Here is a 57,671-nt window from a genome sequence, read left to right as displayed (position 1 = left end):
CAAATATTACCTACATGGTATGCAAAAGATGGCAGCCACTGGCAAATAAGTCCATTTTACAGCCACAGTGAATCGTTGAGTGAAACGCAAACCCCAATCACCCGAACTCATGTTGACTTAAAAGCTGTACCTGCAGAGATTTCTATTTCAGGAAAACAGCTTGCCTACTACGAATTGGACAGTAATTTAGCGCTTGTTGATAGTTACTCACAGTTATCACAATTAAGCCGCCGCCAGATTGAAGTAAACGATGAAGTAACAGAATGGGGGGTAGATGGCACTTGGCAAATATCATCTATTTGGGGGTTGTCGAGTTTACAGTTTGGCGCAGTAAAGTCTATGCACTCTCATCAGTATCTTCGTCAAGATGTAAGTTTGTCTCAAACACAGTTAACTGATTTACCAGCGCTTGATGGCCGTTGGTTAGAGCCATTAAATACGGCATTTGAAGCCGATTTTCTGTCACACCCTACACAAGCTTGGCTGATCCCAAAACGTGACCTTTTACAGTTGTATGATATTGACTTACCATTTACCGATGGGCAAGCCAATGATTACTTAAATAGTTATGAAACCGAATTTACTGCTTATGAAAGCTATATGCACAGCGTATGGCAAATACCAGAACTTAAAAGATTAACGACTGCTTTTGGGCTCAGACACAGCTATGTAAAAAGTAAAACATTAGGGCATGAGCTTAATGAGAATGGCCAATTAGCAAAGCTTTCTGAGCAGGTAAACATTTCTACTTGGTTACCTTCTTTGAATTTCAAATGGCAGTTGTCTGAGCAATGGCTTGCTCGCTTAGGTTATAGCCGTGCAGTGAATCGGCCTAACTATTCTGATTTAAACCCTAAACTACATGTTAATTCTGGTGGTTTACCCTATGCCGAATTAGGAAATCCTGCTTTAGAGCCTGTAGTAGCCAACACCACAAGCCTATCTTTCAATTGGTCAGGGGAAGAGAGTAGTTTGCAATTGATGGCCTTTAATCATCAGCTCGATAACTTTATTGTTGAACAAATCAAAAACGTAACCTATCAACAGCAGCAATACCCAGCTTTACAGGCCAATAATGATGGGCAAGCAGCAATTAGTGGGCTGCAGTTTAGTACTGACTTGAAACTACCTGTATTATCAAATTCTCTACTGCAAAGTCGAATGATATCGAGTGTTAGTCAGTTATTGGACGCCAAATTAACGGCGGAGCAAATCGACAACACAGATATTGAAGGGGTGTCTGAATTAACTGCAAATCTGCGTTTACTGTTTAATGCAAAGAAATGGCAAAGTGCAGTTAACCTTAATTACCGGAGTGATTTTTTAGAGCAACGAGACTTATCGAATAATGCAGATGTTTATGTCGATGATTTTACAAGTGTAGACCTAAGTTACAGTTGGCTTTTCTCTGATTTAGTTGCATTGCGGTTTGATATTTTTAATGCCACAGATAAAAGCCTAGTTAGAGAGGTGCAAACAAACGACGCCTCATCACTTATGAAAGTCGAGCAATTTGGTCGCCGTTTTGTGCTGAGTCTTTCATTAACCCTATAAGTGATCATCAAAGCATCATCATATGGATGCATAACTTGTGTATTAATAAAAAAGCCCGCAGGGCAAAGGGCGGGCTTTTTAGTGTTCCAAGGAGAGAAAGTGTTAAGACACAATCCCTAGTGGCTTACCTGTTTGCCAAGCGCCACGGGTAAAATCTGGAATCGTTTTGCTGTTACTTCTATCAGCAACCGATGCCATACTTTGCGGGAAGATTGATGACCATGCTGCGGCATCGTATACATCTTGATCGAGTGGCTCATTATTGCGTAAGCAGTAGATCATGCGCCAAAGCATAATGAAGTCCATACCGCCGTGGCCACCGTTCTTGACCGCTTCTTCACCCATGCGTTTCCATAGTGGGTGATCAAACTCAGCACGCCACTTTTCCATATCTTGATCCCAGCTATGAAAGTTTTGCATATGTGGCTTACGACCCTGTGAACCTGCTTTCTCCCAGGCAGCGAGCTCTGCTTCATATTGCTGTTGGTAAATTTTCGCGATAGCTGGTGGCACATCTTCAAGAGCAATGCGATTAGGGAAACCAGCAAATGTACCATTAGTACCTTGAATTAGGTTATGGCGGCTGTACGGGCGAGGGCTTGTGGTGTCGTGCTGAACCATAATGCTACGACCTTTCACTGTTTTAATAATGCTGGTGTTCATGTCGCCAGCAGTAAATTTCAGTGAGCGGCGTTCGTGGCCCGCAGGAAATTCACGCTCTGCGTAAGCTGCGCGGCCAAGTGCAGGTGAGCTAACTGATGTAACAAAATCAAAGCGGTCACCACGGTTGATGTTCATATACTGAGAAACAGGGCCTAAACCATGGGTTGGGTATAAGTTACCGTCTACTTTTGTATGCCAGTAAGTGCGCCAAGAACCTGTGCTGCGGTCAATTTCTTTCATTTGCCAACGCAGGTCATGAATATAAGCGGCTTCACCATGTAGTAACTCGCCAAATATCCCCTTACGAACCATGTTTAATACCATTAACTCGTCACGGCCGTAGTTAACGTTTTCCATCATCATGCAGTTCTTTTGCGTGCGCTCAGCAGTGTTTACTAGTTGCCAACACTCTTCCATCGTGGTTGCTGCAGGTACTTCAACAAAGGCATGCTTACCACTTTCCATGGTCTGAACACTCATCGGTGTGTGCCATTTCCAAGGCGTTGAAATGATCACAATGTCGATGTCATCGCGAGCAAGCATGTCTAAATAGGCTTTATCAGAACCCGTATAAGCAGTTGGTTTAGGTAAGCCTTTTTCAACAACATAATTAACAGACTTATCTAGCATCAGCTGATCTGTGTCGCAAATAGCTTTAATTTCAACACCTTCAATATGGCAAAGGTGTTTTACATGGCCGCTACCACGTTGACCAACTCCAATAAAACCAACACGTACCACATCCATTGCTGGCACAGCTAAGCCCATTACGCTTTTACCTTGTGCTGCAAGAGGTGTGCTTTGATTATCACCTTGTTGGCTTTTCGCACAACCAGTCACGACTGTCGCGGCGGTAATGGCTGCGGCAGATTTTAAAAAACTACGTCTATCTATTGTCATAACGATACCTAAATCACTGAGATTATTTTAATAGTGGGTTTCAGTTGTTTCTGTTATATCGCAACTCAAAGTCAATTACAATTAAATGCTTTCAAATTCTTTCGTAACTTTGGTTTTTATTATTTTAACCCTTATAGAATACCGTGTTTAGTGTGTTTTTAACTTGTTTTGCGCCTTTCGTTACCTTTCGTTTTGTTGCGCAGCGTTTCGCGCTGTGCTACTGTAATTTCAAATCACGTATCTAACCATTAGCGTAAGCTGCTTGGAGAAAACCATGAATGCATTAAAAACGATTATAAATAACAATCGAGTAGGGCAAGCGCAGGGTATTTATTCTGTGTGTTGTGCACACCCGCTCGTTATCGAAGCAGCAATGTTGCAAGCTCTAAATGATGACACCGAAATTTTAATAGAAGCTACAGCGAATCAAGTTAATCAGTTTGGTGGTTACACAGGAATGAAGCCCCATGACTTCGTTGAGTTTGTTCATGCAATAGCGGAAAAAGTAGGGTTAGATACCCAGCGCATTATTTTGGGGGGTGATCATTTAGGTCCAGTGTGTTGGGTAAATGAGCCTGCAGAGGTTGCAATGGTAAAAGCTGTTGACCTAGTAAAAGCCTATGCAAGCGCGGGTTTTAAGAAAATTCATTTAGATGCCAGTATGCCATGCGCTGACGATGGAGAACGTTTAGCTGATGCCGAAATTGCCAAGCGTGCAGCGTTGATGTGCCAAGCCGCTGAGTCGGTAGCAAAAGGTAACGATATTCTTTATGTGGTGGGTACTGAGGTTCCTCCTCCGGGTGGCGCTACAGAAGAACATGAAATTATTGAGGTATCTCATGTTGAGGGGGTACAGCAAACAATCGAATTACACCAGGCTGCATTTGCTAACTTAAACATAAGCGATGTGTGGTCGCGTGTTATTGCTGTTGTTGTGCAGCCGGGAGTTGAATTTGATAACCATCAAGTTTTTGATTACCAACGTAATGAAGCGCAAAAACTGAAAGAGTTTATCACCACTGTCGATAATCTTGTTTATGAAGCTCACTCTACCGACTATCAGCCAGATCATTGCTATCACGAGTTGGTGCAAGATCACTTTGCCATATTGAAAGTGGGTCCACAGCTTACCTATGCGCTACGCGAAGGGTTGTTTGCGTTATCTTATATTGAAGATCAATTAGTCGAAGCTGGTCAGCGTTCTAATTTACGTGATGTGTGTGAACGTATCATGCTAGAAAAGCCACATTACTGGAATAAGTTTTACCCAACACAAGGTGCTGAAGCTAAGCTGTTTAGAGCTTATAGTTATAGCGACCGTATTCGTTATTACTGGCCTGAAGACGAAATAAAACAAACAGTAGAAAAACTGTTTGAAAACTTAGAAGGGCAAATTATTCCTCAGACCTTGCTTAGTCAGTTTATGCCAGCGCAATATAAGGCATTGATCAATGGCCAAATTAACTCATCACCACGTGAGTTAGTACTCAATAAAATAATGGAAGTAACGAATACCTATTCGCGTGCTTGTAATCAATAAGTGGTGTTGAGAGAGAATTAATTATGACGCAGTTTTTATCATTAAACGAAACAGAGCTTAAGCAGCAAAACGCATATTGGACAGCAAGAGAAATCTCTCAGCAGCCAGAGTCATGGTGCAATACAGCGGCTATTATTGAAACGCATCGAGCAGAAATAAGTGCATTTTTAGCGCCAATTTTGGCATTAAAAGGACTGCAAATCGTATTAACGGGGGCTGGCACATCGGCCTATGTTGGCGAAGCATTAGCACCTCACTTAACAGCCAAAACAGATTTAAATGTGCGTGCAGTTAGCACCACCGACATTGTGTCTAACCCACATGGTTTTTTACAAAAGAGCACGCCCACTTTACTTGTTTCTTATGCGCGTTCAGGTAATAGCCCTGAAAGTGTCGCGGCGGTTGATATCTCAGAGCAAGTTGTTGAAAAGTGCTTCCACTTAGTTATTACCTGTAATGAAAATGGAGAGTTAGCGAAAAGGGCGGCAGCTAAAAGAAACAGCTTTAGTGTACTTATGCCAAAAGAAACTCTTGATGAAAGCTTTGCTATGACCAGCAGTTTCACCTCAATGCTGCTTTCAACCTTATGTATTTTTACCCCTGATGTTAACCAGCTCGCACAAGTGGCCACGCAGACAGAGCAGCTGCTCGACACGCAACTTGAAGAGATCAAGGGTTTTGCGCAAACTGACATTGAACGTTTGGTGTTTTTAGGAGCAGGTTCATTGCTCGGCTATGCTAAAGAAGCGGCCTTAAAGTGCTTAGAGCTGACCAATGGTGATTTAATAAGTTACTTTGAAACCCCACTTGGTTTTCGTCATGGTCCTAAAACCATTATTAATGATAAAACCGCAGTGATGTTAATGGCCTCAAGTGATTTTTATAGTAGTTTGTATGATACTGATTTATTTAATGAACTACTAAATGACCAACAGTGTTTAGCGGTTAAAAAGCTGGCGTTAAATACTGAACTGGTCGAGCTAGATGATGTTTGGCAAGGTCTGTATTATATTGTCTATTGTCAGATTTTTGCATTTTATAAATCAATGTCACTCGGTTTAACACCTGATAACCCTTGTCCTACGGGCGAAGTTAACCGTGTTGTAAAAGGGGTAACTATTTACCCATTAACTTCTCGCTAAGTAGTGTTGGGTAAAGTATGGCTGTTTACGGACTCGATATTGGTGGTACAAAAATAGAGACCGCCATTTTTAATGATAATTTAGAGCAACAGCAAAGTTGGCGTATTACTACGCCAACGGATGACTATCAGCAATTTTTGCACGCAATTTATCAGCAGGTAATTAAAGCCGATGAGCTATCGGGTTGCCAAGGTGCGGTGGGCATCGGTATGCCAGGTATCGTTAATGATGAAGGTAAAGTACTGTCGGCTAATGTGCCGTGTGCCACAGACAAAGTGATTGCCAACGATCTTCAAGCATTATTAAAACGCCCTGTTGCGATATTAAATGACACCCGGTGTTTTGCCTTATCAGAAGCTAATGGCGGAGCTGGTGAAGGTTATAGCCGAGTATTCGGTGCCATTGTTGGCACTGGTGCGGCGGGTGGTATGTGCATTGATGGAACCTTGTTTAACCAAGGTTTGGGCATGTCAGGGGAGTACGGCCATTTACCGCTGTCTGCGTATTTACAACAAAAATACCAGCTGCCAGTTTTAAAGTGCGGCTGTGGTTTAAATGGCTGTGTCGAAAGTTATATTGCAGGGCCCGGTGTACAAACCTTGTACCAGCATATTACGCAATCTCCTAAATCTGCGATTGAATGGGCAAACGATATCAAACGTGGTGATGAGCAAGCCTTAAAGGTGCTAGCTTGTTACTTAGATATTCTTGGCGAAACCTTTGCTGCTATCAGTAAAAGTTTGCACCCAGAAGTTATCGTGCTTGGGGGCGGGTTGTCGCTCATTGATGCAATAGTAGAAAAACTCCCTGACGCGATTCAAACTCATTTATTTTCAGGTTTTGCCGTGCCAGAAGTGAAGCGCGCAAAATTTGGTGATTCTAGCGGCGTAAGAGGCGCTGCAATAATAGGAAGTGTTCATGCTAATTCCAACGCATCTTAATCGCTATTACTTAAAAGCCGCAAAAGTGGTGACTGCTGATGCGGTTTTACTCGATCATGTGGTCTTGGTCGAGCAAGGTAAAATTACTGCCATTACTACGCAAATGGCGCCCGAGATCGAAGTAATAGATTTAGGTGAGCACAGTTTATTTCCAGGCTTTATTGATTTACATATTCATGGCCGTGAAGGCTGCGATATTATGGACGGCACCCCAGAATCACTAGAGATTATTTCTCGTTCTTTAGCAAAGCATGGCGTAACGGGGTTTGTTGGCACAACGGTGACTGCAGACTGGGACGTCTCAATTCAAGCTTATAAAAATATGGCGAGTGCCTATCAAAAAGGCTTGGCTGGAGCGCAGTTGCTAGGGGCTTATAACGAAGGTTTATTCTTTGCCGAAGCGCATAAAGGCGCGCATAACGAGTCATTTTTTTTAGAGCTTACTAAACAGCGATTTGATGAAATTTATGCCGCATGTGAAGGTTGCTTAAGCTCATTTGCGTTAGCGCCAGAACTACTTAAATCCCCCGACATGATCCGCTATATCACCGATAAGGGTGTGCGTGTGATGCTGGGTCATACAGATGCTAATTTTGAGCAAACAACACAAGCTCTTGCTCATGGAGCCTGCGGTGGTGTGCATATTTTTAATGGTATGCGCGGTATTCATCATCGTGATCCCGGCTGTACTGGCGCATTACTGATGGACAACGATGCCATGGTTGAGCTTATTCCTGATGGTATTCATTTGCATCCGAGCATCATGAACATGGTTTACCGTTTAAAAGGGGCAGATAAAATTGCTCTGATCACAGACTGTGTGAGCGCCGGAGGCTTACAAGATGGTCGCTACCGTTTAGGTGAGCTTCCTATTGTGGTTGAGCAAGGTGTTGCAAGAACTGAGAGCGGCTCTTTAGCAGGCAGTACATTAACCATGGAAGTTGGCGTTGAGCGCTTTTATAACCTAACCGACGCAAGCCTAGTCGAAGCAACTAACATGGCCAGTTTAGTACCCGCTGAGTTTTTAAATAAAGCGGAGCAAATAGGCAGTATTGCGGTAGGTAAACAGGCTAATTTTGCCCTGCTCGATAAAGACTTTTCTGTTCAAGCAACAATCTGTGCGGGTAAGCAAATCTTTTAAAAGTTAAGTGAGAATGCAGGCAAAAGTATTCGATGCCATTGTTATTGGCAGTGGCATTACTGGCGGCTGGGCTGCTAAAGAACTGACCGAAAATGGGCTCAATGTACTGCTGCTGGAACGTGGCAGGCAGGTTGTGCATGGTACTGACTATATCACTGCCTTTAAAGAAGATTGGCAACTGCCATTTCGCGACAGGCCCAGCTTGCTAGAAAAGCGCAACCAAGCTAAACAAGCACGCACTGGCTATGCCACCAAGCAATCAATAAAACACTGGTTTGTGAATGATTTGCAGCACCCTTATCAAGAATCACAGCGTTTTGATTGGATCAGAGGGTATCATCTTGGTGGGCGCTCATTAACTTGGGGGCGGCAATGCTTGCGCCTCAGTGATATAGATTTTGCAGCCAACAAACAAGATGGTCACGGCGTTGATTGGCCTGTGCGCTATCAAGATATTGCGCCTTGGTACGATAAAGTTGAAGCCTACATCGGGGTTATTGGCGAAGCGCTGAACTTACCTCAGCTACCAGATGGACCTTACTTACCTCCTTTTGCGCTTAATGCCGTAGAGCAGCAGCTTAAACAAAGTTTATTAACTCACTACACTAATCGGCACCTCACCATCGGGCGAGTTGCGCATTTAACTGAGGCAAAGCCTGAGCAAGGTCGTGCTCCATGCAGCAAGCGCAACCGCTGTATGCGAGGTTGTCCAACCGGTAGTTATTTTAGTAGTTTAGCCTCGACCTTACCTGCAGCGATGCGTACTGGACGACTCACTATTCAGACTCACTCCATTGCTAAAGAGATTATTTACAATCCAGATAGCGGGCAAGCCACAGGTGTGAAAGTAATTGATGCTGAATCTAAAAAAGAGCGTATCGAGCGAGCGAACATCATTTTTTGCTGTGCATCAACGGTAGCCACAACAGCCTTGTTATTAAATTCAACCTCTGCACGTTTTCCTAATGGCTTAGGGAACGATAGTGGAGAGCTTGGTCATAACCTCATGGATCACCATTTTAGGGTTGGCGCAACGGGTGAACCAAAAGGTTTTGCTGATGACTTTAATGATGGCGACAGACCCGTTGGCTTTCATATTCCGCGCTTTCGAAACCTTGATGATAACGAGCAGCATAGCTTTATTCGCGGCTATGGCTATCAAGGATACGCAACACGAAAAGATTGGCGACGGGGCTTTAAAGAACTTAGCTTTGGTAAGGCTTTTCGAGAAGAGCTTGCCAAACCTGGGCCTTGGCAAGTTGCATTAATAGGCTTTGGTGAATGCCTGCCTTATCATCGTAATAAAATGAGCTTAGATCCGGTATTAAAAGATCAATGGGGATTACCTTTAGTTAATTTTGATTGCCAATTTGCTGAAAACGAGCAGCGCATGCGCGAGGATATGAAAGCGCAAGCCGTCGAGATGCTCAGCAAAGCTGGTTATCAAAATGTGCAAGCGTACGATAAAGGCTCAGCGCCGGGGCAAGCCATCCACGAAATGGGAACTGCGCGCATGGGACATGATGCTACAACCTCAGTGCTTAATCGTTACAACCAAATTCATAGTGTGCGTAACGTCTATGTCACTGACGGCTCGTTTATGTGCTCGTCGGGTTATCAGAACCCTTCGTTAACCTATATGGCATTTACTGCAAGAGCCGCCGATCATGCTGTACGGCATTATCAAAACGGGGTGTTCAATGGCTGATTTACAAAGGCGAAATGCGATTAAATGTTTAGCTGCATTATTCGGTGCGGCTATTAAGCCAGTGGCTGCGACTCAGCTATTTGATAAAGTGAATGACAATCATTTTGAGGTGCTTAAAACGGTGGCGCATCGAGATGTGGTTTCGCATATGCAGGCGGTTATTTTAGAGCTAGAGCCAAATGAGCAACTGTATTTTAATTTAGTCGCTTTCACAGATTTAATGCTAGCAAATACACTAACTACGACTGAGCGTACGGCATGCTTAAAAGGCGCAGAGCTGATTGCAGAAGGTGCTCTTTCATCGTCGCAATTAGCTGATAAACTCACAGGTTTATTTACTATCTCTTTGCAGCAGCAACAGCGCATAATAGCGCAGCAAGCCTTACCTCTTTCAGAAGTGAGCCCTGATAAGCGTGACGAGTACTTAATATATAAGTGTATTTTTACCGTGCGTGAATTTTTGCTACTGGGCTATTTCACATCAGAAAAATTGCAGGCTAGTTAAATAGTAAAACAACTAAGCCTGCCCATGTCTTTACTTACGCCAACTTGTTAGTTTGTGACCAATCAGTGCGTAATAAAGAATAAACACATAGCAAGGGATCAACAGATAGTAAGCTTGTTGTGCATTGCCCGTATATTCTGCAAATACACCGTATACCAAAGGCAATAGCGCGCCACCTGAAATCCCCATAATCAGTAATGCCGCGCCGGTTTGGGTTTTATCGCCAAGATTTGCAAGGGCCATAGGCCAAATGGTCGGCCATACCAGCGCATTCGATAAGCCAAGTAATGCAACAAATAACACGGTATCTGGAAAACCGTTATCAGCAAGCCAAAAGAGCACTACGTTTGCAATCGCAGTTTGTTGCGGATTAATTAAAATGATACCAAGTGAAAACACACAACCACTTAACGCGGAAAATATCAGCGCCTGTTGCTGACTAAAAAAGCGAGGAATTAACACGATACCTAAAACATAACCCAGCACCATAAAGCCCATGGTGTAAGAGGTGAGTTCTGCGAACTGCAATACCCCTTGTTCTTTGCCGTAAAGGCCAATAGTGTCGCCGGCAATGACTTCTGCACCTATGTAAAAGAATAGGGCTATCACGCCTAAAACTAAGTGTGGAAATTGCAGGACTGATTTACTCTCGCTGTTGTTGCTGGTTTTTGGTTGTTCAATATCAGGTAGCGGGGCCAGCATGATTAACGCCGCTAATATTGCTAATGCGATTGCCATTACAAGGTAAGGAGTAATTAAACGATTAGCCAGTTCTTGTAACTGTAATTGCTTTTGAATGCTGTTTAATTGAGCCAGAGCTTCTGGGCTAAAGTTGGCAATGTCGCTAAATACAATCGCTGAGAAGAGCAATGGAGCCACCACACCAGCACTCTTATTGAGAATACCCATAATGCTAATGCGCACGGCTGCTGTGTCTTTAGAGCCAATAAGCACGATGTAAGGATTCGCAGCGGTTTGTAATAAGGTAAGGCCGCTACCTAAAGTAAATAAGGCAACCAAAAACAACCAGTAAGCCTGAATTTGTGCCGCAGGAATAAATAACAGTGCACCAAATGCCATGGTACCTAAACCAAACGACATACCATGCTTATAGCTGAATATTTGCAAAATCTTAGCGCTTGGCAGTGCCATTACGGTATAGGCGATATAAAACACCAGTGTCACCATGTAAGCTTCAATATGGTTGAGATCGCAGACCATTTGTAAAAATGGGATCAAGGAGCCGTTAAGCCAAGTTATAAAACCAAATAAGAAAAACAACCCACCTATGATCATCATAGGCAGTAATTGCGTGCGATTGGTGTGTTCTGTTTGCTCTAACAGTGAGCTTTGTGTTGTCATTTTTGTCACCAAAGAAGATTGTTGTGAAATAATCATAAAACAAAATTCGTAAGTTTTGAAAGTTTTATTTTATTTCGAAACTAAATTTGGCTTTGAAACTGTAAATTGTGTAATATTGAACTACAAATTTGAAAGCAGCTATTAAAACAACAGGCCAGCTATGCTAACCACAATAGAAAGAAGACAAAAAATCGTCCTGATGACTGAGGAAAATGGCAAAGTAAATGTTAAAGATCTCGCAAAGACCTTTGATATTTCGGAGGTTAGCATTCGCCATGATCTTAACGAGCTCGGTAAACGTGGCTTAGTTGTCCGTTCACGTGGTGGGGCAATTGCCTGCGATAAATTGGCTAAAGAGCTTTCGGTAAAAGATAAGCATAACGAAAACTACGCAGTGAAAGTGTTATTAGCGAAAGCTGTGGCAAGTTTGGTTGATGATGGCGATTCATTGATTATTGATTCTGGTACCACCACAGAAGAAGTTGCCAAAGCATTAACCAATAAGCAGGGCCTTACTGTGATGACAAACGGCCTTAATATTGCCCATGTACTGGCTGATATTGAAGATGCAAATGTGTTTATGCTGGGTGGGCAATTACGAAAGAAATCAATGTCTTTTTACTCAAATGAAGTCGAGCAAGCACTTAGTAAATATAACTTTAAAAAGGTTATTTTAGGGGTTGATGGTATCGACTCAGAAGCAGGGATCACCACTCATTATGAGCCCGAGGCAATGCTGAATCGCACCATGTGCACCCGCGCAGATAAAGTCATTGCAGTCACAGATTCAAGTAAATTTGGTAAGCGTGCTTTGTATAATGTATTGCCGCTTAAATCAATCGATGTGCTGGTCACCGACAAAAATATGCCAGCAGAGTTCGTTGAATCATTAACGAGCTTAGGTATCGAAGTGATTACCGTTTAACTCTCTAGTTAAATAGAACTATTGAAAGGTGGCTTTTGCCGCCTTTTTTATTGTTCGTAAAAACCGAATCTCCCCACCGAAAAGAAAATCTTCAGAAAAAATCATTATCGTAACTTTCGAAATTAACTCCCCATCTTTAAAGGCATGCGAAGCCATTTTTGCTGTTTTTGAAACTTGATTCGTAACTATCGAAAGTTTCACTAGGTAATTAATTGTTGCTAGTTTGTTTCATTTTGTTATAGATTAAATATAAGGCCTTACTCATTACCATTTTTATGGTGAAAAAATCTGAACATTTAAAAACAGGAAATCATCATGGCAACAACAACTAGAAAAAAATATTTGAGCGTGCTGATAAGCTCGATTTTGGCCTCATCAGTCAGTTTCGCTGCGACGGCCCAGCAACAAGAAAACGATAGTAAGGCCGAAGAGGATGTTGAGGTTATTGAAGTTACAGGGATCCGTAGCAGTATTAAAGAATCAAACTTTCGAAAGAAAGAAGCAACGACGGTTGTTGATGTCGTTGTCGCTGATGACATCGGTAAGTTCCCCGATGAAAACTTAGCGGAAGCATTGCAGCGTATTCCGGGCATCACCATTACTCGTAATGGCGGTGAGGGGCAAAATATTTTAGTCCGTGGTTTAGGTGGCGGCTACAACATTACCACGTTGAATGGTCGTAAACTGGCTTCTGAAAACTCAGGCCGCGACTTTAACTTTGATACGATTGCTTCAGAGTTAGTGGGGGCACTACAAGTGTATAAGTCACCAGAAGCACGCTTAATTGAAGGGGGCATTGGTGCGGTCGTTGATATCGAAACTCGTAAACCACTAGACCAAGATGGCTTTACCTTGAGCGCTTCAGCAAAAGGGATTTATGAATCTCGAACAGGCGATGTACACCCGCATGCTTCATTCATCATCGGTGACAACTTTAATGATGATACTTTTGGTGTGCTTTTCTCGGGTGCGTATTCTAAGAAAACCTTACGTGCAGACACATACTCGGCAAGCGGTTTTTTTGACGAAGAAGAAGGTTGGGGGGCAGACAGCGCAGGTGTGCCAGTCGACATGAACGGCAACGGAGAAATTGATGGGCAAAGTGAAATATTTGCCTCAAAAATCCCGAGTTACATGTATTTTGCCAACGCGCAGGATGTGCGTGAACGCGTCGGTGCGACGTTAGCAATGCAATGGCGCCCAACAGATACCCTAGACATTAACTTTGATGCTCTTTATTCACGTTACAACACCGATGGTCATCGTTATCAAATCGGTTTTGTTAACTATGATGAAAGCTGGACGCCAGGCACGCCAGTGTTTACTGATGCAGAATTTGATGACACAGGCCGTGTAGTATCAATGACGCAAACCGGTAACACCATGGTGGAGCTACTCAACTTAACCAACCCACGTAAAACCGATACTTATCAGTTTGCCCTTAATGCTAAATGGTATCCAATGGATGGCCTAACACTGGCTGTAGATGTTGCCCATTCAAGAGCGAAAAACGAAAACGGCGGTGATAACCGCTTTATTGTTGCGCGTGGTTTTATTGACTCAATTGGGATTGATTACACCACGGGTAATATGCTGCCAGATGTGACCTTATCGCCGGGCTTAACTGCGGATCAATCATACGGTGCTCACTATAGCCGTAATACAGGTACTGGGGTTGAAGACACGGTTAATGACTTTAAGTTTACCGGTACATTTGTGCCAGAAAGCGATTTAGTGACCCGTGTTGATTTTGGTTTAACTTACCTTGAACAAACTAAAAGTCAGCTTGAATATGCATCAAAAAATGCCAGCCAATTCAGTAATGGTGGTCAATATTTAGAACGCGATGGCTATGAATTCGATGACAGCACCGTGGTCAATGTTGGTGACTTTAACCTCTTTGAAATCCCAAGTGATGTGTTTGTTGAGGCGAATTTCGATAACTTCTTAGAGGGTGAAAGTAGCATTACACCTGAGCCATGGCCAAGTTTCGACTACGATAAGTTACTTGCTTATTATCGCTCAATTAATGCTGAAGCAACCGATAAGAGTATTGTTGCATCGCTCAATTCATCGGGCACTTATGAGGTAACCGAAGAAGTTCTAACTGCGTATGCGCAAGTGACGCTCGAGAGCACTCTTGCAAATATGCCGTATATGTTAAACGTTGGTATTCGCGGCTCGCAAACTGAAGTGAGCTCTAAAGGGTCGGTTTATGATCTATCGTTAATTGACTTACAAGAAGATGGTAAACCACTTGAAAATGGTTGGCGCGAAACTGTTGAGCAATCATTTAAAGGGGATTACAGCAACATTTTACCAAGCATGAACTTTAAGCTTAGTATTACCGATGATTTAATTTACCGCTTCTCTGCGGCACAAGTGATTAGCCGCCCATCTTTAAGCTACTTACGTCCGTGGCTTGCGCCAAATTTTGATACGTATCGTGAAGGTTTACCACAACTTTCTATGGGTGATTCGTCGTTAACACCTGAAGAAGCTAATCAAGCCGATATGACCTTAGAGTGGTACTTTGAAGACAGCAGCTCGTTAAGTGGTGGGGTGTTTGTCAAAGACCTGAAATCATTTATCGATTACGTCGAAAGCCCAGTTGAAATTGAAGGTGTGCGTTACTTTGCATCTTACCCTGGTAAGAGTAAGTACGGTGCAACGATCAAAGGGGCTGAGTTTGCTTATCAGCAGTCGCTCGAAAACTTACTACCCGAACCTTTCAATGGCTTAGGCTTTCAGCTTAATTACACCTATGTTGACAGTAGTTACGATGAACCAGAGCTAAAAGAATCAGGTTTGCCATTTAGAGGCATGTCGAAAAACTCATATAACGCCGTGGTTTACTATGAGCAATATGGTTTCCAAGCACGTTTAGCGTATAACTGGCGCAGCAAGTTCTTGTCGGATCCTGATGCATGGGGTGGTCCATATTGGATCTCTGATTATGGTCAGTTAGATGCCAGCATGAGCTATAACATCAGTGACCAATTCACAGTGTTTGCCGAAGCAACGAACTTAACGAATGAACGTTATTGGGGTTACACCAAGCGTACTGACCAAGTGAGTTATCTAGAGCGTTTTGGTACTCAAGTAGCCTTGGGTGTTCGAGCTAGTTTCTAATTTTAGTGTTTACAAGCGCCTGTAAGGGCGCTTTTATTTTTAAATGAGGTTGTTATGGCAGGAATTAGTGTTTGGCAATTAGTCATTATTGCTGCAATTGTGGTGCTGTTATTTGGCACAAAAAAATTATCTCGAATAGGTGGAGATTTAGGGACGTCAGTCAAAGGGTTTAAGCGTGCTATGCAAGATAAACCCAATGATGAAGCCTAGTTCGCAAGTACTTTAAATTATATTGCTACCCTGCTCAGGGTCGCGAGATTGATCGGCTTGTTCGCGAATATCATCGGCATCACTACTAACGTCATCAAGGCTATGGTCGTCGAGTGATTTTGCTGTTTTTGGCTCTGCGCTTACACTATTGTTTGGCTGCTCGGTCTCGTTTTCGCTATTTAAAATAATTCGCTCGCGAGCATCATCAGGCATGCTTATTTGCTCTGCTAAATAGGTATTGACCAGCTCTCGCATTAATTGTGATGCCACTTTGATAGTACTGTGTTCGTTACTATTGACCCAAAAATAAATGGTTAGATTAAGAGTCGCTGAGCCTAATGAATCAATTAACACTTGGCTTGGCGGATCACTAATAACAGCAGGGTTTTGATTAACCACTTTCATTGCTAATTGTTGGGCATAGCGAATGTCATTATCGTAGCCAATGCCAACGTTAAAGTGACCTCGCATTTTAGGATTTGCGGTGAGGTTTTTAATGACGTTTTTATAGACGGTCGCATTGGGAATTTGAATGTGATTACCATCAAAATCAACCAAGGTGGTGGCGCGAGCCGTAACCTTTTTAACTACCCCTAAACGACCATCAACTTCGATAACATCATCAATACGAAAAGGGCGCTGCACACTAAGCAGCATACTTGAAATAAAGTTTTCGGCGATATCGCGAAAAGCAAAACCTAAAATAAGCCCGACTAAGCCAGTACCACTCATAATCGCCACGGCAAAACTGGTGAGTCCAGCAAGACGCAAAAATAAGTACACCCCAAACAAGATGATAATGATGCTAAAAAAGCGCCTAGTCACCACATGCAAAAGTTTACTTTCACTGACAAAGCCAAGTGGTTTGATTAATAAATACGATAAAGGGCGGGCTAAAAAGTAGCAAACAATGATGGCTACAATACCGAGTGTCAGTGCAGGTAACATTTGCCATGTAGTATGTAAAAACTGCGTGATTTGAGAGTTTAAGTCTTGCCAAGATAAGCTCTCAGGGATTGCTTGCGATGTTACTGAAACTGTCGGTGTAAACAAAGTAGCTAATTGATTTTTAATAAGTAAATAATAATTCATCGCACCGCTCCATGGACCTTTGTACTGTTTTTATAAGCTTAGCTTAATGCAATTCAGACGCCATTATTACTGGCAAGTTGTTTGCAGCTTGAGAGTGATTAAAGCAATTTTTTAGGTCGCTTATGAGTAAGGACAACCGAGGTTACCAAGCTCGCTCACCAATGGAGATCCCAATGCGAGGCTGGTGGGATATCTGCAAGCGGGTTTATCACAACCTATCACAAGACAATTTATCTTTTGTGGCGGCAGGCGTGGCATTTTATGCTCTGTTGGCTATTTTCCCTGCGCTGGCGGCTATTGTCTCTGTGTATGCATATTTTGCCTCGCCAACAGATATTTATGATCAGCTTGATAAAGTGATTGCCATTTTACCTGAAAGTAGCCGTGACATCATTTTGCTACAGGTTAGTGGTATCACTCAGCAATCGCAAAAGGTATTGAGTGCCAGTGCCATAGGTACTTTATTATTGACTGTTTGGAGTAGCAGCAAAGGCTGCCAAGCACTGATCACTGCCTGCAACATTACTTATCATCAGCGCAATAAGCGCCAGTTTTTTATGGCATTAGTGGTGCGTTTTTTATTTTCGTTAGGTGCTATTGTGGTTGCGCTGGTGGCGTTATTGATCATTGGTATTTTGCCAATAGTGCTTAACTTAGTTGGCTTAACTGAGCTTATCGATTTAATGATTCAGCTTATTACTTGGCCACTATTAGCCATTATTTTTAATTGCGCTTTAGCATTTTTATATCGTTATGCACCGCATAGAACGCCTGCCAAATGGCGCTGGATCACCCCAGGCTCAATGCTTGCCACGTTTCTTTGGATCATCGCATCAATCGGTTTTTCATATTATGTATCGCAATTTGCAAGTTATAACGAAACTTACGGATCGTTAGGTGGTGTGGTGATCATGTTGATGTGGCTTTATATCAGCGCATACATCATTATTTTTGGTGCCGCCATTAATGCCAGTGCCGAGCAACAAACCTTAGTCGATAGCACCATAGGGCCAGAGAAAGAAGTTGGAGAGCGGGGTGCTACAGTGGCTGATAGATTAACCAGACAACAAAATGAGCATTCTTAAAAATAGAATGATTAGCGCTAATTTTACTCATGGTTGTTAGTTAAATTAGCGCCTACAATCATTTCATACAATTTACGGGAGTAAAGTTATGAAAGTGATTCAACAATTAAATAGTCATGCCACACAAGATGGTGACGGCGTAAACATCAGTCGTATTCCTGGCTTTGATGGCAAGTATTTAGACCCTTTTTTAATGATCGATGAGCTTAAGTCAGATGATCACAGTGATTTTATGGGGGGCTTTCCTGCGCATCCTCACCGCGGTATCGAAACCTTTACTTATATTATTAAAGGTGGCTTTGAGCACCAAGATCAAATGGGTAACAAAAAAGCGATCCGTGCTGGTGATGTGCAGTGGATGAGTACCGGTTTTGGTGTGATCCACAGTGAAATGCCATTAGCAGATGCTAAAGAAGGCATGCACGGTTTTCAGATTTGGCTCAATATGCCAAGTGCCGAGAAACTAAGAGCACCACGTTATCAAGATACCACTGAAGCGCCAGCACCAACGACTCAAAATGAGCAAGGTGTTGAGCTTAAAGCGTTGGCAGGAAGCTGGCAGTTTGCCGGTGAAAAGCAGGACTCTAGCCTACAAGACCTCGCCGCTGATGGCATGCTTGCTGATGTGACTTTACCGGCTGGTACGCAGTTTTACCATGCACCATTAGCGCAAACTAAGGTGATGATTTATATCCATACTGGAGAAATTCATACTGAACAGGGCGGTCCAGTTAAAGCTGGCAGCTTATTGATTTTAGAGCCTGGCAGTAACATTGAGTTTAACTCGCAAACTGGTGCTGGGGCGTTGATCCTAGCCGGTGAGCCGCTTAAGCAACCAATCGCTCATATGGGCCCGTTTGTAATGACAACCCAAGCTGAGTTACAGCAAGCAGTGCGTGACTATCAGCTAGGTAAATTTGGCACACTATAGGAGGTTATTGTGGGATTACTAGTAAATGGCCAATGGCAAGATAAATGGTACGACACCGATAACAATCAAGGTGAGTTCAAACGTGAGGCAGCTCAGTTACGTAACTGGGTTACCGAAGATGGCAGTGCAGGGCAAAGTGGTGATGCGGGCTTTAAAGCTGAGAAAGATCGTTACCATCTTTATGTCTCTTTAGCTTGCCCTTGGGCTCATCGCACTTTGATTTTTCGCCATTTAAAAGGCCTTGAAGATTATATCAGTGTGTCGGTTGTAAGTCCTGACATGCTAGAGCATGGCTGGACCTTTGATAAAGACAATCACAGCACCGGTGATGCACTTTTCGATAGCGAATTTATGCATCAAATTTATACGCGTAACAAAGCCGATTATTCAGGTCGTGTTACGGTTCCCGTGCTTTGGGATAAAAAAACGCAGCGTATTGTTAGCAACGAATCTGCTGAGATTATCAGAATGTTTAATAGCGCGTTTAATGCCCTAACAGGTAATGAACGCGACTTTTATCCGCAATCGTTACGTTCTGAAATTGATGAAGTTAATGAGTTTGTTTATCACAACATTAATAATGGGGTGTATCGTGCAGGCTTTGCGACAACGCAAGAAGCTTACACGGAAGCCTTTGATGATCTCTTTGCCGCTCTAGATAAGATTGAGCAACGTTTAACAGCTAATCGTTATTTAGTGGGTGAGACCCTGACTGAGGCCGACTGGCGTTTATTTACCACCTTAATTCGCTTCGACAGTGTTTATGTGGGCCACTTTAAATGTAATTTGCGTACTATTGAGAGCTATCCGGCGATCAGCAACTATTTACGTGAGTTATATCAAATTGAAGGTGTAAGTAAGACCGTTGATTTTTATCATATAAAACGTCATTACTATTTTAGCCACACCATGATCAACCCAACTCAAGTTGTGCCAAAAGGGCCTGATATAGACTACGCTCGACCACATAATCGTGGTTAATAGATTCTGATAACTAACAGTTTTATGACTGATTAAGCTGTTAGTTATAACTATCCATGACCTTGCGGATAGTGTCGATGCCAAACATCACCTTTTGAATAAATGACTCTGAACTTTTCACTAAATTAAAGTTAGGGTGCTGTGACCAAACAGCTTGCAGTTTGTCATCAAGCAAAATAGCTTGCTGATCAGATTCGTTTCTAACAGGGTTATTAGAATGAATACTTTGCCCAGACTTAGCAGCTGTTTCAAAAAAGATCACTGCATCATACTGGTTAAGTTCGATTTCTAGGCTGGTGTTTAAACACTGAAAAAACTCATCTTGCTCACCGGGCCAATAGGCAAGCCCATCTAAACTACCACGATCGCAAAGCATTAAACGATCTGGGTGCATGGTTCGCTGAATATGTTCAAGGTGTTTTTGTAAGCTGAAGATAGCTTGTTGGTGAGCTTTAATGAGGTGAGTTGCATCACCACGTTCTACACCACCGCTGAATAGCATGGTCGCAGACTCTGGTACAACAACAATTTGATTAGAAAATTCACGTCTTAATAGATCGATGGCTGTTGTTTTACCACCGCCTGGGCCGCCTGTTAATACAATCCTTTTTTTCACCTTACATTCTCACAAATTGCTCGTTTGTGTTTAAGGTAATGAAAATAGGTGGCAAAGAGAAGTAAAAAGCAAACATTACATGATAAAGATCACAACAAACGCAGTAACCAGCTGAAGCGGCTGACTTGTTTCAATTTACCGTCTTTGTGGTCTGAGTTATTAAGTGCTTCGTAGCCCATTCCCGCAGTGAAGGCACTGGCAATACCTACTTTACTTACTGCAAAGCGTTTTAAACGGTATTTGAATGCTTGATGGTGTTGACGTTTAAGCTCATCTTGTAGATCCATTTGTTGGCTTAGTTCAGTCACTCTGTGCTGTGGTTTATTAATAAAATAATCAATTAACATCATTCATCCTTATTAATATTAAATAATTGACGAACGCTTTTTAGCGTGTGATCAAAGCCTATCTTACTACTTACATAACCAATATTTTTCCAAAGCCATGCAAGGCATATCAGTTGTAATGCAATCAATGAAATAGCGGCTAACCACAATGATTGGCTAAAGCTAAATATTGCGATACCGACAGTAGCAAGTAGACCAGCCCAAAGTAGCACCAAGCCGCCTGCAAAACAGACGAGTAGGATGATCGTTAAGGCGAGTGAGCGTGTTGATAAGCGCCACTCAGCAGCTGCAAGCTTTTTACAAGTTCCAGTTTGTTCACGGTAGTCAATGTATAGCTGTTTGCCGTAATCAGATAATTTAGCAAGATGATCTTGCCACTGATCAGCGTTTAACGGCTGTTCAGTGGCATCTTGCGTTTTCTCATCTGTGGATTGAGAAGACTGCATAACAATTACTTACGACGAATAAGAGCAGTTACTAACATGCCTGCAGCAAAGGCAATACCTGCTGTTGCAAGTGGGTTTTCTGATGCAAGCTTACGAGTTTTACCACTGTACTCATTAATTTTAGCGCGTGCTACAGCTTGCTTTTCAGAAAGCGTTTGAGCAGAGCTCGATGCGCCTTGGCGAACACTATGTTCAGCACTTGCTGCACGAGTTGAAAGTGCATCAACAGCGTGATGTGCTGCTTCAGTTGCTTTTTCTGTGAATGGCGCCTCTACTTGAGCCGCGTTCGAGTTTGCACTGCTATTAGTTTCTGTGCTTGAATTCGATTTAGAAGTTGCGGTAGTCATAATCATTCCTTAAAAATTGCCATTTAATTGGTATCTAATCTATTGCAACCTTCATACCAAATAATAAAAATTAACTTTTTCAATGCGTTATAATTTTTAATCAGCCATTGGAGGGAGAACATTCGTAACTCTTGCAGGGTGATTAAGTAAAAATTACAACATTCGATAATTTTGTAATTATTCATTGGTTATTCATTAACCATTTTTCCCTAATACATCGCCAAGAAAATTGAAAAAATATTTTTTTTCGATGTTTTCCACTTTTTCCCACGTAATTCATAGGCTTTGCTTGAGGCCTTATTTTTTCTGGCTTCACAAGGCGCTTATGATGATCTGCTTACTTGACAAAATGGCTTGTCAAGCCCTAAACTGGAGCACTGTGGTAAAAAGTGGTTTTTAGTGGATCAAACTGGATCGGAAATAATCATTAACGATTAACAACCTATTTTTAAGGCAAGTTATGTTTCGGGGTGCGAGCTCTCTGAGTTTGGATGATAAAGGACGCTTTGCGGTACCGACTAAGTACCGAGATGCGATCTTGTCTGAAGATCAGGGAACGGTTATCTGCACTGTGGCCTTAAATGAACCTTGTTTGTGGTTATACCCGCTAGCAGAATGGCTCGAAATTGAAGAACGATTATTAAAGATTTCGAACATGAATCCACGCGCTCGCCGTATGCAACGTATGCTGCTCGGTAACGCTACAGAGTATCAACTAGATAAAAATGGCCGAATTTTGCTGGCGCCGTCGTTACGCGCACATGCAGAACTTGGAAAAAAAATCATGTTGGTTGGCTTGATGAACAAGTTTGAAATTTGGGATGAAGATCGTTGGCATGAACAAATGCGCCAAGATACTGAAATTGAACGCCTAGGCGATTTTGAGGCGAATCCTGAGTTCGATAATTTCTCACTCTAACCACAATAATAAAAAGGCAAAAAATAGCTAATGACAGCGCAATTTGAACATGTCTCTGTACTGATGGACGAAACCATAGATGCTTTGGATATTAAACCCGAAGGCATTTACATGGATGGCACATTTGGTCGCGGTGGGCACTCTGGACAAATTCTTGCGCGTTTAAGTGAGCAAGGTCGTTTACAAGCAATTGACCAAGATCCACAAGCTATTAAAGCCGCAGAAAAGTTTGCTGATGATGCACGTTTTTCGATTGCCCACACTCGTTTTTCAAACCTTAAAACAGTTGCCGAAGATAACGATTTAATCGGTAAAGTTGACGGTATTTTGTTAGATATCGGTGTTTCTTCGCCACAGCTTGATGATGCTGAACGCGGTTTTAGCTTTATGAAAGATGGCCCGCTTGATATGCGCATGGACCCAACCAGTGGTCGCAGTGCTGCACAATGGCTCGCTGAAGCTGAACTTGAAGATATCACTCATGTGATTAAAACCTACGGCGAAGAAAAGTTTGGTCGCCGTATCGCTCATAAAATAATTGAAACACGTGAACACACTGCTATCACAAGCACAAAGCAGCTTGCTGAGTTAGTCGATGAAGCGGTGCCAGTGAAAGATAAACACAAACACCCGGCTACACGTACATTCCAAGCGATCCGTATTTATATCAACAGTGAACTTGAAGAAATTCAAACTGCACTGCAAGCCGCTGTTGACGTTTTAAAACCAGGTGGACGTTTAGTCGTTATTTCGTTCCACTCGTTAGAAGATCGCATTGTTAAGCAATTTATAAAAAAACAGAGTAAGGGAGAGGCGATACCCAGAGGTCTGCCTTTGACGGACGCACAAATAAACAAAAACCTGACGTTAAAGGCAGTGGGTAAAGCCATTAAGCCGAGTAAGGCGGAAATAGAAGCTAACCCGCGTTCACGTAGTTCTGTGTTAAGGGTTGCTCAGAGGTTGTAATGAAAGCTAAAGCGACACATCGCCAACCCAATTTATTTGTAGAGATTTTTAAAGGCCTAGGAGCTAATAAGCTGACCTTGGCCTTGTTGGTTGTGATCCTTGCTTCGAGCTTAAGTGTGGTTCAAGTGACGCACCTAGCGCGTCAACAATTGATTGAACAAGATAAATTATTGCAAGAGCGCGATGAACTTGATCTTGAGTGGCGTTACTTGCTTGTAGAAGAAGAATTTTATTCGCAGCATGCGCGTATTGAAGAAGTCGCAACCATGCAATTAGAAATGAAACGGCCAACTAGCCAAGACGAACAGGTGGTGGTACTGCAATGAGAAGCAGAGGGAAAAAGCCAACGAATACCTTGATAACATGGCGCTTTTTGCTCGTGTGCTCAGTGGTGTTGCTAGTCTTTATGACGCTGGTTGCGCGTGCCGCTTTTTTACAGGTCATTGAGCCAGATAAAGCGCGTTCAGAAAGTGATAAACGTACTGTGCGAGTTGAAAAACAACATGTGCAGCGAGGTATGATCTTCGATCGCAATGGTAAAGAGTTGGCAGTCAGCGTGCCTGTGGTGAGTGTGTATGCCGATCCTAAGGCACTACATAAATCACTGATCAGCAAGGTACTGCGTCAAGCACGTAAAAATGGTGAAGATCAACAAGCGCTTGCTGAAAACACTGTTGAGTTAGATAAACGTATTGCCGCTTATTACAATAATGATATTCGCTGGCGTGAACTTGCGGATGTATTACGTATTGAACCAAGCAAAATTAACTCTCGTCTTCGTGATAATCCAAAGCGTCGTTTTGTCTACTTAAAACGTCAGGTTACCCCTGCTGTTGCTAACTATATTGGTGATCTTCGTTTACCAGGTATCCACTTACTTGATGAGTCAAAACGTTATTACCCTGCCGGTGAAGTGACAGCTCATGTTATTGGTTTTACTAACATAGATGGTCATGGTATTGAGGGGATCGAAAAGCTTTATGAAAAAGCTTTAACCGGTGTTGAAGGTCAGCGTACTATTCGTAAAGATGCGCAAGGCCGTGAAGTAGAAGTTCTTGATGAGCGCGAGCGTGTAGAGCCAGAGAGTATTCATTTAAGTATAGACCAACGTATTCAAGCAATTGCTTATAAGGCAGTGAAATCAGCGGTGTTATCGTACAAAGCGACCTCAGGTTCAGCCATGGTTGTGGATGTTAAAACCGGTGAAGTGTTGGCTATGGTAAATAGCCCATCGTTTAACCCAAATAACTTATCAGATGCTGCGCCGCATAAGCGTCGTAACCGTGCTATCACCGATTTGTTTGAGCCAGGCTCAACTGTTAAGCCGCTAGCCATTTTAGCTGGTTTAGACTACGGCGTAATTCAACCGGATTCAATTGTTGATACTTACCCTGGCTGGATGCGAGTAGGTGGTAGCCTTGTGCAAGATACTCGTAATCATGGTGAGATGACTTTAAGAGAGATCTTAAAATATTCAAGCAATATGGGTGTGACTAAGGTCAGCCAAGAGCTACCAAAAGATTACTTTGTTGGTCTTTATCAAAAAGTTGGTTTTGGCAGCGACAGTGGCACGGGCATGGTTGGCGAAAGCAGTGGTTTATTTTATCCAAATCGCCGCTGGTCTGATCATGAAATTGCTGCACTATCATTTGGTTACAACTTAGCAGTAAGTACCGCACAAATGGCGCGTTTTTATGCCATGTTAGGTTCAGGCGGTGTTATGCGTCCATTGACTGTACTTAAACAAGAGTCGGTACCTGAAGGCGAACGTATTTTTCAACAAAAAGATGTTGAAGCTGTTGTTCACATGATGGAAAGCGTGTTTGAGAAAGGTGGTACTGCTCAAAAAGTTCATGTTGATGGTTATCGTGCTGCAGGTAAAACAGGTACTTCTAAAAAAGCGGCTGTTGGTGGTTACGGTGATGAGTATGTTGGTTATTTTGCCGGTATTGCACCTGCAAGCAACCCGCGTTTAGCGGTAGTAGTATTGATTAATGAGCCGGGTGGAGATGTTTATTACGGCGGTGCGACGGCAGGTCCTGCATTTGCAGAGATTGTCTCCAATGCTTTAAGAATTCTAAACGTCGCACCGGATAAAGATGCGGTTGCGTACGTAGAAGGCAAAGATAACGATGCGTGATTTAAAACCGATTCTTAATCAAATTGATGTTGAGGCCAATAGTTTATTGGTTAATCAACTACGTCTTGATAGTCGAGATGTAAAAGCTGGCGATGTATTTGTCGCTATAAAAGGTCATCAGCTTGATGGCGGACAGTTTATTGAAAAAGCCATTGAAAATGGTGCGGTGGCAGTTATTGCTGACCGTTTATGTGAGTTCGAAAGTGAGTTTGAACCACTTTATTTAGTTACCGATTTAGCGAAAAAGCTGCCTGCACTTGCAGCTGCTTTTTACCAGCAACCATCAAAGCAGTTGGATTTAGTGGGTGTGACAGGCACCAATGGCAAGTCAACGACCACAGCGATGATCGCGCATTTAGCACAGCATTGTCATAAACGTGCGGCTGTGATTGGTACGCTCGGTTATGGGCACCCTGATAACCTGACTGAGCTTGCAAACACCACACCATCGAGCGTCGATTTACAGCGTATTTTATCTGAACTTGTAACAGAACAGCATGATGTTGTGGCTATGGAAGTCTCATCTCATGGCTTAGTTCAGCAACGTGTTGATCAGTGTAAATTTAAAGCCGCTGTGTTTACTAACCTTTCGCGTGACCACTTAGATTATCATGGCACGATGGATGCCTACGGTGATGCGAAGTTGATGTTAATGCGTGACCATATGCCTGAGCTTGTGGTGCTTAATCAAGATGATGCGCAAGTTGAAGCATGGTTAGAAAAATACGACTTCAATAACCTAATTTGTTACGGCCATAAAAACCTAACGCCTAAAAATGCGCGTTTTGTTTATTTCAGCGATGTAACCTATGATAACACCGGTATATCGGCGAAGTTCGATACCAGTTGGGGACAGGCTGAAGTTAATTGCACACTGTTTGGCGAGTTCAACTTATATAATTTAGCCGCTGCAATGGCTACTTTATTAGGTATGGGTTACCCACTTGATTTACTCGTTGAAGGGTGTAAATCATTGCAGCCTGTTGCTGGGCGCATGCAGGCATTTAGTGCGCCAGGTCAACCGACTTGTATTGTTGACTATGCCCATACTCCTGATGCGTTAGCACTAGCATTACAAGCATTGCAAAAGCATGTTCCAGGTGGCGTCAGCTGTGTGTTTGGCTGTGGTGGCGACAGAGACAAAGGCAAACGCCCGATGATGGCAAAAGCTGCTGAAGCTAATGCAGACCGTATTATTGTCACCAGTGATAACCCAAGAAGTGAAGACCCAGACGCAATTATTGCTGATGTGATTGCAGGGCTTGAGCAGCCTGAACGCGCACATTGTGAAGCAGACCGCGCGCAGGCTATTAGTTATGCCATTGCGCAAGCAGGTGCTGATGATGTCATTCTAATTGCGGGCAAAGGCCACGAAGACTATCAAATTATTGGCGACCAACGAATTGACTTCTGCGATCGTCAATATGTACAACAACAATTAAAAGAAAAATCGCAAGGGGCGCAGTTATGATCCCTATGGATTTTGATTGGCTAGCTAAAGTTCTAGCAACCGATTACCAAGGTGGTAATCAAACGGTAAAAAATATTAACACTGACACCCGTACTTTGTGCGACGGTGAAGTGTTTTTAGCGCTACAAGGGCCTAATTTTGATGGTCATAAATTTGTTGCGCAAGCAAAAGAAAAAGGCGCGATAGCTGCCATCGTAGCGCGTCCTGTTAACGTCGATATTGTGCAGTTTGTGGTCAGTGATACACGTATTGCGCTTGGCCAAATTGGCGCGGCTGTGATGGCACAGGTTGCACCAAAAACAATCGCTATTACAGGTAGCGTGGGTAAAACGACCGTTAAAGAAATGTGTGCGGCGATTTTATCAGGCCACGGTGAAGTACTGGCCACAAAAGGCAACTTTAATAATGACATTGGTGTGCCACTGACGTTATTACGTCTTGAGCCACAGCACCAATATGCGGTGATTGAGTTAGGTGCCAACCACATTGGTGAAATTGCATACACCGTTGCAATGACGAAACCTGATGTTGCTGTGGTATGTAATGTTGCAGCTTCTCACTTAGAAGGCTTTGGCTCACTACAAGGTGTAGCAACGGCCAAAGGCGAAATCTATGACGGCTTAAAGCCTGATGGTGTTGCCGTAGTTAATTGCGACAGTGATTATGCCGATTTTTGGCTTGATAAATTAACTGATCGCAACGTAAAACGTTTTTCTACTAACCAACAATTAGATTATTGGGCAGAAGATGTGGTGCTTGATGAGCAAGCCCGTGCTTCTTTTGTGCTTTGTAATAAAGATAAAAAAGTACCTGTCACACTGGCACTACCGGGCAAACATAATATTGCAAATGCATTAATAGCCACCGCGTTAACCACTGAGCTGGGTGTAAGCCTCGAAAGTGTTGCATCGGCGCTGGCAACCATGGGTGAAGTTAAAGGTCGTGTAAACGTCCTTAAAGTGTCAGACACATTGACGGTTATTGATGATACCTACAACGCGAATGTGCAATCGGTTAAGGCGGCAATTGATTTATTAAGTGATATGCCAGGGCGTCGTATTTTTGCGTTAGGTGATATGGGTGAGCTTGGTGAAGAAGCGCGTTTTTATCATCAACAAGTCGGTGAGTATGCACAGCAAAAAGGCATTGATGAGCTATACAGCTTAGGTGTTTTAAGCAAGTCAGCCAGTGATGTATTTGAAAAGCCAAACCGCCACTTCTCAAGCCGTGAACAATTATTACAACAATTACAAAGTGAACTTGCTCAATCGACGCAAAAAACCACAGTTGTTGTAAAAGGTTCGCGCAGTTCTCGTATGGAGCTTGTGGTCACAGATTTAGTAAATAGCCAGCAAAATGGCAACAATGGAGTATCGTCATGTTAGTTTGGCTGGCCGAGTATTTAACACAGTATTACAGTGGTTTTAATGTTTTTTCTTACCTAACGCTGCGCGCGATTTTAGGTATTTTAACAGCACTACTTATTTCACTTTATTTTGGCCCTAAGCTAATTCGTGCATTACAAAAAATGCAGATTGGTCAGGTGGTTCGTCACGATGGTCCAGAGTCACACCTATCTAAAAAAGGCACGCCAACTATGGGCGGTATTTTGATTTTAGGAGCGATTTTTACCAGCACATTACTGTGGGCAGACCTTTCAAATAAATATGTTTGGGCAACCTTATTTGTTGTGGGCTCGTTAGGTGTAGTTGGTTTTATTGATGACTACCGTAAAGTGATCCGCAAAGACCCTAAAGGCTTAATCGCTAAGTGGAAATACTTTTGGCAATCAGTGATTGCGTTAGTGGTTGCCAGTGCGCTTTATTTTACCTCGCAGCAAGGCAGCGAAACCTCATTAGTTGTGCCGTTTTTCAAAGACGTGTTACCACAGCTAGGATTGTTTTATATCGTGATGACTTACTTTGTAATTGTAGGTACGTCGAACGCGGTAAACCTAACAGATGGCCTTGATGGTTTAGCGATTGTGCCAACCATTTTAGTGGCGGCAGCGCTTGCCATTATTGCTTATTTAACAGGTAACGTTAATTTCTCAAGCTACCTACATATTCCGCATTTGCCACTCGCCAGTGAGCTTGTGGTTGTGTGTACAGCAATTGTGGGAGCTGGACTTGGTTTCTTATGGTTTAACACCTACCCAGCACAGGTATTTATGGGTGATGTAGGCTCATTAGCACTCGGCGGTGCTTTGGGTATTATTGCGGTGCTGGTTCGTCAGGAACTGGTACTTATCATCATGGGTGGTGTGTTTGTAATGGAAGCATTGTCGGTGATTTTACAAGTGGGCTCTTACAAATTACGTGGTCAACGTATTTTTAGAATGGCGCCTATTCACCACCATTATGAATTAAAGGGTTGGCCTGAGCCGCGCGTAATTGTGCGCTTTTGGATTATTTCAATCGTGCTAGTACTTGCTGGCCTTGCGACATTAAAGATCAGGTAAATGACAGTTATTAACGAGATTAAAAATAAACAAATTTCAGTGCTCGGACTCGGTGTAACCGGTCTGGGCATTGTGCGTTTTTTATTATCTCAGAATATTAAGCCAATTGTTGTTGATAGCCGCACAGCGCCGCCGGGTGCTGATTGGCTAAATGAGCATGCCAGTGAGTTAACGACTCACTTTGGTGATTTAGAGCAGGCAGACTTAGCCAGCAATGACATTATTATCATCAGCCCAGGTCTAAGCCTCGCGACACCTGCTGTAGCAAAAGCGATTGATGCTGGTGTTGAAGTGATTGGTGACGTTGAGCTTTTTGCCCGATTAACCGATAAACCAATTGTTGCGGTGACTGGTTCAAATGGTAAGTCGACTGTAGTTACATTGGCGTTTGAAGTACTTAAAGCGGCCGGTTATAAAGTTGGCCTTGGTGGCAACATTGGTACTGCGGTACTTGATTTACTATCGCAAGACTATGATGTGTATGTACTTGAACTGTCGAGCTTTCAGCTTGATACCACACACAGCTTAAAAGCAAAAAGTGCCTGTGTATTGAATGTGAGCGAAGATCACCTCGATCGTTATCCAAGCTACCAAGCATACATTGACTCTAAGCAAAGTATTTATAACGGCTCTGAGCTTGCGGTAGTTAATGCCATTGATGTGGCAACGCATACTGCAAAGCAGCCCCAAGTGAGCTTTGCGCTCGCTAATGCAGATTTTGCCTTGGTTGAATATCAAGGTGAGCAATACTTTGCAGCACACGGTAAGCCGGTGTTACCAGCAAGCTGTTTAAATGTTGTTGGCTTGCACAATCAACAAAACGCGCTCGCGGTGATGGCATTACTGAGCCCGTTTGATATTGCTAAAGAGCATTACCAGCAAGCGTTTAGTGCTTTTACTGGGCTTGCACACCGTTGTCAGTTTGTTGCTGAAATTAATGAAGTAAAATACTTTAACGATTCAAAAGCGACCAATGTAGGTGCAACTATCGCTGCGATTGAAAGCTTAGCAGGTCAAGCAAAGCAATTAGTTGTGATTGCCGGTGGTGATGCAAAAGGGGCTGATTTAGATGCCCTAAAGCCATACTTAAACAACAAAGTAAAAGCGCTTGTTTGTTTTGGTAAAGATGCTAAAGCGTTAGTGGCTCTGACTGAAAAAGGTCACCTAACCACCAACATGCATGAAGCTGTGCAACTAGCAAAACAGTTAAGCAGCAGTGGCGATATCGTTTTATTAGCACCTGCATGTGCCAGCATTGATATGTATAACAATTACATGCAACGTGGTGATGACTTTGCTCAGTGCGTATTGGCGGAGGCGGTATGATTGCATTTGCTGACATCCGTGAAGCATTAACACCTAAGCAATCGCCACAGCTTTATGATGTGCCGTTATTGTATTGCATGTTGATGTTGATTGGCGTTGGCTTTGTGATGGTAACCAGTGCCTCTATGCCAACAGCAGAGCGATTATTTGATAATCCGTATCACATTATCATTCGCCATGGCATGTTCTTAATTATGGGCTTTTTCTTGTTTTGGATTGCCACTAACGTGCCTATGGATTGGTGGAAGCGCAGTAACGCCTATTTATTGTTGCTGGGTTTAGGTTTGCTGGTTTTGGTGCTGATTGTTGGCCGTGAAGTGAACGGTGCAAAGCGTTGGATACCTATTGGCCCTGTGGGCTTTCAGGTTGCTGAAGCCGCCAAACTGTATTTCTTTAGCTACATTGCTGGTTACTTAGTGCGTAAACGTGAAGAAGTACAAGAGAACTTAAAAGGTTTCTTTAAGCCATTAGCCGTATTTGGTGTGTATGCGTTTTTGATTTTGATGCAGCCAGACTTAGGAACTGTAGTTGTATTGTTTGTGACGACAGTTGGTTTGTTGTTTTTAGCGGGTGCTAAGTTATGGCAGTTTTTTGGCCTTATCTTAACGGGTATTGCTGCAGTGGTGGTGCTAATTATCGCTGAACCATATCGTATGGCTCGTGTTACAGGCTTTTTAGAACCGTGGGAAGATCCGTTTGGTAAAGGTTATCAGTTAGTACAATCGCTAATGGCCTACAGCCAAGGTGGTTGGTTTGGTCAAGGTTTAGGTAATAGTGTACAAAAACTGCAATACCTGCCAGAGGCACATAATGACTTTATCTTTGCAGTGATTGGTGAAGAGCTCGGCTTTTTTGGCGTATTTAGTATTTTGATTGTACTTGCTGTATTTGTATTCAGAGCCCTTTTAATTGGCCAAAAAGCGCTGCAATGTGGCAAAGAGTACGAAGGCTATTTTGCCTTTGCTATTGGTATCTGGTTTGCGTTTCAAACCATGGTAAATGTTGGTGCAAGTGCGGGCATTTTGCCAACCAAAGGCTTAACACTACCGTTTATTTCGTACGGTGGCTCTAGCTTATTAATTATGACCATAGCAACAGGTGTACTTTTGCGAATAGATTTTGAAACAAAGATGGCGACTAAGCAGGCAACCTCACGTGGAGGTAAACGATGAGTAAAAAATTACTTGTTGTTGCAGGTGGTACCGGTGGCCATATTTTTCCAGGTATTGCCGTGGCTGACTTTTTAAAACAGCAAGGCTGGCAAGTTAGCTGGATTGGCACGCCTGATAGAATGGAAGCAACGGTAGTACCTAAGCACAACATTGAGATTGATTTTATCAATGTAAAAGGTGTGCGCGGAAATGGAATTAAACGCCTGATTAAAGCACCTTTTATGGTGATGAATGCGATTTTTCAAGCACGTAAAATTTTAAAAGCTCAAAAGCCTGATGTTGTTCTTGCTATGGGTGGCTATGTGACCGGACCTACTGGCATTGCAGCAAAGAGCTTAGGAATTCCTTTGGTTATTCATGAGCAAAATGCTGTTGCTGGCATGAGTAACCGCTGGCTAGCGAAGTTTGCCAACAAAGTGCTGGCAGCTTTTCCATCGGCTTTTGCAAAAGAACAATGTGAAGTAGTGGGTAACCCAGTCAGAGCAAGTGTCGCTAATGTCACTGCTAAGCAAACAACGACACCAATTAATGTGCTGGTGGTAGGCGGTTCACTTGGTGCACAGGTACTAAATGAGACTTTACCTGCTGTATTCAGTGAACTTTCAGCGCTAACAACGCTTAATATATGGCACCAAACGGGTAAAAATAATGAACCGAATGTGACTGCCAGCTATCAACAGTTAGGATTAACTGAAAATAGTAAAGTCGCTGAATTTATTGATGATATGGATAGTGCATATCAATGGGCCGATTTGGTTATTTGCCGTGCTGGTGCGTTAACGGTGAGTGAGATTGCGGCAGCGGGAAGAATGGCCTTATTTGTGCCTTTTCCACATGCTGTAGATGACCATCAAACTGCCAATGCAAAGTATTTAGTGACTGAGCAAGCTGCGTTGATTATGCAGCAAAGTGAGTTTAACCAAGCGGCGGTTGTTGAGTTATTAACGCCTTACGTAAATGCACCAGAAAAAATTTCAACAATGGCAAGTAAAGCAAAACAGCTTGCTATTTTAGATGCCACAGCCAATGTTGCAAAACGTTGTGAGCAACTAGCAGATAGAAGAGATTAGTAGTGAAAGAAAGCACGATGAAAGAAAACAACACTCGTCCTGCGATGCGTCGTATCGACACTATCCACTTTGTGGGTATTGGTGGCGCAGGCATGGGTGGTATTGCCGAAGTACTTGCTTTTGAAGGCTACCGCATCACAGGTTCAGACATTGCGCACAGTGCGATGACTGAGCGCTTAATTAAAGTGGGTGCAGAAGTATTTATTGGTCATGATGAAAACAATGTAAAAGATGCCAGCGTGGTGGTGGTATCAAGTGCGATTAACGAGCAAAACCCTGAGATTAAAGCAGCAAAAGCGGCGCGTATTCCTATTGTTCGCCGCGCAGAAATGTTGGCTGAATTAATGCGTTTTCGCCACGGTATTGCAGTGGCAGGCACTCATGGTAAAACAACAACCACGAGTTTAATCGCGAGTATTTATGCACAAGCAGGCCTTGATCCAACCTTTATTATTGGTGGCTTGCTAAACAGTGCTGGTAGTAATGCCAAGGTCGGTAAAAGTGACTTTTTAATTGCAGAAGCTGATGAGAGCGATGCGTCATTCTTACATTTACAGCCTATGGTATCTGTGATCACGAATATTGAAGAAGATCACATGGATACGTATGGCGGTAGCTTAGAAAAAATGAAAGACACCTATGTTGATTTCATTCATAACTTACCGTTTTATGGTTTAGCTGTGGTGTGTATTGATTCTGAGGTTGCGGCAGAGCTGATCCCTCGTTTTGGGCGTCCTGTTATTACCTATGGTGAGTCGGCAGAAGCTGATTACCGCATGGTTGATTTTAGCCAAACAGCGAATACTTGTTCATTTAATGTTGTAAATAAGCAAGGTGAAAGCCTAGCAGTTACGCTTAATATGCCGGGTAAGCACAATGCGCTTAACGCGACTGCAGCGATTGCGGTCGCTAAAGATCAAAACATCGCTAACCATGCAATTTTAGAAGCGCTAACAAAATTTGAAGGGGTGGGTCGTCGTTTTCAGCATTACGGAAGCTTTGAAAATGAGCGCGGCAATGTCATGTTAGTTGATGATTATGGTCATCACCCATCAGAAGTTGCGGCGACGATTGCGGCGGTTCGTGAAGGGTGGCCAGATAAACGTTTAGTGATGATTTATCAGCCGCACCGTTATAGTCGAACCCGTGATTTATACGAAGACTTTGTCAAAGTACTGGCTGATGTTGATCAGTTATTACTGCTAGATGTGTATTCAGCGGGTGAAGAGCCAATCGTGGGAGCCGACAGCAAGAGTTTATGTCGTAGTTTACGCCAGCGTGGTAAAGAGCCATTACATGTTGCTAGTAACTCTGAGCTTGCTGGTGTCCTTGCCAGTACACTGCAAGATAATGATTTAGTTTTAACACAAGGCGCTGGTAACATAGGCCAGTTAGTGAAAAAGTTAGCAGCAACCGAGTTGTCTATTGAACAACTAAAGCAGGTAAACGTATGAGCCAGTTAAGTGACAAATTTGGCAAAGTAGCGGTACTTTTCGGCGGCACATCTGCCGAAAGAGAAGTATCTCTTAAATCAGGCCAAGCTGTATTGAATGCTTTGCAAAGTGCTGGCGTTGATGCCATTGCTTTTGATCCGAAAGATCAGCCGTTATGGCAATTAAAAGAATTAAACATTGAACGTGTATTCATTGCCCTTCATGGTCGTGGTGGTGAAGATGGCACTATTCAAGGTGCACTTGAGTTTATGGGTATTCCATATACAGGCAGTGATGTTTTAGGTTCTGCGCTTGCGATGGATAAAGTACGTTGTAAGCATTTATTTAAAGCAATGGGGCTGAGCACTGCACCTTATGCTGTTGTTGATAGCCGCCATGAGTTTGATAGCCAAGCGATTATTAATGAATTTGGTAAAGTGATGGTGAAACCGTCACATGAAGGTTCAAGCATTGGAATGGCAGAAGCAAACAGTGCGGAGCAACTCGATGCTGCGCTTAACGCTGCATTTAAGTTTGATAGCCAAGTGCTTGTTGAGCAATGGATCACTGGCCGTGAATTTACTGTTGCTGTACTCGGGCAAGATGTTCAGCCTGTCATTGAGATGACGACGCCAAATGGTTTTTATGACTATCAAGCTAAGTATCAATCGAATACAACTCAGTATCATTGCCCTGCAGATATATCTGTGCAAGAAACTGAATTGTTGCAAGATATGGCATTAAAAGCGTTTGATTTAGTCGGTGCAAGTGGTTGGGGTCGTGTTGATGCAATGCGTGATCAACAAGGTAACTTTTACTTATTAGAAGTAAATACGGTACCAGGCATGACAGAAAAGTCTTTAGTACCAATGGCAGCAAAAGCTAATGGTGCAAGCTTTGAGCAATTAGTTGTTCGCATTTTGGAGCAAACCCTTTAATATGCATCCTTTTTTAGAAAAAGCGCAACAATTAAAACAGCAGCTAAATTGGTCGTTGATTTTTGGTGTGAGCTTTTTTCTAGTAGTGATTTTTGCATTAGTAAAAATCACTACAGGCGTCTCAGATTGGTTGGTAGAGAACAAAGACGCACAAATAAAGCACTTATCAGTACTTGGGCAACCCCAATATACTGATGAGAAAGCAATTATTGGTGCAATAAAAAAAGCCGACTTATCGAGTTTTTTTGAATTAGACGTAAAACATGTGCAACGCTTAGTACAAGGCTTGCCGTGGGTAGCAACGGCATCGGTCAGAAAGCAATGGCCAGATACCTTGCAAGTATATGTTGTTGAGCATCAAGCTGTAGCGCATTGGAACAGTGACTTACTGTTAAACCAAGCTGGCGAAGTGTTCCAAGCAAGTAGTGATAAATTACCTACAAGCTTGCCACAGCTATATGGCCCAGAAGGCAGTGAAATCGAGGCTTGGACTGCTTTTAGTCAATTTCAAGAAATGCTCAAAGTGAATAACTTAGAGCTGACCAGTTTAGCGCTTTCTGAGCGCTTTTCGTGGCAGTTATGGCTTGATAACGGCATTCGCCTGAACTTAGGCCGCAAAGAAAAAGCAAAGCGTGTACAGCGTTTTATTGACGTGTATCCGCGCATGGAACAACGTGCAGATGCACAAATCGATGTTGTTGATTTACGGTATGATACCGGTCTTGCAGTGAGCTGGAAGCCAGTGCAAGAAGAACAATTAGAAAATAAGAGTAAGGCATGACCAAGTCAGCAGAAAGAAACCTAGTGATTGGATTAGACGTTGGCACATCGAAAGTTGTGGCCACCGTTGGTGAAATCACCGCAGATAACAAACTAAGCATTGTGGGTGTTGGCAGCCAAGTATCGCATGGTATGGATAAAGGCGGCGTTAACGACCTTAACCTTGTTTCTGAATCGATTCGTCGAGCTATAGATGAAGCTGAGTTGATGGCTGATTGTCGTATTAGCTCTGTTTATTTAGGTATTTCTGGAAAACATATCCAGTGCCAAAATGAAAGCGGTGTAGTGGCAATTAACAACACGGAAGTGACTGACGAAGATATTGAAAATGTCATTCATATTGCTCGTTCAGTGCCTATTTCGGCAGAACGGAAAATGCTACATGCATTGCCACAAGAATACAGCATCGATATGCAAGAAGGGATTAAAAACCCACTTGGCATGAGCGGTGTGCGTATGGAAGCTCGCGCGCACATCATTACTTGCTCAAACGATATGGCAAAGAATATCGAGAAATGTGTTGAGCGTTGTGGCCTTGAAGTGGATCAGTTGATCTTTACTGCACTGGCATCATGTTATTCAGTACTCACAGATGACGAAAAAGAGCTCGGTGTAGCCGTGTTAGATATCGGTGGGGGCACCATGGATATCACCATTTATATTAATGGTGCGCTTCGTCATTCAGCGGTTATTCCAGTGGCGGGTAACCAAGTGACTGGTGATATTGCAAAAATATTTAGAACACCTATATCACATGCTGAGTCACTCAAAGTACAATATGCGTGTGCGAGTAGCCAAATGGCAAGCAACGAAGACACAATTGAAGTACCGAGTGTTGGTGGCCGACCTGCGCGTATTATGTCGCGCCATACTTTAGCTGAGGTTGTTGAGCCACGTTTTAGAGAATTATTCGAGTTGGCGATGGAAGAAATACGCCGCTCAGGTTTTGAAGACCAAATTGCTGCAGGTCTCGTCATTACTGGCGGAACAGCAAAAATGACGGGTGCAATGGAAGTGGCAGAAGACATTTTCCAAATGCCAGTCAGAATTGGCAAACCAATCGGGATTGTTGGTTTGACAGATTATGTAGATGATCCTTCGTACGCGACCGCGGTTGGTTTGTTACAATACGGCCGTACAATGCAATCGATGAATGCACAAAAGTCGAAAGCTGAAGGTGATAATAATTGGTGGAACCGTATTACTAAGTGGTTCCAAGGTGAGTTTTAAGACTCAAGTCGGAGAGTAAACATGTTTGATATGATGGAACAGCACAGCGAAGAAGCTGTCATTAAAGTAATTGGCGTGGGCGGTGGCGGCGGTAACGCTGTTGAGCACATGGTAAAACAACAAATTGAAGGCGTACGTTTCATTGCTGCGAATACGGATGCACAAGCATTACGTAATTCATCAGCAGATGTAACTGTACAGCTAGGTACACAAATCACCTCTGGTCTAGGTGCGGGTGCTAACCCTGAAGTGGGTCGTAACTCTGCTGAAGAAGATGCTGAGACTATCCGTGCCAGCCTTGAAGGCGCTGACATGGTGTTCATCGCAGCTGGTATGGGCGGTGGTACTGGTACAGGTGCTGCGCCAGTGGTTGCTAAAATTGCTAAAGAGTTAGGCATTTTAACGGTTGCTGTTGTAACGCGCCCGTTTGACTTTGAAGGTAAAAAGCGTGCTGCAGCTGCTGAACAAGGCATTAATGAATTGTCAGAAACTGTAGACTCACTTATTACAATTCCGAACAATAAATTGCTTAAAGTTTTAGGCAAAGGCACTACACTGTTAGATGCCTTCGCAAAAGCGAATGACGTGTTATTTGGTGCGGTACAAGGTATTGCAGAGCTAATCACACGTTCAGGTCTAATCAACGTGGATTTCGCCGACGTACGTACTGTTATGTCAGCGATGGGTACTGCGATGATGGGTACAGCATCTGCGTCTGGTCCTGACCGTGCACAAGAAGCTGCAGAAGCGGCTATCTCAAGCCCACTACTTGAAGATGTCGATTTAACAGGTGCTAAAGGTATCCTAGTTAATATCACTGCAGGTATGGATATTGCGATTGAAGAATTTGAAATTGTTGGTAACCACGTTAAAGCACTTGCGTCAGAAAACGCAACAGTGGTTGTGGGTGCGGTAATTGACCCTGAAATGAGCGACGAGTTACGTGTAACGGTTGTTGCAACAGGTTTAGGCGGCGATCGTCGTCCACAGTTTGGTATTGTTGATAATGGCTTTAAGAAAGCATCAGGTTCTGATGTACAAAGCTCAATGAACCAAACAACTAGCAGCATGTATGTACCAAGCTTTGCAAGTCAAGGTAGCAGCGATGATGTAAGCATGTCATCAGCGTCTGAAAAGCAAGAGCCAGTACAACAAAGTACAACGAGCAGCTCAGTATCTAGCAGCACTGAGAGCAGCAAAAAATCTGATAAGTCAGAAGGGGGAGATTATTTCGATATCCCTGCTTTTCTTAGAAAGCAAGCTGACTAAATAGACTTTTACTGGTTATTTTGTTCGATAAATAAACAAATTGGCAGCTGGATGTATTTATGATACAATTCGCCGTCTAACTGTAACTATAAGTGAGCGAACCTATGATTAAACAGCGTACGATTGCAGAAGTAGTCAAAGCCATAGGAATTGGACTTCATAAAGGTGAGAAGGTCACTATTACTCTCCGACCTGCGAGCGCAAATACTGGGATAGTATTTCGTCGCGTAGACCTTGATCCGGTTGTTGATTTTGAAACAACACCAGAAGCCGTTGGTGATACGCAACTGTGTACCTGTTTAACAAACAAAGATGGCGTTCGCTTATCAACGACTGAGCACCTTATTGCGGCGGTAGCGGCAATGGGTATTGATAATCTAATTGTTGAATTAGACAGCTCAGAAGTACCAATTATGGATGGTAGTGCATTACCATTCATCTATTTGTTACAAAAAGGCGGCATTAAAGAAGTAAATGCAGCTAAGCGCTTTATTCGTATTAAAGAAAAAGTACGCATTGAAGAAGGCGATAAATGGGCTGAGATCGAACCATACGATGGTTTCCACATCGATTTTGAAATTGCGTTTGATCACCCAGCAATCAATGAAAGCCGCCAACGTATCGGTTTAGATATCACGGCACAAAGCTTCACTGAAGAAATCAGCCGCGCACGTACTTTCGGCTTTATGAAAGATATCGAGTATATGCACGCTAACAACCTAGCATTAGGTGGTAGCATGGATAACGCAGTTGTATTGGATGAGTTTAAAGTACTAAATCCAAACGGCTTACGTTACAGCGATGAGTTTGTTAAACACAAGATCTTAGACTGTGTGGGCGATATGTTTATGACAGGCCACAACATTCTAGGTAAAATCACGGCTTATAAATCAGGCCATGATTTAAACAATAAACTACTTCGTAAAATTATGGCGACTGAGTCAGCATGGGAATGGGCAACATTCGATACCCCAGTGACTATGCCAGCACCAGGCCTAGAAGTAGCGACAGCTTAATCGCAAGCATATTACAGTTATAAAAAATGACGCTTTAAGCGTCATTTTTTTTGCCAAACTATTATCAAGAATCATAAGCCTAGAATAGCTTCAAGCTCGACCAACTGATTGATTTGATAAGTTGGTTTAATATCCTCTGGTAGCTCAACTCCCGGGTGTTGTAACCAACACGTGTCGATACCCACATTGTGACCACCTAAAATATCGCTGGCAGCTGTATCGCCTACCATTAAAATCTGTTCTTTTGGCGGATTCCCCATTAATTGAAATGTATGTTGAAAAATCTCTGGGGCAGGTTTTGCTTTACCGACTAACTCTGAAATAACCAGCCAATCGAACATATCCTGTAAACCGGTGTGACCTAGGCGTTTTTGTTGTAACTTAGCAAACCCATTGGTAATAATGCCTAGCTTGGCGTGTGGTTTTAACTTTGTAAGCAAGTCAACTGCACCAGGTAATGGCACACAAATAGAGGCCATAGCATCCAAGAAGCCATCGTTAAGCTCTTTTGCTGGCACATCGAGTCTATTAGCCCATTCTGTAAAGCGAGTTATCTGTAGCTCGCTGGCGGTAATTTCATGCTTTTGATAAGCAACCCAAAGCGGCTTATTGGTTGCTTGGTAATGATGATAATCTGACTCAGTAAATTCTACGCCGTAATGTGCAAACATCACTTTTAAACCTTCGAATGCATTAAAACTAAATAGCGTTTCATCTGCATCGAATAATACGTGGCTATACTTCATGGTTATCCTAATTACTGGTTGAATAGGGTAGGGTGTGAAAATGGCGCCATGGCCAATGTCAGCGCTTGTACATAAGTACTTTCGCGCGTAGCAAGATGATTGGTTAATAAGCCAATAGCACCACCTTGTTGTTTGATATTAACGGTATTGAACGCCTCATCCATGACATCACCTAGTTCTTTACCAGCTAGCAAGGCATCGTAAAAAGGTTGCGGTAACGGTAGGTTGCTACTGCGACCAACGCTAAATTGCTGCTTGTTTGCAATCACTACAAAGGCAAAGGTTGCAGCGCCATAACTAAATTGTTCTGCGCCGCCTTCCATTGCTGCATAAAAGTCGGCGTCAAAGTGATCTTGGCAATACTTAACACGGTTTTCAGCGCCGATACGGGTTTCATCTTCGCCTAGCGGCTGATCAGGCACACCAGAAGGTGCATCTTCACCTTTGCATTCAATGGTATGATTTGGGAAATAAAGACTAAAGACATGTTTAGCCGCGTTAATTTTAACGGGGTTCTTTGAACCAACAATAACACGTAAAGTTTGTTTCAAGCCGACGACTCCATTGTTTTCACCAGAGTCAGCAGTGTACCCGAGTGAGTTAAATCGGCAAGTCAACCGGGGCTAAATTTTCAAGGGCGCGTTTTTTCAAAATAATATCTTTGATCAATGGGGTTAACACAAGCTCCATGGCTAAACCCATTTTGCCTCCAGGTACCACAAGGGTATTGATACGAGACATAAAGCTGCCTTCAATCATGCTCAAATAGTACGGAAAATCGACGTCATCTATGCCACGAAAGCGAATAACAACAAAGCTTTCGTCTAAAGAAGGAATATCTTTTGCGCTGAATGGGTTTGAGGTATCAACCGTTGGCACTCGCTGGAAGTTAATATGAGTACGCGAAAACTGCGGAGTAATATGATTTATGTAATCGTCCATCGAGCGCACAATAGAGCCCATTACCGCTTCACGAGAGTGGCCTCGTTCAGAGGTGTCACGAATGAGCTTTTGGATCCACTCAAGGTTGATAATAGGCACCATACCAATCAATAAATCGACATGCTTAGCAACATCATGATTCTCATCGACAGCACCACCATGTAGACCTTCATAGAATAAGATATCTGTATTTGATTCTAAGTCTTGCCAAGGGGTAAAGGTGCCCGGTAATTGGTTATAAGGGACCGCTTCGTCGAAAGTATGTAAGTAGCGTCTGATTTTACCTTGCCCGGTTTCGCCATATTGATAAAAAAGCTCCTCAAGGGCGCCAAAATCGTTAGCTTCTCGGCCAAAGTAGCTAATATGCTTGCCTTCTTGTTGTGCTTCACGGACTTTTTTATCCATTTCTGGACGTGTATAACGATGAAAGCTATCGCCTTCGATGAAGGCTGCATCAATGCTTAAGCTTCTAAAAATGTGCTTAATCGCATTGGTGGTTGTAGTAGTCCCCGCCCCAGATGAACCGGTAATAGCGATGATAGGGTGTTTAGCTGACATAATTATTCTCGTTATTGTTGATACCAGTCGGCATGAATTGTTAACCATTCTAGCGTGTTAAATGGTCAGTTACTTAGCTCGATTGGTATTATCGTGCATAAAATCAATCAGTAGAAACTGATAAAAAACGAACACGTCCTAGTTATAAAGGTCGAGCATGGTAAGGTCAAGTGACTGGCGGATTAATTAACGCTATCATGGGCTGATAAAAATTAAAACGAGAGAACAACATGAAATTGATTTCGTCTTTACTTTTCGTCGCAGCAGGGACATTTTTTACCAGTCACGTACATGCAGCGATGCCTAAAAGCGAAATATTACTTGCCGAGTTAGACACCCCATATGGTATGCAGGTGTCGCGAGTAACAGATGATAAAGCTTATAATAATCAACCATTTTTAGTTGATACAGGGCTTTACTATACCCATGAGGTTGTTGACGAAAATGGCCAGTCACAAACCGATATTGCGTTTTATGACTTTACATCTAAGAGCAGCGTGAATATCACCAACACGCCTGTCAGTGAATACTCGCCTACGCTGATGCCAAATCAGCAAGCCTTGTCGGCAATCGTGGTCGAAGCAGATGGCAAGCAAAAGTTATGGCAGTATCCATTAGCAGAAGAGCCAGCTGCAAGCCGAATTTTTGAATGGATTGAGCCGGTTGGCTACCACGCTTGGGGCGCTGATGAAGACCTGATCATGTTTATTTTAGGTGAGCCGCATACATTGCAATACACTCGTGTTGCAGCTGCTAAACCGCGTGTCATTGCCGGTGATATTGGCCGTACTTTAATTTTTGACAAGCACACAAACAGTTATTTATTTAGTTATAACAAAAACAACCAACATTGGGTTGCACGCTTTGCGCCGCAAACTGAGGAAGTTAGTGATTTATTTAGATTACCTGAGTCGGTGCAAGACTTTGCTTTAATTGACAAAGACACTGTGGCTTATGCGGTTAATAATCGAGTTCATAAGCGCAGCCTTACAGAGCCTGAAGTGGTATCACAGTGGCTCGATTTAAGACGCTTTTGTGAAGGCTCAATCTCACGGTTAAATTACAAACAGAGCAAACTGGCATTTGTATGTAATAAATGAGTAACGCTTTCAGCCTGATTGCTGTACTGTGGCTAAACTATCCACGTTATATGTAAGGAATGCCTTTGTCTTTTTCTGCCGAGCAAGTGAGTGTACAGCTGGTAAAAGCGGGCTGCCGCAGTAATTTTAAGATTAAGAATATTAACGAATTTATGCCAGCTAGCTCAAAAGAGGCATTTTATGTTCATGAGCAAAGTGGCCAGGCTAAAATTGTTATTAGACCTATATTTGAAGTATTCAGTGCTGATTTTGAGTCAATAGAGGGCATTACGCGAATCAAAGACTACTTTCACAGTAGTGAAATGACCCGCTTTCCAACTCGCATTTATAAAAGTGCACAGCCCATTCATTATGGTATTGCATTTAAAGTCACCTCACCTGACGCTGCTGAGCAATTTATAACTAAATTAACTGCTATTTTAGCGCAATAAAAAAGGGCCACATTGTGGCCCTTTTTGCATTTGCTTTAATTAGCGTTTAAGGAAGCTATTCACCGAGTTTAGCTCACGGTTTTTCAGTGCAATACAATCATTGATGCTTTCTTCAAGCTTACTAAGAGAACGTGCATAACCTGGTACTTCAGTGATTTTATCGTTGAAGAAGGTTTTGGTTTTTTCTAGGCTTTTCGCATCGCAGCTTGCCGTCGTGAAGAACGGTAAGTTTGGAACAAAGAACGGCGGTAAGTTCTTAGTGATGGCATCGTAATTGTTGTAAATCCACTCAATAAACAGTGCTTCACGCTCTTTACCATAGCCTAACCCACCTAGTAAGGTACGCATATCAGAGGCTGTTACGTTATCTGTTAAGCTGTATTCTAGAACCGCTTTTTGTAACTCAGGTTTACCAAAGTAACCCATCGCTGCCAGCATCTTAGTACGAACTTGTGGATCTTTGGTGGTTTTAAAGGTTTGTTTGTACTTTTCAAGTAACTTCGCATCGCCATGGTAAGCTGCAAGGTTTAAGTAAGTTGAGGCTAAATATGGGTCAACATTTTCAGGGTTGTTTAAGTACAGTGCCGCTTGTGCTTTTGCGGTATCAATGACTTTTTGATCTTGGCCATCAAAACCTAGACGGGCAATAACTTGCGCACGTAACTGTGATACCGCCGCGTCTTCACCTGTTTTTGCCGTTAATCCATATTGCTTAGCAGCTGGTGCAATGCTGTTACGGATAAACTTAGGCCATAGGTCACGGTTGCTGTCGTCTTCGAATACGCGTTTTTGAGAAGCAAGGTAACCTAATGCTGTGTTTGCCACTAATGGGTGAGCATCACTCACAAAGGCTTCTAAAGTTTGCATTAAGTGAGCCGCAGAGATAACACCTGCATCAAGTAATGAATCAACCGCAGAAAGTAGCGCTAAGCGCTCACGTACCGTTAGCTTGTCAGCAGCGTTCTCTAGTAGGGCATTAAACTGAGCATCATCTAATACCCAGCGGTAATAACCCATGGCACCTTGATCTGGGTAGATCCACTCAGGTTCAAAGTCGAGAGTTAGTTGCTGTGTTTCTTTATTCAGCAGTACACTTGCGGTTTTAACTTTGTCGCCCGCACCATACTTGATTGCAACCGGAACATTCCACAGTTGTGCAGGCGCATCAACGCCAGCATTTACAAAGCGGCTTTGGCTGATATTAATTTTCTTACCGTCTTGCGTTACTTTAATAAGTGGGAAAGATGATTGTTCGATAAATGATTTAAGAACACTTGCTACATCTTTATTAGACGCTTCGCCTAGTGCTTGCCATAGATCCGCGGCTTCTGCATTTTTATACGAGAATTTTTTCAAGTAAGCACGAATACCTTGCTGGAATGCCTCTTCGCCAATCCAGTTTTCAACCATAGATAAAACCGCACTCCCTTTACTGTAGGCAAGGCCAAGGCCATCCATGATATCAGCTTCAGTTTTGATTGGCTTACGAATAGGTTTAGTACTTAGACGCGCATCCAGTGCCATCACATGGTTTTGTGGTAAGTCTAAGTGCGACTCAAACTCAGGGTTAATTTGTGCAGTGATTTTTGCTGCCATCCAGCTTGCGAATGCTTCGTTTAACCATAAGTCATTCCACCACTTCATAGTCACTAGGTTACCGTACCACTGGTGCGCTAACTCATGGGCAATGATTGATACATTACGCTCTTTTTTGCTGCGCGTTGCTGTTGCTAGGTCTACTAGTAAAATGTCTTCACGGTAAGTCACTAGGCCTGCGTTTTCCATTGCGCCAAATGGGAACTCTGGTACTGCCACTGAGTCTAGCTTTTTGTATACGTAAGGAATGCCAAAATAATCTTCTAGGGCTTTTAACACTCGCGGCATATTTTCTTTTGCGTAATCAGCAAGGTGAATTTTACCTTGCGGAGTCAGTACACGGCCAGGGATTGGCATGCCTTTAATTTCAAGCTCTTCAAACGGGCCCACAGCCATAGCGACTAAGTACGAAGGAATCGGTGGCGTTTTGTCGAAAAAGTGCGTTGTCATATCGCCATCAACTTTGGTTTTTAAAACCGGTGTATTGGCATACACTTTTTGTGATGTTGGCGCTGTGATAGTCAGCTGAAATGGAATTTTATAACTTGGCTCGTCAAAAACCGGGAATGCACGACGCGCATCGCTCATTTCAAATTGCGTGAAAAGATAAGGTGTGCCTTGATCTAAAGTTTTATATAAACCAACACTTTGACGATTATAAGGGGCTGTAAAATCAACTTTTAAAGTGTATTTTCCTGGTTGGATTTTTTCTTCACAAGCGAATTTAACTTTGCCTGTTTTTAGCATTTCAGCACTTAGGTCACAGTTTTCTGCACCTAAAATTTTCGCCATGCTAACCGCATAATCAATACCGTTTAATTCGATATAATTCGTTGCTTTTAGAACCTCTAAAGCAATTTCGGTATGACCAGAAAAATTGTCTTTTGCAGGATCAAGCGTAAGTTCTACTTGTTGTGAGCTAGGCTTGGCAAGCTTTTCGATAACATATTCATTGGCATGGGCAGAGCTAACTGCAAGTGCAACACTCACCGTTAATAGGCTTTTTAAGAACATAAGTATCCCTGATTTTTTGTTGTTAGAAAGGCACCTGCTATGAGGGGCGAATCACCATGCTATCAGGTTTTAATTTGAACAGTAATAAATAGTTAGTAACAAAGTTTGTCAGTTAATTATGGCGGTCAATGAAACGCTGCCAATGCAGTTGCGGGTTTATTTGTCGTATGTTTTGCAGCACGGTATTTAATAACTGCATATCAGCAAAGCGTTGCTCGTTGAAATCTTTAAAACCAAGCAAGTAGTTAAAGGCGTCTTTGCAGTTGGCTTGCAGTGCATGAATTCGCACTTGTTGTTCAAAGTTGAGCCGTAAGCTGCTTATCGCGGTTTTCATACCTTGCTGATCAACAGTAGGAATAGCGCACTTTTGTAAATAACCAGCGCGTTCACCTTCACCCGAAAACCAAATACGTACTTTTTCGCTGTAGCGACCAGATTTAGCGGGTAAATCAAACATCAGTCGTTGCTGATTTTGCTCATTTAAATAGCCTAAGTATTGGTCAAGTCCTGCATCGAGTAATGCATTGTGGATAGGCACATAGCGGGGTTTTATCTTGCCATGTGTATGAAAATCAAAGCAGCGAATTCCATCAAGGGTGACAATATTATCAAGGGTTAAATGGCCAATTTCATCGCTGTAGGCACCGGTGTAATAAGCAAATAAAGGCAGCCAAAAGTGCCAATGCTTAGCTTGTTCACGTGCTAAACGCTGATCACCATAAATGTAACCATTATACAGGGTATGTAATTCCATGGCCGAAAAGGGCCTACGACCAAGATGGGACTTCAACCTAATACCTTGATAATAAAGATGTGTCGAAGAGTATAACTGATATACCCAAACCACCTCAAGATGCGAGCTTCAGTTGGAATTAAAAGCGATTTAGGCAAGGCATTGATTGCAAGTAATAGTGGTTCTATTGTTAAAATCAATATAAGTATCAAGTTTCCAGCTAAACGACACTGCCATAAATACGGCCGTGTCGTTATAAGCTTAAGGATTGCGATTAATCGCAAAGAGCTTTAGCTAAACCAACCGGTTCGATTTCAACGCATACTTGATCATCGTTCCAGTTTAAACCAACAAGCGCATCATCTTCGTTAAGGTCTTCAACCCACTCATCAAGAAATTCGTCTAGGCCAATTTCAACAGGGGTATAGTCTTGCCACTCATCTTTACATTGTGCTTTTGCAGCGTCTTCAGTACCCCAAAGTAATAGCACATCTGTGTCGCTAAATTGGTTTGATTCACAGACAACAAAACCACCATCTTCGGCACCCAGTGCCCACATAGATTCGTTCAAACGAACTTTTTCTACAAAGCTAACTAATTCTGATTCAATTTCGATATCGCTCATTTGCGTAACCCTTATCTTTATATTCGTGGATCTGTTTGTTGTACCGCCGCTTTATCGGCGAATTTATGATAAAAATCAACTAAGTTTTCTAGTTGGCTAAAATCAGTTAATTCGCGGAAGCGGATCCAATCTAGCAAGCAGTATAAACTGATGTTGAGGTATTCACAGCTTTTAAATACTGGCTCCGATAAATGAGTATTCAAATAGGCTAATGTTTCAACAATTCGTTCATTCTGTAAATTAAAAAATAGTTTGTCGCTGTTGGTATCAAACCCTGAACGCTGACAAAGTAAAATTTCTACCAGTGAATCATTGCAGGCATTGATAATGGTTAAGTAGTTCTCTTGCTGCCAGCTAAGTAACGGCTGATCAGCTTTCTCGAGCAGGTAGCGAATAATGGAGTTGGAATCACATAAGGTAAAATCATGGTCGATTAATACAGGAATTTTTCTGGCAGGGTTATGAGCAATCATGGTTTGTCTGTCTTGCTCAGAGAAAATATCCAAATTAATAAAATCAATAGGTAGGTTATTAAGTTCCGCCCAAATCCGAATACGGCGCACAAAAGGTGAGGTAGTAGAGCCTAGTAATTGCATGATGGTATCCTTTGCAAAAAAAAGCCGCTGTGAAGCGGCTTTTTGAAATCAATTTGTTAATTAGTCAGTACGGCTTGTTACTTCTAGAAGATGATAACCAAACTGGGTTTGCACTGGGCCTTGTACTTGGTTAATTGGTGCAGAGAATACGACTTTGTCGAATTCTGGAACCATCATGCCAGGGCCAAACTCACCTAATGCACCACCATCTTGACCTGATGGGCAATTAGAATGAGCACGAGCAAGCTCTGCAAAGTCAGCTCCTTGCTCAATTTGCTGTTTTAAATCTAAACAGTGAGCTTCACTGTCTACGAGAATGTGTCTTGCACTGGCTACTGCCATAACATCTCCTAATGTGTGTTTTAGTATTAAATTACTAGTTTAGTTCAATATTTACCGAACGAAAAATTAAATTTATTTTGCAGTTAGCTCAGCTTCAATTGCATCGCGTAAAGTTTGCGATTGTGGCTTAGTTTTACTATTAAAGCGCTGCACTGTCTTACGGTCAGCAGACACTAAATATTTGTAAAAGTTCCAGTTAGGTGAGCTAGTTGCTTCGTTTAGGTGTTTGAATATCGGGTTTGCATCGCTACCGCGAACGGCACTGGTAGCAAGCATATTAAAGGTTACGCCATAATTGATGAAACATACTTTTGCAGTGTCTTTTTCATCGTCTTCTTCTTGGAAAAAGTCATCTGATGGAAATCCTAATACGACCAAGCCTTGGTCTTTATATTCTTTATGAATAGCCTCAAAGCCTTCAAACTGGCCGGTAAAACCACAATTACTAGCTGTATTGACTATTAGGAGTGGTTTGTCTTTGAATTCGCAGAAGTTAATTGACTCTTTTGAGCGTAACTTTCTCATAGTGACATTGGTAAAATCATCACATTGGCTGCTTGCTTTAGCAGCTGGCGTAGCCTCAGTAGTTTGTGCTGCAAGGTTGGTTGTTATTAGGCCTGCTGCAAGTAACAAAGCATATTTATACATAGTTATTTCCCGCTAGTTATTTGTGATGAATATACGCTAATATGCAGCAAAGTGATCATTTAATTTCAGCTATTTATGACGATTCGCAAAGCAACACAAACCGATTTAACTGACATAGTCGCTATTTATAACGAGACCATCCCTGGTCGTATGGTAACTGCAGATACAGAAGAGGTATCGGTTGCAGACAAACAAGCTTGGTTTGATAGCCATACAGAGAAAAGACCTATCTTTGTTTTTGAGCAACAAGGTAAAGTGCTTGCTTGGCTGAGTTATAAGTCATTTTATGGCCGACCTGCCTATGATGGTACCGTTGAAATTAGTATTTACATCACCCAGCAAGCTCAAGGGAAGGGGCTAGGTAAACAATTGCTTACATTTTCAGAACAGCATGCAAAAACACTTGATATCAAGGTGTTATTAGCTTTTATCTTTAGCCATAACCTACCGAGCATAAAACTGTTTAATCGCTTTGATTACAAGGTCTGGGGAGAGCTTCCTGAGATTGCGATCATGGATGATAAAGCCTATAGCCTTACTATTTTAGGTAAGCGTTTAGACAGTTAATTAGCTAAAAAGCTAATAAAAAATGCGGTACAAATTGTGACCCATTGCGATTTTAGGCTACGCTAAAATAGGTATTTATTATTAAGCGAGTCTAGTCTACTGTGCGAAGAATATTGATTGTTGATAGCAATAGTGTTTTAGCAATGCGGGTCAAGGTGCTGCTAGAGCTTATTGGCTGTCGAGTTGAGCTATTACATTTTGCAATGGTTGATGATGCTGTTTTAGAGCAAGACTTTGATCTTGTTGCAGCTTCTCATGGTGTGCCAACCACTGTTATTAAAACGCTAATGGGAGTGTTCTCACAAGAGCATTTCTTGCTGTTAGCGCCTAAAGCGCAGCGTAGTGATTTACTAGAGCATTTTAGTGAAGTAAATCGCCTATTACCTAATGCTGTGGTGATTTACCCCTTCTTTGCAAATAAAGAGATTAGCTCTTTATTAGAAGGGGTACTTGAGCTCGACAGCGATAATATTCTTCAACTTCCTACCGTGTTACTTGTCGATCACTGTGCTGAACGTTTGGCGCAAATAGCCCTAAACCTCAAAGGGGCACATATTAAAACCTTCACAGCTGATAATACTGCATCTGCTGTGGATGTTATTAAAGAACAGAGCATTGATTTACTCATTAGTGATTTTACTTTTACTGATGGCACAGGGCTTGAGCTCTTTAATAAGCTCAAAACATGTCAGCCTAATAGTCGTTGTTTACTTTATACCTCTAAGCCAGATCAAGTCTCGATGGTAGCAGCTATTCGTCAAGGGGTAGAAGATGTGCTCATCAAGCCGATTGATGATAATAGTCTGCTGCAATCAGTACATAAACTTTGGCAGACAGAACTATTAAGGCGTCATAACACTGAATTAGTAGAGCGTTTGCAAAATACAGTTGATGCACTCATTGAAAAAGACAGCTTATTACGGGTCATTTTTAAGCATACACCCGATGCCATTATTCTATTTGAGCGTGGTGGTAAGGTTATAGAAACTAACGACGCCTGCGAGCAGCTGTTTGAAAAGCCGCTGAAAGAATTTGAGAATTGCTCTGTTTTTGAATTTTTTGATGTGGCATCAACTGAGCGCATCAAAGATAAGATTGCGACTTTAAGTAAAAACCGACAATTTAGTTGTGACTTACGACTACTCAAGAAAAATGGCAGTGAGGTGCCTTTAGTTGGCTCGTTTAACGAAATCGACCACCACGGAGAAATTGCGCTAGCGGTGATCTTTAAGAACGTTACACATCTTAAAGAGAAAGAAGATTTACTCGTTGAAGCTAAAGATTTGCTTGAAGAAGAGGTCAAAGCCCGTACTGCTCAGTTAGAGCATGCTAAAAATGTGGCAGAAGCGGCAAATCATAGTAAATCTGAGTTTTTAGCGAACATGTCTCATGAACTTAGAACACCTATGCATTCTATTTTAAGCTTTGCTCGCTTTGGGCTTGATAAGGTTGCTAATGACGATTTAAGTAAAGACAAGTTAAACAAGTATCTATCTAGAATTGAGCAAAGTGGTGAGCGATTATTATCGCTGCTAAATAACTTACTCGATCTATCAAAGCTCGATGTCGGGAAATTCCCGTTCAATCCGCAAAAGCATAACTTAAGCAATATTATAAAAACCAGCATTGATGATGTGTCGGGCACAGCCCTTGAAAAAAGTATTGCTATTCGGCCTATAGGTTTTGAACAAGGCATTGTGCTTGAGTGCGACGAAGAACAAATTAATCAAATTATGCGTAACTTGATCGGTAATGCACTGAAGTTTAGTGAGCCGAATAGCGAAATTGATATTAGTTTAGCGGTGAATGAGCAGATGGCCGAAATCGCTGTTATTGACCGCGGAATAGGGATCCCTGAACAAGAGCTTGAAAAGATTTTTGCTAAGTTTGAGCAAAGCAGTAAAACCAACAGTGGTGCGGGAGGCACTGGGCTTGGATTAGCTATTTGTCGGGAATTTGTAGCCTTACATCAAGGCACTATTTCGGCAAGTAATAATGAGTACGGGGGGGCCACTATTTTGGTACGGCTGCCCTTAGAAATAGACTTGCCGCAACACTTGGCAAATGAACAACAGTCTATATCGATGAATTAATAAAACGGAAGAGATAATCATGGCCTTGAAACGTATTTTAGCGGTTGATGATGAACCATTTAATTTAGAAATTATTGAAGAGATCCTTGAGGATCTCGATTTTGAGCTGAAAATGGTTAATAGCGGCCCAGAATGCTTAGAAGTCGTTGAAGAGTTCGACCCTCAAGTGATTTTACTCGATGTGAGCATGCCACAAATGAGTGGTTACGATGTCTGTCGTAAGCTCAAAGAAAACCCCAATACGCAAAAAATTATTGTGATGTTTGTCTCAGCCAGAGGCACCGTTGAGGAGCGCATGGAAGGTTATTCTGTTGGTGCAGAAGACTACATTGTTAAACCATTTAGCCATAATGAGCTCAAGCTTAAGTTACAACATTTGAATCAAGTGCTAATTGAAAAGGAATCGCTAGAACAACAAGTTGAAGATGCTACGTCAACGGCATTTAATGCGATGGCAAACAGCAGTGAAATGGGACAAATTGTTAATTATATTGAGCATATAGGTTCAATAGATAACGAACATGAACTCGGCAAAGCCTTTTTAAACTGTTTAGGTGCATTTGATTTACAAAGCAATGTGGAGTTTAGATTAGATAACGAAGTATTACATTTCTCTGTGTCGGGTGTGTGCTCGCCGATTGTGATCGAGCTGTTTGAAATGCTGAAAAGCAAAGGTCGATTGCACGAGTTCTCAAATCGGATTTTAGTAAACTATGAAATGATCAGTTTGCTTATCTTAAATATGCCTGGGCAAGACCCCGATAAGCATGGTCGAATTCGAGATCATATTTGCTTTTTAGTCAGTGTTACAGAGCAGCAGCTTAAAGCGATTCTCACTAAAAAAGAGCTACTTCAGCAGCAGCAACAGTTAAATGATGCTGTAAGTAAGGTGCACAGCAAATTTACAGGTTTGATTGAGCTTTTAAATGAAAACCGTATCAATAACGAAGCTGTATTTAAGCGGCTTCAAGAAGACTTAGAAAGTCGCATACCGACCATGGGCTTAGATGAAGACCAAGAGGTGTTCATCTATCAAAAGGTCGATGAAACCATTCAAAACTCAGTGGCTCGAGAGGAGTCAGTAAAAGGGGTTAAAGCAGCCTTTAAAGAAATTGAAAATGACTTATCACTATTATTAACGCGATAGGGCAAAGCTTGAACTAGTCATCAAGCATCTCTGGGTAGGCCTTTTTCAACAATGCGAATTAAGCGCGCCGTTTTACGAAGCTTTAACTGGCGCTTATTTTTTTGCTGATCAAGCGCCCACTCGATATGCTCAGCGACCAAAGCTGTAGCGGTTGTTAACCTTTGCTCTAAAGCCTCGATTATTTGCTCGTTGTAATCAGCGTTACCTAATCCGACAGCAAGGTTTCTTAACCAGCGCTCGTGACCAATACGGCGTATAGGGCTGCCTTCGGTATTTTTAAGAAAGGTTGCTTCATCCCATGCAAATAAAGTCAGTAATTCTTGATCTTTAAGTTGCTTTCTTGGGTGAAAGTCAGCTTCATCGGTGAGTTGACCGTAGCGATTCCATGGGCATACTAACTGACAGTCATCACAGCCATAAATGCGATTCCCTAACAGTGGGCGATACTCTTCAGGAATTGCGCCTTGTAATTCAATAGTAAGGTAAGAGATACATTTACGGGCATCGACTACATAAGGCTCGACAATCGCACCGGTTGGGCACAGTGTCATACAGGCAACGCATTTCCCACAGCCTTCAAAGCTATTCTCATCATCAATAGGTAGTGGTATATCAACAAACAGCTCCCCTAAGAAAAACCAAGAGCCCGCTTCTTTATTGATTAATAAACTATGTTTTCCACGCCAGCCCAAGCCTGCCTTTTCGGCTAGTTGCCTTTCAAGCACTGGAGCTGAGTCAACAAAGGGACGAAAGCCGAGCTGGCCAACTTGCTGCTCTATTTTTTGGCCTAACTTTTTCAGACGGTTGCGAATTAACTTATGATAGTCACGACCCAATGCATAGCGACTAATGTACGCTTTATCAGTCTGTTTGAGGTTTTTAGCAAAGCTTGCATCAGGCGGCAGGTAGTTCATTTTTACTGAGATGACTCGCTGCGTGCCAGGTACCAGCTCTGCTGGGCGCGCTCGCTTCATACCATGGGCTGCCATGTATTCCATCTCACCGTGATAGCCTAAATCTAACCAGCGCTGTAGCTGCGCTTCATGCTTCGTTAGGTCAATATCAGTGATCCCGACTTCTGCAAAGCCAAGGTCTTTACCCCATTGCTTTATTTGCAGTGCGAGTTGTTCATAATCAATAGAAGGAGTTGTCACGGTCAATAAAAAAGTAGCCAAGAAGCGGCTACTTTAACATAGTTTGACTCAGAGCAGCAGTTAAAAGCCGATCACACAAAGCGTTTTAACTGCTCTTGGGTTTGTTGGCTCAGTTTATGGGACTGTTGGCAATCAGCGAGTGATTCATCAATTTGCTGCTTAGCTTGCTCACCCAAAGCCACAATTTGCTCAACCGTTTGATGGGTCTGGGTTTGGGTTTGCTCTAGTAAATGCACCGCGCTGACAATCTGTTGTAGTTGTTGTTGGTTTTGCTCAAATTCGCCAAGCATATTGCTAAAGCCTGTTGAGGTGTTGCTAATGGCAGTTTCAGCTTCACTCGAGTGGCTAATTAACTGCTCAGACTCTTTATTGGTTTCGCTAACGAGGGTGTTCATCTGATTAATAAAATCGCTGATCTGGCGAGTTGCATCGTTTACTTTAACTGAGAGCGATCTAACTTCATCGGCAACCACCGCAAAACCTCGGCCTGCTTCACCTGCACGTGCCGCTTCAATTGCAGCATTTAGGGCAAGCAAATTGGTTTGGTCAGAAAACTCTTCAACCATTTTTAAAATGGCGCGAATGTTCTCGCTGTTTTCTTTAAGGCCAGACACCGTTGCTGAGAAGTTACCCAAAATTTGGCTAATCATCGCGACCTTTTTAACTAATGCCGATAACTCAGTGGCTGAGTGCTTAACAAAGTTTAAGTGTTCACTATTAACATGATGCACGCTGTCAGTATTTGCTGAGATATTCTCAAGGCTTGAAGTAATTTGGTTGCTTGAATCAGTAATGGTTTGGCTGAATTTTATTTGCTGGTGGCTCATTTCTGCAGTTTGCTGCATTGAATGAGTCATCTTTGAACTACTATCTGCACTGGCTTGTGCACTTTGGTAAGTGGTGGCTAATAGGTTTGCTAAATGAACAGTAAAGGTATTGTACTGCTCACTTAAATCACGAAACTCATCATAGGTAAAATGCGGTAGCTTGGCAGATAAATCAGCATCATGGCGGTTGATTTGCTCAAGTGTATCGCGCATTGCTTGCACTGGGCGCACAATTAAAAAGCGCATGTAGAAAACAGTAAAAATAAAGCTGGCGACGATAACAAAGGTCATTAACCAAAATAGTCCCATACCAGCTTGTTGCTCTGAAAGGCTGCTATAAAGCCAGATCAAAGTAATGGCTTGAAACGCAAACACAAAACCTAAATTACCGACAATCTTACGTGTGAGGGTGTAAAAGAAAGTTTGTTCGATAAAATTGTAAATGCGCATATAGCTACTCATTAAGGTGTTGTGTTGATTCATTTTGGCGTAATTTTTTTATTATTCAATGTCACATAATTCAACAGTATAGCTTAGTTTTGTTGAGTTACAGTGACTGCAGTGTCATTTGTGTATGACACGGAAAATTAGTAAAAATACCATCTACGCCATACTCTAGCATTAATTCGATATCTTCCACTTTATCGACCGTGTAAGCATAAACTTGAAGGCCGCGTTGTTTTGCGTCAGCAACAAACTCATGGTTTATAAAGTTTTTATCTACATGAATGCTATAGGCATGGAGTTTTTGCGCAAACTCGCTGTAATTAATTGGAATAGAAGCGGTAAGTGCACCAATCTTTACCCACGGCAATTTTTGCTTTAGCCACATCAGTTGGTGGTGATCGAATGAAGAGACTAGCAGGTTATCCCGAGAAATTTTCCCAGCGCTAACGTTTGATTCTATAAGCTCTACAAATTTATCTAACGAAAAAGTATGTTTAAGCTCTAAATTAAGTAAAGTTTTATCAGCAACCCAATCGATTGCTTGTTGTAAAGTGGGCACACACTCGCCATTGCCTGCATCGTATTGTTGAATTTGCTCTTTTGAGCAGGCGTTTACTTTACCGCGACCAGAGGTTGTACGATCAAGCCAAGTGTCGTGAATAATCATGTAATCATCAAGGCAGCTTTGCACATCAATTTCGATGCCATCTACTGCTAAATCAACAGCTGCGATAATGGCGCTTTGAGTATTTTCTGGGTAGGTACCACTGGCACCTCTGTGAGCGAATACTTTCATCATTGCTTATACCTACGAGTCACTGACCATGTTTCATAAAAAGCGGCACTAATCACCAGTGCGCCACCAATAAGAGTGCTAATTGAAGGTTGCTCATGCAAAATTAAAAAAGCGAAAAACGTACCGTATAAAGGCTGCAAACACGATATCAAACCAGCGGTTGAAGCTGATAAGTTTTTTAGGCTTGCTGCAAACAGTGAGTGCGGTGCTGCTGTAAAAATAACTCCTACGGTAATTAATAGCAGCCAATTTATTGTATCAACTTGTAATGGCGGTACTTCGACAAAGGCGCACAGCATAATGCAGGCGATCCAAGTTTGATAAAGCATGGTTTGTGGGCCGCCATATTGGCTAAAGTAACGCTTGTGAACGATATTTCGAAACGCAAAAAAGAACGCTGACAAAATGCCAATAGCAATACCTAGGGTGACATCATTGCCTAAGCTGGCATCAGGAATAAGTAAATAAATACCAAGCATCACCACCAAGGCGCTAAAAATATCTTTGAGCTGTGGTTTACTGCCATGAAATAAAGGCTCTAAAAATACCGTGATAACAGGGTAAGTAAAAAAGGCAATCATACCGACTGCAATACCTGCTAGTTGCATACCTGCGAAGTAGGTGAGCCAATGTATTCCAACAGTGACGCCAAGTAACAAGGCTATAAGGTAGTCGCGACGCGAGTGAAGCTTAATCGCTTTGTGTTGAATTGTAAGTAAGATCAGTAAGGCACAGCCTGCAATTGCTGTTCTGTAAACGGTAATATCTAATGCACTTAAGCTGACTAGCTTTGCGAATAATGCAGTACCACCAAATAGGAGTACTGCAATATGTAGATATATTAGGCTCTGTTTGTGCGCCTGCATTACAAACCTTGTTATTGTTGTTATTAACTCTCTTTGTAACGGTAATCCTTTACTTTGTAAACTCCCCAAATGGGCTAATCCATTCGTTTAGTTCCAATATTTCCATCCCTGCAAGTAATAGTGCAGCACATTAGGCTCATCAAGCGTCGATACTTTTTCATTGTTAGCGCTAATATCCGGGGTAAAAATAAACAATTGTGCGTCATTTTCAGGGCGGTAAAAGCGGGTTTTAACATGCAATACTTGTTGGTTACTGCACATCAAGTTGCAAGCCATAACAAAGCCCCATTCGCCAAAAGAGGGCACATTCAAATGATAAGGCAAGGTGTGCGTAAAGCCTGCTGCACTGAGCGTGTTATTGATAGACCAAAATGCTTGCTTCGCAAAAAATGGGCTGGTGGCCTGGGTCACTACAATACCGTTATTTGGTAGTCGTGTTTTTACTAGTTGATAAAACTGCTGACTGTAAAGGCGAGCTAAATTGATTGCTTTTGGATCCGGTAAATCAATAAAAATAATATCGAACAGCTGTTCGTTTTGCTCAATAAACACATAAGCATCTTGATGAATAACCGTCACTTTAGGGTCACTGAGTGAGTGCTTGTTAAGTGTTGTCAGGTTGTGATTAGTTTGCGCAAGCTTAGCGACTGCTGGATCTAAATCGACTAGGGTAATAGATTCTAT

General features: G+C 42.4%; 54 protein-coding genes and 1 pseudogene (2 of these 55 running past the window's edge). 34 read left to right on the top strand and 21 right to left on the bottom strand.

Features of this window, described 5'->3' with window-relative positions; all coding sequences use genetic code 11:
• Nucleotides 1–1,554: the 3' portion of a TonB-dependent receptor gene (locus J8Z28_RS15200; protein WP_062566512.1), read on the top strand. 1,311 nt of this gene lie to the left of the window's left edge; 1,554 of the gene's 2,865 nt are visible here — the last part of the coding sequence; the start codon falls outside the window, past its left edge; its stop codon occupies nt 1,552–1,554.
• A gap of 102 nt (nt 1,555–1,656) precedes the next feature.
• Here the strand turns inward: J8Z28_RS15200 and J8Z28_RS15195 are convergent, their stop codons facing one another.
• A complete protein-coding gene (locus J8Z28_RS15195; RefSeq protein WP_062566511.1) occupies nt 1,657–3,117 on the bottom strand; it encodes a Gfo/Idh/MocA family protein in 1,461 nt (486 codons plus the stop codon).
• Between the two features lie 274 nt (nt 3,118–3,391).
• Here J8Z28_RS15195 and J8Z28_RS15190 point away from each other — a divergent pair, with 274 nt between their 5' ends.
• The 6 genes from J8Z28_RS15190 to J8Z28_RS15165 are packed head-to-tail and all read left to right on the top strand — an operon-like array spanning nt 3,392 to nt 10,094.
• The gene (locus J8Z28_RS15190) at nt 3,392–4,657 is read left to right on the top strand and encodes a D-tagatose-bisphosphate aldolase, class II, non-catalytic subunit (protein ID WP_062566510.1); all 1,266 of its coding nucleotides are present in this window, start codon (nt 3,392–3,394) and stop codon (nt 4,655–4,657) included.
• A 23-nt stretch (nt 4,658–4,680) separates the two neighbouring features.
• Nucleotides 4,681–5,799 carry an SIS domain-containing protein gene (locus J8Z28_RS15185; protein ID WP_062566509.1) on the top strand — a complete coding sequence of 373 codons (1,119 nt, stop codon included), beginning with the start codon at nt 4,681–4,683 and terminating at the stop codon, nt 5,797–5,799.
• A gap of 17 nt (nt 5,800–5,816) precedes the next feature.
• On the top strand, nt 5,817–6,740 hold the full coding sequence (locus J8Z28_RS15180) for an ROK family protein (protein ID WP_062566508.1): 924 nt from the start codon (nt 5,817–5,819) through the stop codon (nt 6,738–6,740).
• Nucleotides 6,718–7,881, top strand: a complete 1,164-nt coding sequence (gene nagA, locus J8Z28_RS15175; RefSeq protein WP_062566507.1) for an N-acetylglucosamine-6-phosphate deacetylase — start codon at nt 6,718–6,720, stop codon at nt 7,879–7,881. The genes J8Z28_RS15180 and nagA overlap by 23 nt, the downstream gene beginning before the upstream one ends.
• A gap of 13 nt (nt 7,882–7,894) precedes the next feature.
• Nucleotides 7,895–9,589 (top strand): GMC oxidoreductase, encoded by a 1,695-nt coding sequence (locus tag J8Z28_RS15170; protein ID WP_062566506.1) that lies wholly within the window; start codon nt 7,895–7,897, stop codon nt 9,587–9,589.
• The gene (locus tag J8Z28_RS15165) at nt 9,582–10,094 is read left to right on the top strand and encodes a hypothetical protein (RefSeq protein WP_062566505.1); all 513 of its coding nucleotides are present in this window, start codon (nt 9,582–9,584) and stop codon (nt 10,092–10,094) included. Before J8Z28_RS15170 ends, J8Z28_RS15165 begins: the two co-directional genes overlap by 8 nt.
• Before the next feature lie 30 nt (nt 10,095–10,124).
• Here J8Z28_RS15165 and J8Z28_RS15160 read toward each other — a convergent pair whose 3' ends face one another.
• Nucleotides 10,125–11,456 carry a sugar MFS transporter gene (locus J8Z28_RS15160; protein ID WP_062566504.1) on the bottom strand — a complete coding sequence of 444 codons (1,332 nt, stop codon included), beginning with the start codon at nt 11,454–11,456 and terminating at the stop codon, nt 10,125–10,127.
• A gap of 160 nt (nt 11,457–11,616) precedes the next feature.
• Between J8Z28_RS15160 and agaR the strand changes: the two genes are divergently transcribed.
• From agaR to tatA, 3 genes and pseudogenes are all read left to right on the top strand, one after another.
• Entirely contained in the window at nt 11,617–12,381 is a 765-nt protein-coding gene (gene agaR, locus J8Z28_RS15155; protein WP_054561067.1) for a transcriptional repressor AgaR, read from the top strand.
• A gap of 315 nt (nt 12,382–12,696) precedes the next feature.
• Nucleotides 12,697–15,513 (top strand): TonB-dependent receptor, encoded by a 2,817-nt coding sequence (locus tag J8Z28_RS15150; RefSeq protein WP_062566503.1) that lies wholly within the window; start codon nt 12,697–12,699, stop codon nt 15,511–15,513.
• Between the two features lie 54 nt (nt 15,514–15,567).
• Nucleotides 15,568–15,717 (top strand): annotated as a pseudogene (gene tatA / locus J8Z28_RS15145) (twin-arginine translocase TatA/TatE family subunit); the annotation flags it as partial.
• 18 nt (nt 15,718–15,735) lie between these two features.
• Here tatA and J8Z28_RS15140 read toward each other — a convergent pair.
• On the bottom strand, nt 15,736–16,815 hold the full coding sequence (locus J8Z28_RS15140; RefSeq protein ID WP_062566502.1) for a mechanosensitive ion channel family protein: 1,080 nt from the start codon (nt 16,813–16,815) through the stop codon (nt 15,736–15,738).
• A gap of 122 nt (nt 16,816–16,937) precedes the next feature.
• Here J8Z28_RS15140 and J8Z28_RS15135 point away from each other — a divergent pair, with 122 nt between their 5' ends.
• The 3 genes from J8Z28_RS15135 to J8Z28_RS15125 all read left to right on the top strand — a co-directional run bounded on the left by J8Z28_RS15135 (nt 16,938) and on the right by J8Z28_RS15125 (nt 19,812).
• Entirely contained in the window at nt 16,938–17,900 is a 963-nt protein-coding gene (locus tag J8Z28_RS15135; protein ID WP_062566501.1) for a YihY/virulence factor BrkB family protein, read from the top strand.
• 88 nt (nt 17,901–17,988) lie between these two features.
• On the top strand, nt 17,989–18,831 hold the full coding sequence (locus J8Z28_RS15130; RefSeq protein ID WP_062566500.1) for a pirin family protein: 843 nt from the start codon (nt 17,989–17,991) through the stop codon (nt 18,829–18,831).
• Between the two features lie 9 nt (nt 18,832–18,840).
• Complete coding sequence (locus J8Z28_RS15125) at nt 18,841–19,812, top strand: glutathione S-transferase family protein (protein WP_062566499.1); 972 nt, start codon at nt 18,841–18,843, stop codon at nt 19,810–19,812.
• A gap of 40 nt (nt 19,813–19,852) precedes the next feature.
• Here J8Z28_RS15125 and J8Z28_RS15120 read toward each other — a convergent pair whose 3' ends face one another.
• The 4 genes from J8Z28_RS15120 to J8Z28_RS15105 all read right to left on the bottom strand — a co-directional run bounded on the left by J8Z28_RS15120 (nt 19,853) and on the right by J8Z28_RS15105 (nt 21,568).
• Nucleotides 19,853–20,428, bottom strand: a complete 576-nt coding sequence (locus tag J8Z28_RS15120) for an AAA family ATPase (RefSeq protein WP_062566498.1) — start codon at nt 20,426–20,428, stop codon at nt 19,853–19,855.
• An 89-nt stretch (nt 20,429–20,517) separates the two neighbouring features.
• Nucleotides 20,518–20,775, bottom strand: a complete 258-nt coding sequence (locus J8Z28_RS15115; RefSeq protein WP_054561060.1) for a hypothetical protein — start codon at nt 20,773–20,775, stop codon at nt 20,518–20,520.
• Nucleotides 20,775–21,221 carry a hypothetical protein gene (locus tag J8Z28_RS15110; RefSeq protein WP_062566497.1) on the bottom strand — a complete coding sequence of 149 codons (447 nt, stop codon included), beginning with the start codon at nt 21,219–21,221 and terminating at the stop codon, nt 20,775–20,777. The genes J8Z28_RS15115 and J8Z28_RS15110 overlap by 1 nt, the downstream gene beginning before the upstream one ends.
• 5 nt (nt 21,222–21,226) lie before the next feature.
• Complete coding sequence (locus tag J8Z28_RS15105) at nt 21,227–21,568, bottom strand: hypothetical protein (RefSeq protein WP_054561058.1); 342 nt, start codon at nt 21,566–21,568, stop codon at nt 21,227–21,229.
• A gap of 460 nt (nt 21,569–22,028) precedes the next feature.
• Here J8Z28_RS15105 and mraZ point away from each other — a divergent pair, with 460 nt between their 5' ends.
• The 16 genes from mraZ (at nt 22,029) to lpxC (ending at nt 39,759) form a co-directional block, all read left to right on the top strand.
• Nucleotides 22,029–22,487, top strand: a complete 459-nt coding sequence (mraZ, locus tag J8Z28_RS15100; protein ID WP_054552739.1) for a division/cell wall cluster transcriptional repressor MraZ — start codon at nt 22,029–22,031, stop codon at nt 22,485–22,487.
• Between the two features lie 30 nt (nt 22,488–22,517).
• The gene (gene rsmH, locus J8Z28_RS15095) at nt 22,518–23,453 is read left to right on the top strand and encodes a 16S rRNA (cytosine(1402)-N(4))-methyltransferase RsmH (RefSeq protein ID WP_062566496.1); all 936 of its coding nucleotides are present in this window, start codon (nt 22,518–22,520) and stop codon (nt 23,451–23,453) included.
• The gene (gene ftsL, locus J8Z28_RS15090; RefSeq protein WP_054561056.1) at nt 23,453–23,779 is read left to right on the top strand and encodes a cell division protein FtsL; all 327 of its coding nucleotides are present in this window, start codon (nt 23,453–23,455) and stop codon (nt 23,777–23,779) included. The genes rsmH and ftsL overlap by 1 nt, the downstream gene beginning before the upstream one ends.
• Nucleotides 23,776–25,593 (top strand): penicillin-binding transpeptidase domain-containing protein, encoded by a 1,818-nt coding sequence (locus J8Z28_RS15085; protein WP_062566495.1) that lies wholly within the window; start codon nt 23,776–23,778, stop codon nt 25,591–25,593. Before ftsL ends, J8Z28_RS15085 begins: the two co-directional genes overlap by 4 nt.
• On the top strand, nt 25,586–27,064 hold the full coding sequence (murE, locus tag J8Z28_RS15080; protein WP_062566494.1) for a UDP-N-acetylmuramoyl-L-alanyl-D-glutamate--2,6-diaminopimelate ligase: 1,479 nt from the start codon (nt 25,586–25,588) through the stop codon (nt 27,062–27,064). The genes J8Z28_RS15085 and murE overlap by 8 nt, the downstream gene beginning before the upstream one ends.
• Entirely contained in the window at nt 27,061–28,449 is a 1,389-nt protein-coding gene (locus J8Z28_RS15075) for a UDP-N-acetylmuramoyl-tripeptide--D-alanyl-D-alanine ligase (RefSeq protein WP_062566493.1), read from the top strand. Before murE ends, J8Z28_RS15075 begins: the two co-directional genes overlap by 4 nt.
• The gene (mraY, locus tag J8Z28_RS15070; protein ID WP_054552733.1) at nt 28,443–29,525 is read left to right on the top strand and encodes a phospho-N-acetylmuramoyl-pentapeptide-transferase; all 1,083 of its coding nucleotides are present in this window, start codon (nt 28,443–28,445) and stop codon (nt 29,523–29,525) included. The genes J8Z28_RS15075 and mraY overlap by 7 nt, the downstream gene beginning before the upstream one ends.
• Entirely contained in the window at nt 29,526–30,851 is a 1,326-nt protein-coding gene (gene murD / locus J8Z28_RS15065; protein WP_062566492.1) for a UDP-N-acetylmuramoyl-L-alanine--D-glutamate ligase, read from the top strand.
• A complete protein-coding gene (ftsW, locus tag J8Z28_RS15060) occupies nt 30,848–32,023 on the top strand; it encodes a cell division protein FtsW (RefSeq protein WP_054561050.1) in 1,176 nt (391 codons plus the stop codon). Before murD ends, ftsW begins: the two co-directional genes overlap by 4 nt.
• Nucleotides 32,020–33,093 (top strand): undecaprenyldiphospho-muramoylpentapeptide beta-N-acetylglucosaminyltransferase, encoded by a 1,074-nt coding sequence (gene murG, locus J8Z28_RS15055; protein WP_062566491.1) that lies wholly within the window; start codon nt 32,020–32,022, stop codon nt 33,091–33,093. Before ftsW ends, murG begins: the two co-directional genes overlap by 4 nt.
• Before the next feature lie 17 nt (nt 33,094–33,110).
• On the top strand, nt 33,111–34,547 hold the full coding sequence (gene murC / locus J8Z28_RS15050) for a UDP-N-acetylmuramate--L-alanine ligase (RefSeq protein ID WP_290442290.1): 1,437 nt from the start codon (nt 33,111–33,113) through the stop codon (nt 34,545–34,547).
• Nucleotides 34,544–35,464 carry a D-alanine--D-alanine ligase gene (locus J8Z28_RS15045; RefSeq protein WP_054561047.1) on the top strand — a complete coding sequence of 307 codons (921 nt, stop codon included), beginning with the start codon at nt 34,544–34,546 and terminating at the stop codon, nt 35,462–35,464. Before murC ends, J8Z28_RS15045 begins: the two co-directional genes overlap by 4 nt.
• A gap of 1 nt (nt 35,465) precedes the next feature.
• Nucleotides 35,466–36,245 (top strand): cell division protein FtsQ/DivIB, encoded by a 780-nt coding sequence (locus tag J8Z28_RS15040; RefSeq protein WP_054561046.1) that lies wholly within the window; start codon nt 35,466–35,468, stop codon nt 36,243–36,245.
• Nucleotides 36,242–37,474, top strand: coding sequence for a cell division protein FtsA (gene ftsA / locus J8Z28_RS15035; protein WP_054552726.1), 1,233 nt, complete (start codon nt 36,242–36,244; stop codon nt 37,472–37,474). Before J8Z28_RS15040 ends, ftsA begins: the two co-directional genes overlap by 4 nt.
• 21 nt (nt 37,475–37,495) lie before the next feature.
• Entirely contained in the window at nt 37,496–38,743 is a 1,248-nt protein-coding gene (gene ftsZ, locus J8Z28_RS15030) for a cell division protein FtsZ (RefSeq protein ID WP_054561045.1), read from the top strand.
• 104 nt (nt 38,744–38,847) lie between these two features.
• Nucleotides 38,848–39,759 carry a UDP-3-O-acyl-N-acetylglucosamine deacetylase gene (gene lpxC, locus J8Z28_RS15025; RefSeq protein ID WP_036971181.1) on the top strand — a complete coding sequence of 304 codons (912 nt, stop codon included), beginning with the start codon at nt 38,848–38,850 and terminating at the stop codon, nt 39,757–39,759.
• A 71-nt stretch (nt 39,760–39,830) separates the two neighbouring features.
• On the opposite strand, the gene yjjG is transcribed toward lpxC, so the two are convergent.
• The 3 genes from yjjG to J8Z28_RS15010 are packed head-to-tail and all read right to left on the bottom strand — an operon-like array spanning nt 39,831 to nt 42,005.
• A complete protein-coding gene (yjjG, locus tag J8Z28_RS15020) occupies nt 39,831–40,505 on the bottom strand; it encodes a pyrimidine 5'-nucleotidase (protein ID WP_062566489.1) in 675 nt (224 codons plus the stop codon).
• Between the two features lie 11 nt (nt 40,506–40,516).
• The gene (yjjX, locus tag J8Z28_RS15015; RefSeq protein WP_054561043.1) at nt 40,517–41,056 is read right to left on the bottom strand and encodes an inosine/xanthosine triphosphatase; all 540 of its coding nucleotides are present in this window, start codon (nt 41,054–41,056) and stop codon (nt 40,517–40,519) included.
• Between the two features lie 49 nt (nt 41,057–41,105).
• Nucleotides 41,106–42,005 (bottom strand): phosphoribulokinase, encoded by a 900-nt coding sequence (locus J8Z28_RS15010; protein WP_054561042.1) that lies wholly within the window; start codon nt 42,003–42,005, stop codon nt 41,106–41,108.
• A 230-nt stretch (nt 42,006–42,235) separates the two neighbouring features.
• Between J8Z28_RS15010 and J8Z28_RS15005 the strand changes: the two genes are divergently transcribed.
• Together J8Z28_RS15005 and J8Z28_RS15000 are read left to right on the top strand one after the other, a co-directional pair.
• Nucleotides 42,236–43,105: a hypothetical protein gene (locus J8Z28_RS15005; protein ID WP_062566488.1), complete on the top strand. Its 870-nt coding sequence runs from the start codon at nt 42,236–42,238 to the stop codon at nt 43,103–43,105.
• 65 nt (nt 43,106–43,170) lie between these two features.
• Nucleotides 43,171–43,536 carry a hypothetical protein gene (locus tag J8Z28_RS15000; RefSeq protein ID WP_062566487.1) on the top strand — a complete coding sequence of 122 codons (366 nt, stop codon included), beginning with the start codon at nt 43,171–43,173 and terminating at the stop codon, nt 43,534–43,536.
• A gap of 39 nt (nt 43,537–43,575) precedes the next feature.
• On the opposite strand, the gene J8Z28_RS14995 is transcribed toward J8Z28_RS15000, so the two are convergent.
• From J8Z28_RS14995 to J8Z28_RS14970, 6 genes are all read right to left on the bottom strand, one after another.
• Complete coding sequence (locus tag J8Z28_RS14995) at nt 43,576–46,146, bottom strand: M1 family metallopeptidase (protein WP_062566486.1); 2,571 nt, start codon at nt 46,144–46,146, stop codon at nt 43,576–43,578.
• A 112-nt stretch (nt 46,147–46,258) separates the two neighbouring features.
• Nucleotides 46,259–46,936 carry a site-specific integrase gene (locus J8Z28_RS14990; RefSeq protein ID WP_062566485.1) on the bottom strand — a complete coding sequence of 226 codons (678 nt, stop codon included), beginning with the start codon at nt 46,934–46,936 and terminating at the stop codon, nt 46,259–46,261.
• Nucleotides 46,937–47,153: 217 nt separating this feature from the next.
• A complete protein-coding gene (locus J8Z28_RS14985) occupies nt 47,154–47,504 on the bottom strand; it encodes a DUF2750 domain-containing protein (protein ID WP_054552718.1) in 351 nt (116 codons plus the stop codon).
• A 17-nt stretch (nt 47,505–47,521) separates the two neighbouring features.
• Nucleotides 47,522–48,100, bottom strand: a complete 579-nt coding sequence (locus J8Z28_RS14980) for a glutathione S-transferase family protein (protein WP_062566484.1) — start codon at nt 48,098–48,100, stop codon at nt 47,522–47,524.
• A 60-nt stretch (nt 48,101–48,160) separates the two neighbouring features.
• Complete coding sequence (locus J8Z28_RS14975) at nt 48,161–48,442, bottom strand: peptidylprolyl isomerase (protein ID WP_054552716.1); 282 nt, start codon at nt 48,440–48,442, stop codon at nt 48,161–48,163.
• Between the two features lie 72 nt (nt 48,443–48,514).
• The gene (locus J8Z28_RS14970) at nt 48,515–49,090 is read right to left on the bottom strand and encodes a glutathione peroxidase (protein WP_250659651.1); all 576 of its coding nucleotides are present in this window, start codon (nt 49,088–49,090) and stop codon (nt 48,515–48,517) included.
• 75 nt (nt 49,091–49,165) lie between these two features.
• Here J8Z28_RS14970 and J8Z28_RS14965 point away from each other — a divergent pair, with 75 nt between their 5' ends.
• The 3 genes from J8Z28_RS14965 (at nt 49,166) to J8Z28_RS14955 (ending at nt 52,897) form a co-directional block, all read left to right on the top strand.
• Nucleotides 49,166–49,657 (top strand): GNAT family N-acetyltransferase, encoded by a 492-nt coding sequence (locus J8Z28_RS14965; RefSeq protein WP_062566482.1) that lies wholly within the window; start codon nt 49,166–49,168, stop codon nt 49,655–49,657.
• A 143-nt stretch (nt 49,658–49,800) separates the two neighbouring features.
• Nucleotides 49,801–51,750 (top strand): hybrid sensor histidine kinase/response regulator, encoded by a 1,950-nt coding sequence (locus J8Z28_RS14960; protein ID WP_062566601.1) that lies wholly within the window; start codon nt 49,801–49,803, stop codon nt 51,748–51,750.
• A gap of 19 nt (nt 51,751–51,769) precedes the next feature.
• Nucleotides 51,770–52,897: a response regulator gene (locus tag J8Z28_RS14955; protein WP_062566481.1), complete on the top strand. Its 1,128-nt coding sequence runs from the start codon at nt 51,770–51,772 to the stop codon at nt 52,895–52,897.
• Nucleotides 52,898–52,917: 20 nt separating this feature from the next.
• Here the strand turns inward: J8Z28_RS14955 and queG are convergent, their stop codons facing one another.
• The 5 genes from queG to J8Z28_RS14930 form a co-directional block, all read right to left on the bottom strand.
• Nucleotides 52,918–54,051 (bottom strand): tRNA epoxyqueuosine(34) reductase QueG, encoded by a 1,134-nt coding sequence (gene queG / locus J8Z28_RS14950; protein ID WP_062566600.1) that lies wholly within the window; start codon nt 54,049–54,051, stop codon nt 52,918–52,920.
• A 71-nt stretch (nt 54,052–54,122) separates the two neighbouring features.
• Nucleotides 54,123–55,340, bottom strand: a complete 1,218-nt coding sequence (locus J8Z28_RS14945) for a methyl-accepting chemotaxis protein (protein WP_062566480.1) — start codon at nt 55,338–55,340, stop codon at nt 54,123–54,125.
• Between the two features lie 85 nt (nt 55,341–55,425).
• Nucleotides 55,426–56,124, bottom strand: coding sequence for a glycerophosphodiester phosphodiesterase (locus J8Z28_RS14940; protein WP_054561032.1), 699 nt, complete (start codon nt 56,122–56,124; stop codon nt 55,426–55,428).
• Entirely contained in the window at nt 56,121–56,987 is an 867-nt protein-coding gene (locus tag J8Z28_RS14935) for a DMT family transporter (RefSeq protein WP_058585886.1), read from the bottom strand. Before J8Z28_RS14935 ends, J8Z28_RS14940 begins: the two co-directional genes overlap by 4 nt.
• Nucleotides 56,988–57,074: 87 nt before the next feature.
• Nucleotides 57,075–57,671: the 3' end of a polyamine aminopropyltransferase gene (locus J8Z28_RS14930; RefSeq protein ID WP_082710970.1), read on the bottom strand. It continues 930 nt past the right edge of the window; 597 of the gene's 1,527 nt are visible here — the last part of the coding sequence; the start codon falls outside the window, past its right edge; the stop codon is at nt 57,075–57,077.

The sequence above is a fragment of the Pseudoalteromonas sp. SCSIO 43088 genome, from assembly GCF_023650795.1.
Classification (GTDB): Bacteria; Pseudomonadota; Gammaproteobacteria; order Enterobacterales; family Alteromonadaceae; genus Pseudoalteromonas; species Pseudoalteromonas shioyasakiensis.
Note: the sequence above shows the minus strand (reverse complement) of the source record. Positions and strands in the feature narration are given on the sequence as shown.

Excerpts from the sequence above, each read along its gene's own strand:
- J8Z28_RS15195 (WP_062566511.1), bottom strand. The coding sequence starts at position 3,117 with ATGACAATAGATAGACGTAGTTTTTTAAAATCTGCCGCAGCCATTACC.
- J8Z28_RS15190 (WP_062566510.1), top strand. The coding sequence starts at position 3,392 with ATGAATGCATTAAAAACGATTATAAATAACAATCGAGTAGGGCAAGCG.
- J8Z28_RS15185 (WP_062566509.1), top strand. The coding sequence starts at position 4,681 with ATGACGCAGTTTTTATCATTAAACGAAACAGAGCTTAAGCAGCAAAAC.
- J8Z28_RS15180 (WP_062566508.1), top strand. The coding sequence starts at position 5,817 with ATGGCTGTTTACGGACTCGATATTGGTGGTACAAAAATAGAGACCGCC.
- nagA (WP_062566507.1), top strand. The coding sequence starts at position 6,718 with ATGCTAATTCCAACGCATCTTAATCGCTATTACTTAAAAGCCGCAAAA.
- J8Z28_RS15170 (WP_062566506.1), top strand. The coding sequence starts at position 7,895 with ATGCAGGCAAAAGTATTCGATGCCATTGTTATTGGCAGTGGCATTACT.
- J8Z28_RS15165 (WP_062566505.1), top strand. The coding sequence starts at position 9,582 with ATGGCTGATTTACAAAGGCGAAATGCGATTAAATGTTTAGCTGCATTA.
- J8Z28_RS15160 (WP_062566504.1), bottom strand. The coding sequence starts at position 11,456 with ATGACAACACAAAGCTCACTGTTAGAGCAAACAGAACACACCAATCGC.
- agaR (WP_054561067.1), top strand. The coding sequence starts at position 11,617 with ATGCTAACCACAATAGAAAGAAGACAAAAAATCGTCCTGATGACTGAG.
- J8Z28_RS15150 (WP_062566503.1), top strand. The coding sequence starts at position 12,697 with ATGGCAACAACAACTAGAAAAAAATATTTGAGCGTGCTGATAAGCTCG.
- J8Z28_RS15140 (WP_062566502.1), bottom strand. The coding sequence starts at position 16,815 with ATGAATTATTATTTACTTATTAAAAATCAATTAGCTACTTTGTTTACA.
- J8Z28_RS15135 (WP_062566501.1), top strand. The coding sequence starts at position 16,938 with ATGAGTAAGGACAACCGAGGTTACCAAGCTCGCTCACCAATGGAGATC.
- J8Z28_RS15130 (WP_062566500.1), top strand. The coding sequence starts at position 17,989 with ATGAAAGTGATTCAACAATTAAATAGTCATGCCACACAAGATGGTGAC.
- J8Z28_RS15115 (WP_054561060.1), bottom strand. The coding sequence starts at position 20,775 with ATGTTAATTGATTATTTTATTAATAAACCACAGCACAGAGTGACTGAA.
- J8Z28_RS15110 (WP_062566497.1), bottom strand. The coding sequence starts at position 21,221 with ATGCAGTCTTCTCAATCCACAGATGAGAAAACGCAAGATGCCACTGAA.
- J8Z28_RS15105 (WP_054561058.1), bottom strand. The coding sequence starts at position 21,568 with ATGACTACCGCAACTTCTAAATCGAATTCAAGCACAGAAACTAATAGC.
- mraZ (WP_054552739.1), top strand. The coding sequence starts at position 22,029 with ATGTTTCGGGGTGCGAGCTCTCTGAGTTTGGATGATAAAGGACGCTTT.
- rsmH (WP_062566496.1), top strand. The coding sequence starts at position 22,518 with ATGACAGCGCAATTTGAACATGTCTCTGTACTGATGGACGAAACCATA.
- ftsL (WP_054561056.1), top strand. The coding sequence starts at position 23,453 with ATGAAAGCTAAAGCGACACATCGCCAACCCAATTTATTTGTAGAGATT.
- J8Z28_RS15085 (WP_062566495.1), top strand. The coding sequence starts at position 23,776 with ATGAGAAGCAGAGGGAAAAAGCCAACGAATACCTTGATAACATGGCGC.
- murE (WP_062566494.1), top strand. The coding sequence starts at position 25,586 with ATGCGTGATTTAAAACCGATTCTTAATCAAATTGATGTTGAGGCCAAT.
- J8Z28_RS15075 (WP_062566493.1), top strand. The coding sequence starts at position 27,061 with ATGATCCCTATGGATTTTGATTGGCTAGCTAAAGTTCTAGCAACCGAT.
- mraY (WP_054552733.1), top strand. The coding sequence starts at position 28,443 with ATGTTAGTTTGGCTGGCCGAGTATTTAACACAGTATTACAGTGGTTTT.
- murD (WP_062566492.1), top strand. The coding sequence starts at position 29,526 with ATGACAGTTATTAACGAGATTAAAAATAAACAAATTTCAGTGCTCGGA.
- ftsW (WP_054561050.1), top strand. The coding sequence starts at position 30,848 with ATGATTGCATTTGCTGACATCCGTGAAGCATTAACACCTAAGCAATCG.
- murG (WP_062566491.1), top strand. The coding sequence starts at position 32,020 with ATGAGTAAAAAATTACTTGTTGTTGCAGGTGGTACCGGTGGCCATATT.
- murC (WP_290442290.1), top strand. The coding sequence starts at position 33,111 with ATGAAAGAAAACAACACTCGTCCTGCGATGCGTCGTATCGACACTATC.
- J8Z28_RS15045 (WP_054561047.1), top strand. The coding sequence starts at position 34,544 with ATGAGCCAGTTAAGTGACAAATTTGGCAAAGTAGCGGTACTTTTCGGC.
- J8Z28_RS15040 (WP_054561046.1), top strand. The coding sequence starts at position 35,466 with ATGCATCCTTTTTTAGAAAAAGCGCAACAATTAAAACAGCAGCTAAAT.
- ftsA (WP_054552726.1), top strand. The coding sequence starts at position 36,242 with ATGACCAAGTCAGCAGAAAGAAACCTAGTGATTGGATTAGACGTTGGC.
- ftsZ (WP_054561045.1), top strand. The coding sequence starts at position 37,496 with ATGTTTGATATGATGGAACAGCACAGCGAAGAAGCTGTCATTAAAGTA.
- lpxC (WP_036971181.1), top strand. The coding sequence starts at position 38,848 with ATGATTAAACAGCGTACGATTGCAGAAGTAGTCAAAGCCATAGGAATT.
- yjjG (WP_062566489.1), bottom strand. The coding sequence starts at position 40,505 with ATGAAGTATAGCCACGTATTATTCGATGCAGATGAAACGCTATTTAGT.
- J8Z28_RS15010 (WP_054561042.1), bottom strand. The coding sequence starts at position 42,005 with ATGTCAGCTAAACACCCTATCATCGCTATTACCGGTTCATCTGGGGCG.
- J8Z28_RS15005 (WP_062566488.1), top strand. The coding sequence starts at position 42,236 with ATGAAATTGATTTCGTCTTTACTTTTCGTCGCAGCAGGGACATTTTTT.
- J8Z28_RS14995 (WP_062566486.1), bottom strand. The coding sequence starts at position 46,146 with ATGTTCTTAAAAAGCCTATTAACGGTGAGTGTTGCACTTGCAGTTAGC.
- J8Z28_RS14985 (WP_054552718.1), bottom strand. The coding sequence starts at position 47,504 with ATGAGCGATATCGAAATTGAATCAGAATTAGTTAGCTTTGTAGAAAAA.
- J8Z28_RS14980 (WP_062566484.1), bottom strand. The coding sequence starts at position 48,100 with ATGCAATTACTAGGCTCTACTACCTCACCTTTTGTGCGCCGTATTCGG.
- J8Z28_RS14975 (WP_054552716.1), bottom strand. The coding sequence starts at position 48,442 with ATGGCAGTAGCCAGTGCAAGACACATTCTCGTAGACAGTGAAGCTCAC.
- J8Z28_RS14970 (WP_250659651.1), bottom strand. The coding sequence starts at position 49,090 with ATGTATAAATATGCTTTGTTACTTGCAGCAGGCCTAATAACAACCAAC.
- J8Z28_RS14965 (WP_062566482.1), top strand. The coding sequence starts at position 49,166 with ATGACGATTCGCAAAGCAACACAAACCGATTTAACTGACATAGTCGCT.
- J8Z28_RS14960 (WP_062566601.1), top strand. The coding sequence starts at position 49,801 with ATGCGGGTCAAGGTGCTGCTAGAGCTTATTGGCTGTCGAGTTGAGCTA.
- J8Z28_RS14955 (WP_062566481.1), top strand. The coding sequence starts at position 51,770 with ATGGCCTTGAAACGTATTTTAGCGGTTGATGATGAACCATTTAATTTA.
- J8Z28_RS14945 (WP_062566480.1), bottom strand. The coding sequence starts at position 55,340 with ATGAGTAGCTATATGCGCATTTACAATTTTATCGAACAAACTTTCTTT.
- J8Z28_RS14940 (WP_054561032.1), bottom strand. The coding sequence starts at position 56,124 with ATGATGAAAGTATTCGCTCACAGAGGTGCCAGTGGTACCTACCCAGAA.
- J8Z28_RS14935 (WP_058585886.1), bottom strand. The coding sequence starts at position 56,987 with ATGCAGGCGCACAAACAGAGCCTAATATATCTACATATTGCAGTACTC.